General features: G+C 58.6%; 39 protein-coding genes and 6 pseudogenes. 20 read left to right on the forward strand and 25 right to left on the reverse strand.

Annotated features, from left to right (window positions below):
- Both Harman_RS19745 and Harman_RS19750 read left to right on the forward strand, forming a co-directional pair.
- Window positions 1-95: pseudogene (locus Harman_RS19745) on the forward strand (IS5/IS1182 family transposase); the annotation flags it as partial.
- A gap of 35 nt (window positions 96-130) precedes the next feature.
- A pseudogene (locus Harman_RS19750) lies at window positions 131-280 on the forward strand (IS630 family transposase); the annotation flags it as partial.
- 222 nt (window positions 281-502) lie between these two features.
- On the opposite strand, the gene Harman_RS19755 reads toward Harman_RS19750, so the two are convergent.
- From Harman_RS19755 to Harman_RS19780, 6 genes and pseudogenes are all read right to left on the reverse strand, one after another.
- Window positions 503-1,423 carry a helix-turn-helix transcriptional regulator gene (locus Harman_RS19755; protein WP_137685404.1) on the reverse strand — a complete coding sequence of 307 codons (921 nt, stop codon included), beginning with the start codon at window positions 1,421-1,423 and terminating at the stop codon, window positions 503-505.
- A gap of 107 nt (window positions 1,424-1,530) precedes the next feature.
- Complete coding sequence (locus Harman_RS19760; RefSeq protein ID WP_137685405.1) at window positions 1,531-2,388, reverse strand: ABC transporter ATP-binding protein; 858 nt, start codon at window positions 2,386-2,388, stop codon at window positions 1,531-1,533.
- Window positions 2,388-3,497 (reverse strand): FecCD family ABC transporter permease, encoded by a 1,110-nt coding sequence (locus tag Harman_RS19765; RefSeq protein WP_137685406.1) that lies wholly within the window; start codon window positions 3,495-3,497, stop codon window positions 2,388-2,390. The genes Harman_RS19760 and Harman_RS19765 overlap by 1 nt, the downstream gene beginning before the upstream one ends.
- Before the next feature lie 4 nt (window positions 3,498-3,501).
- On the reverse strand, window positions 3,502-4,686 hold the full coding sequence (locus tag Harman_RS19770; protein ID WP_137685407.1) for an ABC transporter substrate-binding protein: 1,185 nt from the start codon (window positions 4,684-4,686) through the stop codon (window positions 3,502-3,504).
- A 162-nt stretch (window positions 4,687-4,848) separates the two neighbouring features.
- Window positions 4,849-5,148, reverse strand: a complete 300-nt coding sequence (locus Harman_RS19775; RefSeq protein ID WP_137685408.1) for an O-methyltransferase — start codon at window positions 5,146-5,148, stop codon at window positions 4,849-4,851.
- A 181-nt stretch (window positions 5,149-5,329) separates the two neighbouring features.
- Window positions 5,330-5,922: pseudogene (locus tag Harman_RS19780) on the reverse strand (ISH3 family transposase); the annotation flags it as partial.
- Between Harman_RS19780 and Harman_RS19785 the strand changes: the two are divergent.
- The 3 genes and pseudogenes from Harman_RS19785 to Harman_RS19795 all read left to right on the forward strand — a co-directional run.
- Window positions 5,918-6,016, forward strand: a pseudogene (locus Harman_RS19785) (IS5/IS1182 family transposase); the annotation flags it as partial. The pseudogenes Harman_RS19780 and Harman_RS19785 sit on opposite strands and share 5 nt — an antisense overlap.
- A 990-nt stretch (window positions 6,017-7,006) precedes the next feature.
- Window positions 7,007-7,609 (forward strand): annotated as a pseudogene (locus tag Harman_RS19790) (ISH3 family transposase); the annotation flags it as partial.
- A gap of 169 nt (window positions 7,610-7,778) precedes the next feature.
- On the forward strand, window positions 7,779-8,225 hold the full coding sequence (locus tag Harman_RS19795; RefSeq protein ID WP_137685409.1) for a universal stress protein: 447 nt from the start codon (window positions 7,779-7,781) through the stop codon (window positions 8,223-8,225).
- A 310-nt stretch (window positions 8,226-8,535) separates the two neighbouring features.
- On the opposite strand, the pseudogene Harman_RS22185 reads toward Harman_RS19795, so the two are convergent.
- Window positions 8,536-8,727, reverse strand: a pseudogene (locus tag Harman_RS22185) (aldehyde dehydrogenase family protein); the annotation flags it as partial.
- A gap of 247 nt (window positions 8,728-8,974) precedes the next feature.
- Here Harman_RS22185 and Harman_RS19805 point away from each other — a divergent pair.
- Window positions 8,975-9,814 carry a proline dehydrogenase family protein gene (locus Harman_RS19805; RefSeq protein WP_137685411.1) on the forward strand — a complete coding sequence of 280 codons (840 nt, stop codon included), beginning with the start codon at window positions 8,975-8,977 and terminating at the stop codon, window positions 9,812-9,814.
- Window positions 9,815-10,135: 321 nt separating this feature from the next.
- Here the strand turns inward: Harman_RS19805 and Harman_RS19810 are convergent, their stop codons facing one another.
- Window positions 10,136-10,879: a helix-turn-helix domain-containing protein gene (locus Harman_RS19810; protein WP_137685412.1), complete on the reverse strand. Its 744-nt coding sequence runs from the start codon at window positions 10,877-10,879 to the stop codon at window positions 10,136-10,138.
- Between the two features lie 274 nt (window positions 10,880-11,153).
- Between Harman_RS19810 and Harman_RS19815 the strand changes: the two genes are divergently transcribed.
- From Harman_RS19815 to Harman_RS19830, 4 genes are all read left to right on the forward strand, one after another.
- A complete protein-coding gene (locus Harman_RS19815) occupies window positions 11,154-11,753 on the forward strand; it encodes an acetyl-CoA hydrolase/transferase C-terminal domain-containing protein (protein WP_137685413.1) in 600 nt (199 codons plus the stop codon).
- Between the two features lie 150 nt (window positions 11,754-11,903).
- Entirely contained in the window at window positions 11,904-13,373 is a 1,470-nt protein-coding gene (locus Harman_RS19820) for a sodium-dependent transporter (RefSeq protein ID WP_137685414.1), read from the forward strand.
- A 2-nt stretch (window positions 13,374-13,375) separates the two neighbouring features.
- Window positions 13,376-13,693 (forward strand): hypothetical protein, encoded by a 318-nt coding sequence (locus Harman_RS19825; RefSeq protein ID WP_137685415.1) that lies wholly within the window; start codon window positions 13,376-13,378, stop codon window positions 13,691-13,693.
- A gap of 2 nt (window positions 13,694-13,695) precedes the next feature.
- Complete coding sequence (locus tag Harman_RS19830) at window positions 13,696-14,700, forward strand: proline racemase family protein (RefSeq protein ID WP_137685416.1); 1,005 nt, start codon at window positions 13,696-13,698, stop codon at window positions 14,698-14,700.
- Between the two features lie 920 nt (window positions 14,701-15,620).
- On the opposite strand, the gene Harman_RS19835 is transcribed toward Harman_RS19830, so the two are convergent.
- The 3 genes from Harman_RS19835 to Harman_RS19845 all read right to left on the reverse strand — a co-directional run bounded on the left by Harman_RS19835 (window position 15,621) and on the right by Harman_RS19845 (window position 20,904).
- Entirely contained in the window at window positions 15,621-17,081 is a 1,461-nt protein-coding gene (locus tag Harman_RS19835; protein ID WP_137685417.1) for a sugar porter family MFS transporter, read from the reverse strand.
- A 269-nt stretch (window positions 17,082-17,350) separates the two neighbouring features.
- A complete protein-coding gene (gene ppsA, locus Harman_RS19840; protein ID WP_137685418.1) occupies window positions 17,351-19,648 on the reverse strand; it encodes a phosphoenolpyruvate synthase in 2,298 nt (765 codons plus the stop codon).
- 92 nt (window positions 19,649-19,740) lie between these two features.
- Window positions 19,741-20,904, reverse strand: a complete 1,164-nt coding sequence (locus Harman_RS19845; protein WP_137685419.1) for an NAD(P)/FAD-dependent oxidoreductase — start codon at window positions 20,902-20,904, stop codon at window positions 19,741-19,743.
- 254 nt (window positions 20,905-21,158) lie between these two features.
- On the opposite strand from Harman_RS19845, the gene Harman_RS19850 reads away from it, so the two are divergent.
- From Harman_RS19850 to Harman_RS19860, 3 genes are all read left to right on the forward strand, one after another.
- On the forward strand, window positions 21,159-21,617 hold the full coding sequence (locus Harman_RS19850; RefSeq protein WP_137685420.1) for a universal stress protein: 459 nt from the start codon (window positions 21,159-21,161) through the stop codon (window positions 21,615-21,617).
- A gap of 499 nt (window positions 21,618-22,116) precedes the next feature.
- Window positions 22,117-22,935 carry a sugar phosphate isomerase/epimerase family protein gene (locus Harman_RS19855; protein WP_137685421.1) on the forward strand — a complete coding sequence of 273 codons (819 nt, stop codon included), beginning with the start codon at window positions 22,117-22,119 and terminating at the stop codon, window positions 22,933-22,935.
- 117 nt (window positions 22,936-23,052) lie between these two features.
- Window positions 23,053-23,856 carry a sugar phosphate isomerase/epimerase family protein gene (locus tag Harman_RS19860; RefSeq protein WP_137685422.1) on the forward strand — a complete coding sequence of 268 codons (804 nt, stop codon included), beginning with the start codon at window positions 23,053-23,055 and terminating at the stop codon, window positions 23,854-23,856.
- Window positions 23,857-23,897: 41 nt separating this feature from the next.
- On the opposite strand, the gene Harman_RS19865 is transcribed toward Harman_RS19860, so the two are convergent.
- From Harman_RS19865 to Harman_RS19885, 5 genes are all read right to left on the reverse strand, one after another.
- Window positions 23,898-24,986: a Gfo/Idh/MocA family protein gene (locus tag Harman_RS19865; protein WP_137685423.1), complete on the reverse strand. Its 1,089-nt coding sequence runs from the start codon at window positions 24,984-24,986 to the stop codon at window positions 23,898-23,900.
- A gap of 132 nt (window positions 24,987-25,118) precedes the next feature.
- On the reverse strand, window positions 25,119-25,952 hold the full coding sequence (locus Harman_RS19870) for an ATP-binding cassette domain-containing protein (protein WP_137685424.1): 834 nt from the start codon (window positions 25,950-25,952) through the stop codon (window positions 25,119-25,121).
- 215 nt (window positions 25,953-26,167) lie between these two features.
- Entirely contained in the window at window positions 26,168-27,700 is a 1,533-nt protein-coding gene (locus tag Harman_RS19875) for an ABC transporter permease (protein WP_160140720.1), read from the reverse strand.
- A gap of 255 nt (window positions 27,701-27,955) precedes the next feature.
- Window positions 27,956-29,209, reverse strand: a complete 1,254-nt coding sequence (locus Harman_RS19880) for a substrate-binding domain-containing protein (RefSeq protein WP_137685426.1) — start codon at window positions 29,207-29,209, stop codon at window positions 27,956-27,958.
- A 106-nt stretch (window positions 29,210-29,315) separates the two neighbouring features.
- Complete coding sequence (locus Harman_RS19885) at window positions 29,316-30,413, reverse strand: Gfo/Idh/MocA family protein (RefSeq protein ID WP_137685427.1); 1,098 nt, start codon at window positions 30,411-30,413, stop codon at window positions 29,316-29,318.
- Between the two features lie 219 nt (window positions 30,414-30,632).
- Here Harman_RS19885 and Harman_RS19890 point away from each other — a divergent pair, with 219 nt between their 5' ends.
- Together Harman_RS19890 and Harman_RS19895 are read left to right on the forward strand one after the other, a co-directional pair.
- A complete protein-coding gene (locus Harman_RS19890; protein WP_137685428.1) occupies window positions 30,633-31,436 on the forward strand; it encodes an aldo/keto reductase in 804 nt (267 codons plus the stop codon).
- 78 nt (window positions 31,437-31,514) lie between these two features.
- Window positions 31,515-32,333 (forward strand): sugar phosphate isomerase/epimerase family protein, encoded by an 819-nt coding sequence (locus Harman_RS19895; RefSeq protein WP_137685429.1) that lies wholly within the window; start codon window positions 31,515-31,517, stop codon window positions 32,331-32,333.
- A gap of 27 nt (window positions 32,334-32,360) precedes the next feature.
- Here Harman_RS19895 and Harman_RS19900 read toward each other — a convergent pair whose 3' ends face one another.
- The 3 genes from Harman_RS19900 to Harman_RS19910 form a co-directional block, all read right to left on the reverse strand.
- Window positions 32,361-33,191 (reverse strand): DMT family transporter, encoded by an 831-nt coding sequence (locus Harman_RS19900; protein WP_268812817.1) that lies wholly within the window; start codon window positions 33,189-33,191, stop codon window positions 32,361-32,363.
- A 127-nt stretch (window positions 33,192-33,318) separates the two neighbouring features.
- Complete coding sequence (locus Harman_RS19905) at window positions 33,319-34,386, reverse strand: 2,3-butanediol dehydrogenase (protein ID WP_137685431.1); 1,068 nt, start codon at window positions 34,384-34,386, stop codon at window positions 33,319-33,321.
- A gap of 118 nt (window positions 34,387-34,504) precedes the next feature.
- Window positions 34,505-35,740, reverse strand: a complete 1,236-nt coding sequence (locus tag Harman_RS19910; protein ID WP_137685432.1) for a mandelate racemase/muconate lactonizing enzyme family protein — start codon at window positions 35,738-35,740, stop codon at window positions 34,505-34,507.
- 354 nt (window positions 35,741-36,094) lie between these two features.
- On the opposite strand from Harman_RS19910, the gene Harman_RS19915 reads away from it, so the two are divergent.
- Complete coding sequence (locus Harman_RS19915) at window positions 36,095-36,886, forward strand: HpcH/HpaI aldolase family protein (RefSeq protein WP_137685433.1); 792 nt, start codon at window positions 36,095-36,097, stop codon at window positions 36,884-36,886.
- Window positions 36,887-37,092: 206 nt separating this feature from the next.
- Here the strand turns inward: Harman_RS19915 and Harman_RS19920 are convergent, their stop codons facing one another.
- On the reverse strand, window positions 37,093-38,595 hold the full coding sequence (locus Harman_RS19920) for a CoA-acylating methylmalonate-semialdehyde dehydrogenase (RefSeq protein ID WP_137685434.1): 1,503 nt from the start codon (window positions 38,593-38,595) through the stop codon (window positions 37,093-37,095).
- Window positions 38,596-38,694: 99 nt separating this feature from the next.
- Between Harman_RS19920 and Harman_RS19925 the strand changes: the two genes are divergently transcribed.
- Both Harman_RS19925 and iolM read left to right on the forward strand, forming a co-directional pair.
- Window positions 38,695-39,480, forward strand: coding sequence for an SDR family NAD(P)-dependent oxidoreductase (locus tag Harman_RS19925; protein WP_137685435.1), 786 nt, complete (start codon window positions 38,695-38,697; stop codon window positions 39,478-39,480).
- Between the two features lie 116 nt (window positions 39,481-39,596).
- A complete protein-coding gene (iolM, locus tag Harman_RS19930; RefSeq protein ID WP_137685436.1) occupies window positions 39,597-40,751 on the forward strand; it encodes a scyllo-inosose 3-dehydrogenase in 1,155 nt (384 codons plus the stop codon).
- Between the two features lie 129 nt (window positions 40,752-40,880).
- On the opposite strand, the gene Harman_RS19935 is transcribed toward iolM, so the two are convergent.
- Together Harman_RS19935 and Harman_RS19940 are read right to left on the reverse strand one after the other, a co-directional pair.
- Complete coding sequence (locus Harman_RS19935; protein WP_137685437.1) at window positions 40,881-42,620, reverse strand: thiamine pyrophosphate-binding protein; 1,740 nt, start codon at window positions 42,618-42,620, stop codon at window positions 40,881-40,883.
- A gap of 54 nt (window positions 42,621-42,674) precedes the next feature.
- Window positions 42,675-43,652 carry a TIGR03557 family F420-dependent LLM class oxidoreductase gene (locus tag Harman_RS19940; RefSeq protein ID WP_137685438.1) on the reverse strand — a complete coding sequence of 326 codons (978 nt, stop codon included), beginning with the start codon at window positions 43,650-43,652 and terminating at the stop codon, window positions 42,675-42,677.
- A 294-nt stretch (window positions 43,653-43,946) separates the two neighbouring features.
- Here Harman_RS19940 and Harman_RS19945 point away from each other — a divergent pair, with 294 nt between their 5' ends.
- On the forward strand, window positions 43,947-44,711 hold the full coding sequence (locus Harman_RS19945; protein WP_137685439.1) for an IclR family transcriptional regulator: 765 nt from the start codon (window positions 43,947-43,949) through the stop codon (window positions 44,709-44,711).
- Window positions 44,712-45,351: 640 nt separating this feature from the next.
- Here the strand turns inward: Harman_RS19945 and Harman_RS19950 are convergent.
- The 3 genes from Harman_RS19950 to Harman_RS19960 all read right to left on the reverse strand — a co-directional run bounded on the left by Harman_RS19950 (window position 45,352) and on the right by Harman_RS19960 (window position 49,406).
- Entirely contained in the window at window positions 45,352-47,313 is a 1,962-nt protein-coding gene (locus Harman_RS19950; protein ID WP_137685440.1) for an archaea-specific SMC-related protein, read from the reverse strand.
- 769 nt (window positions 47,314-48,082) lie between these two features.
- Complete coding sequence (locus tag Harman_RS19955) at window positions 48,083-48,475, reverse strand: hypothetical protein (protein ID WP_137685441.1); 393 nt, start codon at window positions 48,473-48,475, stop codon at window positions 48,083-48,085.
- Window positions 48,468-49,406 carry a ParA family protein gene (locus Harman_RS19960; protein ID WP_137685442.1) on the reverse strand — a complete coding sequence of 313 codons (939 nt, stop codon included), beginning with the start codon at window positions 49,404-49,406 and terminating at the stop codon, window positions 48,468-48,470. Before Harman_RS19960 ends, Harman_RS19955 begins: the two co-directional genes overlap by 8 nt.
- 271 nt (window positions 49,407-49,677) lie before the next feature.
- Between Harman_RS19960 and Harman_RS19965 the strand changes: the two genes are divergently transcribed.
- Window positions 49,678-49,965 carry a hypothetical protein gene (locus tag Harman_RS19965; RefSeq protein ID WP_137685443.1) on the forward strand — a complete coding sequence of 96 codons (288 nt, stop codon included), beginning with the start codon at window positions 49,678-49,680 and terminating at the stop codon, window positions 49,963-49,965.
- Window positions 49,966-50,181: the final 216 nt, after the last annotated feature.

Here is a 50,181-nt window from a genome sequence, read left to right on the forward strand (position 1 = left end):
GCGACGCCGTGCGTGCGCGAACCTGGTACGGTGAATTTCGTGAGCTAGTCCTGATGTGTGCGGTTCACAACATCAAGCAATCTCTGAAACCGTGAAATCAAGCTACGTCTGGTGATTCACCACGGCCAAGTATCTCAAATGGACGATGGCACCAATCATCGTTGAGAACGAAGCGGAAGTCAAAAACTTCGTTCAGGATACGTTCGAGAAAATAACGAAACGCGTCAGCTTTGCAAACAGGTGGTACGAACAATCCCTTTACTTCCAGAAGTTATCTTAATCATTACGGTCACCCTGTGGTTCTATCGGAACATTCTGGGACTCGAGTCCTCTGAATCCCAAGCGATGGAGGTAGTGGAGGCGTTCAGTCCGACCACGGAGAATCGACTCGCTGACCTGGCACCGCCGAGCGTCTACTCCACGACTCCAGTCGAAGCAGTGCCGTTTACCCTTCCGCACGAGGAATCGCCCGACAGTGGATAGTCGGGGGCTGTGGAGAGAATCACGTCGAAGGTGCGCGCTCGCAGTCCAACAGTGCAATCGATTCCGAGCGGAGATTTTGGAACGTCACTCGCGCCCACTCGACCACCCGAGAGTTCTCGGACTTGATGACCGTCGTCGCTCCCTCGGTCTTCCCCCAAGTCATCAGGAACACCGTCCGGTCGTCCACGAGATACACCTCGCAGGGGAACGGCTGGTCGTAGCTGAAGAACGTCGGTGTTTCCGCCGTGGATTCGAGTGCCGTCCACTGTTCGGTGACGCTGTCGTTTTCCAGACAGACCTCAGTCGCGTCCGCGTCGAACACGACCTGGTCATCGGGCCGAACCCCGTTCCGACGGGACGCGAGCCCGTTCTTCATCGAAAGCTGTGTCACCGTGCTCGCCAGCACTCGCACTGATCCACTCTCAGCGATGGCGTCTGCGACGGCTCGCGAGGCGGCCATCGGGTCGGCTGCGTCGTCGACGACGACCTCACTGTCGACGAGGTGACGGAGCTGGAGTCCCCGCCAGCCGATAGGTAACTGCCCGGTTACGTGCGACTTCTCGTTGCCGACGTGAACTGTCTCGATCAGTTCGGCGACCTCCTCGTAGATGGCCGCGCCAACGTCTGTTATCGAGAGCTCCCCGTTCTCGTAGCTGCGGTCAATCCAGTTGCGGTCCTCCAGGTCCGAGAGAATGCGGCTCAGCGTCACTCTGGAGGCTCCCGTCGCAGTCAGCAGGGCATCCCTGGTTTGAGGGCCTTCAGAGAGCAACTGGAGGATGTGGATGCGGTGCTGTGACCGGATGAGGAAGGCAACGTCTTCGATTGCGGTGGAGTACGCCGAGATTGGTCCGTCGAGATGGACCGGATCGGTTTCCTCTGCTGGCAGGTTCATGCTTGCAGCGATGCTGTAGACTCGTTCGTCCGATTTCGGCTCACCCATAATTCTTAGGTTTGCCTAAAAACACGAAATGGTTTCGGTTCCGGCACCGTCGGTACCGAACACAAACGGTCCGGCTGCAGAACAGGAAAGGCCGACCGTTGAGACGGCTATTCGGGGCCGCTTAGCGACTGTTGGGGGTGGATTCGAAGCTCCGGCTCGTATTGGACCGCCGCGTCCACCTCGAAGACCTCTGCGAGCAGTGATTCGGTGACAACCTCTTCGGGGTGGCCCCGGTCGAAGATCTCGCCGTCCTCGAGGACCAGGAGGTGGTCGGCGTGGCGAGCCGCCTGCGCGATGTCGTGTAGGACGACGATTACGGTGATCGCCCGCTCCTGGTTCAGCCGACGGACTGTCTCCATCACCTGCAACTGATGGTTCAGATCGAGGAACGTCGTCGGCTCGTCCAGCAACAGGATGTCGGTATCCTGGGCGAGGACCATCGCCATCCACGCAAGTTGCTTCTGCCCGCCACTGAGGTCTCCGACGGAATCCTCCCGGAGGTGCTCGACGCCTGCTAGGTCAATCGCACGCTCGACGGCGGCTTCGTCCTTGTCGGAGATCCCATCGAAGAACCCCCGGTACGGATACCGACCGTGGTAGACCAGATCCTCGACGGAGAGATCCCCAGGTGACTCGTTCTCTTGTGAGAGGCGGCCGAGCGTACGCGCGAACTCCTTCTGGTCGTACTCTCGGACGGTCCGCCCATCAACGTGGACGGTACCCTCTCGTGGGCGAAGGTGGTTCGAGAGAGCCTTCAGCAGGGTGCTCTTCCCGCTCCCGTTAGGTCCAATGAGCGCGGTCACTTCGCCGTTCGGAATCCGCAGCGTGTCACAGGAGACGATGACTTCGTCCGACGACGGATACGCCAGCGACAACTCGCTCACAGAGACGACGATGTCCGAGTCGTTATTGCGTCCCTCCTGTGCGCGCCCCGAATCGGTAGTCGTGTTGACTTTCTGTGTCATCAGATTTCACCGAGGTTCGTCTTCTGCCGCATCAGGTAGAGGAAGTACGGCCCACCGACCAGCCCAGTGATGACGCCGACCGGCAGCTGTGTGGGGTTCAACGCCAGCCGCGCACCGACGTCGGCGCCCACGAGTAGCGCTGGGCCGACGAAGACGCAGCCGATCAGCAGCGGCTTGTAGTCGCTGCCGACGAGGTTACGGACCATGTGCGGGACGATGAGGCCCACGAACCCGACTAGGCCCGCGACGGCGATCGCCGCGGACGCACACAGGATCCCGATTGCGGACGCGCCGAACCGGACTTTCTCGATGGACATCCCCAGGGACTTCGCGGTGTCCTCGCCCAACAAGAGGACGTTCAGCTGGCGCGAGATGAGCAGTGCTAGGCCGAGCGCGAGCGCCGTGAACGGGAGTGCCAGCCGGACCTGTTCCCAGTCCTTCCCGATGAGCGACCCCGCCATCCACGTGCGGGCGGACATGACCGTCGCGAGGTCGTCGATGAAGAAGAACAGGCCGCTCTGGATGGAGCCGAACACGGTGCCGACGATGACGCCAGCAAGGACCAGTCGAACCGGGCTGGCGCCGTCCTTCCACGCAATCGCGTACACGAGGACGAACGCCACCGCACCGCCGGCCGACGCTAGGATTGGGAGGACCGAAGCCATTGCCGGGAAGAACATTAGGACGACGATGATGACGAGCCCCGCACCCTGGCTGATACCAAGGATGTAGGGGGACGCGAGTTCGTTCCGCGTGATGGCCTGGAATATCGCCCCCGAAACGGCGAGGTTAGCACCCACGAGGACGCCGACCAGGATGCGCGGCAGCCGGATGTTCCAGACGACGAGCGTCTGCCGGCTGAACTCCTTGGGCAGTGACCGCCCTAGGAGGAACGTCTCCCACGCGCGAACGCTGAACAGGACGTTCGGGTCCAGGACAGTGCGCCACGCTTCTGCGAGCGTGAGCTGGTAGGTGCCAAAGCTCACCTGGGCGAGCGTGGCGACGCTCAGTACCCCGATGCTGCCCAAGATCACTGTGATCAGCGACGGGGAGATCCAGTCGTAGGTGAACCGTTCGGAGATTTGATTCCTGACTGATAATTCGGACATGGGCTTAGACGTTGCCGAGGATGATGTCCGTGAGCCGGTCCCGGTCGAACAGCTTCTCATCCTCCGATAGCTCTCCCACGGGGCCAGGCCACTCACCGAACTCGTCTGGGTAGATCTGCTTGGCGCCGGCTTCCAGCGAGAACAGCTCGATGATCGGCCCCATGAACGTACCCGCGACGCGGACGACGTTCTCGTTCTGCACCGCGGTGAGCTGGCTGCCCTTGTTGTTGTTCTTGAAGCCGCCCAGGATCTGGTTCTGCAGCCGGTCGTAGGTCCCGCGCGAGAGCGATGGTTCGACGATGAAGTCCGGATCGACCTCGAGGAGCGCCTCGTAGCCGACCTGGCCGCCGACCTCCATATTCGCGAACGCGTCCTTCACGCCGAGCTGCCGGAGTGTGTGCGTGTCTTTGCGCTTCCCGTTGATATTGGCGGGCGTGAAGTTTCCGCTGTCGGGCTGGATGCCGTTGATTAGCAGCGTCGCGGTTGGCCGCTCGTCTTCCGGCGGGAGACGCGACTGCACCTCCTCGAGGACCTCGTCGTGGAACTGCTCCCACGCCGCGAACTGCTCCTGTCGCTGGAAGATCTGGGCAACCTTCTCGAAAGCCTCGTACATTTCGTAGTACGGCTCCTCGCCCATGATCGGCGTGTGAAGTTGCGAGCCAAGGAACGGGGCGACGTTGTTCGCGATTTCCTCGATGTCTTGGTCGTCCCAGTCCGCCCAGTACTTCATGTGACGAGGGTCCACGAGGATAACGTCCGGGTCGACCTGATAGAACGTCTCCTTGGAGTAGTTGCTGCGTCCCTCAACCTGCGTGATCTCGTCAGGGTTCCAGTTGAGGCCCGGGAGGAGGTCGTAGAATTTCGTGTTTGGAGAGATGAACCCACCAGTCGCCTTCGGTGGGATATTGAACGCCATGCCGAAGTCGATCCAGTTCTGCGTGAGGTACGTCTCCGGCACCTCTTCGAAGGTGTGGCTGCCGTAAGGCTGGACTGTGACGCTGTACGACTCCGATTCTGAATCGTCGGTCGTGTCAGACCCCGATTCCCTGGATGTCGTCGACTCCGGCTCGCTCTCGTCGGTCGTGCCCGCGTTTTCTGTCGATTGCGTACCCTCAGACCCGGAGGTACAGCCGGCGATGCTACCCACGAATAGGCTGGCGCCTGCGGTCAGATACTTTCGTCGCTGCATGCGTTTTTAGGTTTGACTAAATCACGATAGTATTTCGCCAGTTAACGAACCTTCACGCCGTGAAATGGTGCTTCAGGAAGTGTAGTCGAAGGAGACACGCTCAGTCTCGGCGTCCTCATGCTCGGCCAACCCGAGTTCGCAGCGACCGTCAATCGCCGTTGCTCACTCGGCCTTCACGGCGAATCCGGTTCCGTCAGCGAACGGCAATATGACCGACTGCAACTGCGGGCGGTTCACGAACCGTTCGTTGAATGCCAACAGCGAAGCGACCTCCTTATCGGGTGATTCCTCGTTAACTGCAGCCAATGGTACCTGAACACCCCACAGAAGATTGTCGACGACGAGCACCCCGCCCGGTCGCAGCAACGGCACCACGCTTTCGAGGTACGCCTCCCACTCGTCCTTCTTCGCGTCAACGAACACAAGGTCGAACTCACCGTCTAGCCCCGAGAGGAGTTTCAGTCGATCACTTCGAGACCTCTCTAACTACTTCAGTAGAGCTTGAATCTGCGTTTTCGATGCGTGGTCAGTTCTCGAAATGACAGGAAAGGTGAATACGACGGTGAGGAGTCGCTGTCGGCGGCGGACTGCTGCCGACGTGGCGGCGCTGCACATCACGACTTCCGTCCCTTTCGGGAGATAACTACCGGAAGAATCGGTCGTCAAGTGATTGGTTCGCTGGCACAGACCTGCGCATGCCAAGCGCTGTCCAGACTGCCCGCAGCAACATCTCACAGAACTCCGTAAACGGCCATCTCCAGAGGCGGCGCCCCCGCAGCGGGCCGCCGCCACGTACATCCAGTGGAGATACCGCCAGGTGTTCTGGAGCAGGAGGCTCACTACAAACATCACCAGTCGCAGGCCAGCATCCTGAGAACTGGTGAACGCGAGGCTCTGCTTGGCTAATCGGTAGCTCGATTCGATGCCGAAGCGCTTGCTGTAGTGCTCTCGAGCATCTCGTGGCGTGTCGATGAACGGCGCGTCACGGCTACGCCGCTGACGCGCCACCCTGTGTTCGTCGTATCGTCCTTGCTGGTAGACGCAATCGGTGAACACAGGGAACGTCACCTCACCTGCGAGATCGTGTTCGTTCTCGCGGCTCCAGCCACTGTTGAGTTTGTCCTAAATCGTCTTGCCCCACTTGACGATTGGCATGACGTAGGCGTAGTTGTGCGCGTACAGCAGTGTGAGGCAAGTGCTGTTGAAGAATCCGCGATCAAGGTAGACGGCCTTGACGCATGCCGTGCGTACGCGAACTTGGTACGGTGAATTTCGTGAACTCGTCCTCATGTGTGCAGTTCACAACATCAAGCAATCTCTGAAACCGTGAAACCAAGCCATGTCTGACGACTAACCACTGCCAACTGTTAGATTTGCCAGACAGTATTCGAATCTAGGATTTTTTAACCCAGCCACCCAGAAAATTCAGAATATCTGAAGAAAAATAGTGCTTTCTATGGGCCCGCGAAAAGGCAGTCCGTCTATCAACAAGCTGACGCCGCAGGAATTCTTCCAGGTCTCAATACCTACGTAATACACAATATTGGTTTAAATACAACTCATAGCGAGAGCGCGGTAGGATCTAGAAGCTTGGTGAATCGACAAGAGGGGAGTACGGGGAGTGGAACGCGTGAGGAGGGCATGTCAGAGGGCACTCGGTGGGCTCCAGCCCTAATGGGGAACGGGCGAGGGCGATGGTGAGCAGGTGTGTCGGATGCTTTTCAGAGACCGCCTCCGACCGGCGGCTACCGATACCTATTGGCCGACATGCACTAAAACCACATACGAGTTTCTGACTTGGAAACCCTACTTCGAGGTTCTACCAGCATGCTGCTGCCGATGTGGTTGATTACGTGCAACATCAGTATACGAGCTCCGTATCGATTGGACCGTCCCGCTGTCACTCTCCTTTCGAGGGTTATCGAGGAATCGATTCAGATTAAATGCCTCATATAACAATTCTATACAATCATATTCGGAAATATAAAAAGAAAGTAGGTATTATATCCTCAAATTAGAACATAATAGATATATAAAACCCCTCTCTTATCGAAATCTATAGTTACAAACTAGAATATAGTAAAATATAGAGTGTTTTGACCTAATATAGAAATATATGACTATATGGGATGTTTGAGCTGTTTATAGGAATAACAGCTGATTGGCACAGTCAATGGTTCACCTGTTCGACCGTAGTGAGGGCTGTTGTACCCCACGAGATCATTCTGCTAACCGCAAACTCGGTCCCTCACAAAGCCTGTTAGTTGAGAGGTCTGCTTGCTGAAGCGTGACCAAACAACAGTAGCAAGCAGACGGTGAAATCCACGAGGACCAGCTCCGTAACTTTCTCGTCAACGTACTCACCGGTGCATTCGGCGTGAGTCTCGGCGAGAATGCTGATATCGACCCCGAAGACATCTACGAGGTCCTCGTCGGTGCAACCGCCGACGGGACCTTGATCTCCACACTTTGCGACCGGAGTGAAGACAGCTCATCCGGCACGAACATCCTCCGTCACCTTCGAACAAAACTTGACCTTGAGACGGTCAAAACCGTCGGAAACACGCTTCTCAGCCAATACAAGCTTGATGTGCTTCCCGAGTAGGTGGAGATCGTCGTGGAACTCCACCTACGCCCTTACTACGGCGACAAAGAGGAAACGGATGGGCTCTACTACAACGAAGCAAAGGACGGAACCACTGCATTCCACGCGTACGCGACACTGTATGCTTGGGTTCGAAACAAGCGATACACGCTGACGGTGCGCCGTCTCACCGATAGCGACACCGCCAGCAGTGTCCTCGCGGAGTTTCTCGGCCTCGTCGATAGCGAATTCTACGACGGCAAGTGTCTCACGCTGATGCAGGCGCACAACTGCGCCTACGTGGTTCCGATCATCCCATGGGGAAGCGAGATTCAGCAGTGAACTCTCTCGTCAGAAGCAGTCAGCCGACGACGCTTTGCGAGGTACTGAAACTGTAATATCCCTCCGGCGATCGGTAATCTTGGTACTTCGGCACGGGCGAGGATATCAAAAGCCAATCTCAGTATGACCGTATAAATTATGTACCCAGAAGCGTACAATCTGTAGCATGGATACGATAGTAGTCGTGTTAGATAGTGCTGACCCAGATGAACAGTTGCTCAATGCAGCAAGAACGTATGCGACAGGTACTGAAACGGAGGTCCTACTATGTCGAATTGTAGATCAGGATCACTATCAGGACGAGGTTCGGAATAAAGCAGAAGCAGGAAAACGTGTTGACAGTATCGACGAAATAGAATCTGAAGCTGAAGCTGAAGCTGCCGAAATTGGTGCTGAATACCTTGGTAACGAGATACCATACACACCTCTTGGAATTCTTGGCAGGATACCTGACGATATTCTTGATATTGCCGAGGAGTGGAACAGCGATCACGTCTTTATTACTGGAAAAAAACGGTCTCCAGCTGGAAAGATGCTCTTTGGTGACCAGGCACAAAAGCTAATCCTTGATTTCGACGGGCCGGTCACAATTATCACAGAATCTGCTTCGTAAGCGGCTTTGTTTGTACGCTGTGGCTCTTGACTATGCAGCAAGAAGTTATCTCTTGGTTCGCTGACTCAGTTTCATCTCGGTTTTGAGAGCCGTCTACACTGGTCTCGTTACCTTTTCATGCAACAGCCATGCTGTGAAGACTGGTAGTAGCCGGCGGAAATACTACTGAACGCACGGCAGGAAACGGATTCGTCTCGCTGCTAAAGCAAACTCCGGCTAGGACCGATCTGTGACCACCCGTGAGATTCCATCTATGATCTGACGGAAGTAGGGTGAGAAGAACGTAATGACTGAGAGAAGTAGGATGATAGCGACAATCGGCTTGGACCGAGTCCGCGGCTTCAAGGGCGGCGTCGACGTCAGCCTCGGTGCCGCGGTAGAACGTCCGGAGGGATTCGCCGGTGGCGGGGTTCTCACTTTCGAACGTCTCAGTATCTTCGCTGTTAGTCCACTCACCGTCGATATAGTGGCGGCTAGCCTGTGTCGTTGCCTGTTGACTCATATTTACGTTTCCTCGTAGGGTACGCTAATAACCGCACCCTCCCATGGTGGGGGCAGCAACCGTAGTGGACGGCAACATCCTAACGCGTTTACACGGCTTTAGAGTCGCTCTATAGTGATATCTGAACCCGAGTGGTGGAACCATCATGCCGTCTGTGTACCTGAGAAAGGCCCTTTATTTCATATTAATTGTCTCGGATGATTTGGTCGGGGGGCGGTTTAGGGTCATTGGCCAGAGAGAAAGACACATGATACCCCCTCTTGCTAATCGGTTTGTCGCGGGAACTACAGACTCGGAAGCGCTTGACCACGTCGCTGACCTGAATTCCGAGGGAATCGGCGGCATCCTCAACCTGCTGGGCGAGCACTATCACGAGCGAGACCCAGCAGACGGGGACGCCGACCAGTATATCGACCTCGCCACCACGCTTGCGACCCGTGACCTCGACGGCTCCATCTCGGTCAAACCTTCACAGATCGGCATCGACATCGGTCCGACCCCGTTCGAGGAGAACTTCGCGCGCATTGTCGAGGCAGCAGCTGCCGAGGACGTGTTCGTCTGGTGTGACATCGAAGATCACACCACGACCGATACGACTCTCGACGCCGTCGGATCAATGGCGCGCGAGTACCCTGGCCAAGTCGGTGTCGCCTTGCAGGCGAATCTCAAGCGTACGCGTGAAGATATACGTCGCTTCGCGGATCTTCCGGCGGCAGTCCGGCTCGTGAAAGGTGCCTACGACGAACCACCATCGGTTGCCCACCAGAAAAAAGAGTACGTCAACGAAGCCTACGAAGACTACCTCGAGTTCATGTTTCGGGAGTTCGATGGTGGCATAGCCGTCGGCAGCCACGACCCGACGATGATCGACCGCGCGGTCGAACTGCACGACGAGTACGGTACCGACTTCGAAATCCAGATGCTCATGGGGGTCCGCGAGGACGCCCAGCGGGAGTTAGCCTCGCAGGGGTACGAAGTCAACCAGTACGTCCCCTATGGAGACAAGTGGTTCCAGTACTTCTATCGACGCATCCGCGAGCGCAAGGAGAACGTCATATTCGCCGTCCGAGCCATCGTCGGAGTTTGAACTGTAAGGAGATACCGGATGCAGAGGGCTGCCTAGCCTCCCGATGTTGTCGTGATTGAGACGGCGGTTAGCGCCACCTTGACCAAATCAGGATGTTTCCAGCTGATGAGTGTGGTCTCGGCTCGTTCTGAAAACTCAAAACTGGAGCAGCCGCTAGCAAAGCTGAAGCGTGCTATCTCTCCCTAGGCCTCTAGGGACGCTACTGGCCCTCCTTTTCTGGGTGCTACCTCTTGGATCTGAAAGCCAAATGCGGTTCGGACCTCCACCGTCCCACTCGGCTCGGACAACTAGCTTTGGCGGGGAAGACGGGGTCGGCGCCCCTTAGAGTGACTCCTTGGTTTCGTTAATTGCGGGTTCGAGTAGCTTCGCTTCGGCTTTCCTGAGGTGTTCGAGTAACGTCGTCTTCGAGATACCAGCTTCATCGGCAAGTTCGCGAGTCGTGACCTCTCGCGGCCAGGAGTAGTAGCCGTGTTCGTGGGCAAGTTCGAAGATTTCGCGCTGGCGCTTCGAGAGGAGTGCCACTCTATCGCGGATTGTTCCCGTCGGACTGTCTCGTGAAGATATACTGGTGACGGTGATTTCAGCGTCATGCGAGTCTCTGACGGTATCAAGTTGCTGGCTGAGGTAATCTCTGTCGACCGTGTCGACGAACACGGCCCAGTATTCCCAGCCATCTCGGATTTCGACGGGACCTTCCTGAATGAACCCGTGGGAGACGAGCGCATCGCTGATTGTATCCTCCGGGTCGTACTCGACAAGCAATTCGCGGCTCGCGTTGCCCAGTGATCTGTGTGGGTGGCCGAAGTCGTATCGGTGTTGCATCTCGGCAACCGAGTGGGTTAGCCGGCTATCAGACGCTGCCTCGACAATCTTGTCGATATCCTCCGCAGAGTCACCATAGGCGGTGAAATGACCCTTGACGCGTCCGTCAGCCGCGTTGTACACAGTGTGCCCAAGCAAGTTTGCGGGCGTTTCCTCAGTCACCTCAAGTGTCCAATCGTCCGGGTGCCAGATTTTGAGTGTGAGGAGCGCGCCCTGCGCACCATCCTCCTCTTCCGTAGGCATACGTCAACAAGGGAATCGCAACGATAAAACGAGTTCGGCCGACCATGGTCGGGGTGAGGTGTCTGTGGCGTTCATCGAGGAGCTGATGGAGCAGAAGGTAGAGTCGCGGGAATAACGGCAGTATATCTCGGCCAGTCATCCCAGGCCGACGGGTGGCCTGCTCTTCGTCCGTCCGAGGGAGGCCCGTCTGCTTTCGGAAGTCACCTGGAGATCAGCGGAGTTGTGACACGCTGCTCGTACACTGGAAGCGTCGCTCGTCCTCGTTATCCCACACATGGTCGCTGTCCGGCACAGCAGGTTCGCCAGCCCAGTTCGGGCCTGCGCTCGTCTTGGTTCCTATGGTCGGGAAACGTTATTATTGACTCTGCGTCGGTTTCAGTCTCATGAGCAGAGGACCACCGACGTATCAGCAGTGTACGACTCGGCGGAGATTTCGAACAATCCCGTACTTGTCGACCGGTTCGGGGTGGTCGCAGTCAACAGTGCACTCGAAGTGGATGTCTATGGGCACGTGAACTCAACGCACGTGAATGGGTGCCGGATGATAAACGGAATCAGCGGGAGCGATGATTTCACGCGGAACGCGTTGCTTTCAATTATCGCACTTCCTTCGACGGCTGGCGACGTTTCGCGGGTCGTCCCGATGGTTCCCCACGTCGACCACACTGAGCACGATGTCGACGTCATCATCACCGAACACGGTGTCGCCGACCTCCGGGGCCGGTCGCCCCGTGAGCGGGCGACGTCCCTGGTTGAGAACTGCGCCCATCCCGACTTCCAGCCTGCCCTTCGTCGGTACCTTGAGAAAGCCAACCGCCAGGGAGGGTACGAACCGCACGTCCTCGAACGGTCCTTCTCCTGGAACGACGAATGAACGTCTCCTTTACCGCAGAACGTCAGGTAGGCGACTCCTGAATCCTCCAAAGGGGCTATACGTCGTGAAGAGTTACTACGACCAGATACCCCGCCTATGGTCGGGGTCCGTTATAGGGTCGAAAAAGCGGATAGGTCTATCTGGATTAATATGTCAAACGGTAACGCGCGAACGGTACGAGAGGAATGGGGGACGCGATTCGGGTTCCTCATGGCAATGCTCGGTGCCATGGTGGGCGCCGGCAACATCTGGCGGATGCCCTTTACGACGGGCCAGAACGGCGGCGGGACGTTTCTCATCGCGTACGCCCTGCTGCTGTTCCTCATCGCCATTCCAGGCCTCATGGCCGAAACGATGCTCGGTCGGTACACGGGCAAAGGTGTCATCGGTTCGTTCAAGCAGATACTCGGAGACAAGCGGTACGCGGGCTTCGCGCTCGTCGTCGTGCTGGTTAACGTCGCCGTGATGTCGTACTACTCGACCATCATCGGATGGTCGATGTATTATGGTGGGCACTCATTGTTGTTGACGTTCTTCGAGTCCGGGTTCGAGGCGACGCCGTTCTGGGAGAGTTTCGTCGGGTCGCCGCTGCTGACCATCGGAACGCACACGCTCACCATGGCTGCCATCGCGGGCGTGCTGGTGTTCGGCATCAAACGCGGCATCGAGAGGGTCGTGAAGTATGTAATGCCGTTTCTCGTTATCGCACTCATCGCCATCGGGGTGCGCGGCCTCACGCTTCCTGGCGGGATGGAAGGACTCGCGTTCGCATTCACCCCCGAATGGAACTACTTCCTCCGTGGCGACATGTGGGTCGCCGCGCTTGGCCAGGCGCTCTTCTCGACTGGCCTCGGCTGGGGCATTGCCCTGACCTATGGGAGTTACCTCCGCAAACACGATGACGTCGCCCTCGGCGGTGGCGTCTTCACCGCCGTCGGGAACACGAGTATCGGCCTGCTGGCCATCTTCGCGGTGTTCCCGGTGGTCTTCGCGTTCGGGCTCGAACCCGCTGGCGGCGCGAACCTCATGTTCATCTCGCTCGTACAGGTGTTCCCCCAACTGGCTGGTGGCCCGCTGTGGGCCATCGGGTTCTTTCTCGGGTTCTTCTTCGCGACGTTCTCGTCTGGGATTGCAATCACCGAGGTCGGCGTGACGACTGTGACCGAGGAGACTCGACTCAGCAGAACCCAATCGGTGCTGGCTGTCGTCGGAGTTATCTGGTTGTTGGGCTTGCCGAGCGCGTACGATTCATCGTTCCTCAGCGCGATGGACTACATCTTCGGGAACTTCGGGTTTCCGCTCGCAACGCTCTGTATCATCTGGCTCGTCGGCTGGAAGCTCGGTCCGGAGCGCGCTCGCGTTCTTGACCTGAACCGGAACGCCGACCTCTACGTTGGGTCATGGTGGAATGGGGTTGTCAAGTACATCATTCCCGTGGTGTTGGTATTCATCATCGGCAACGGGGCGGTCAACAGCCTCGGAACCGACAACCAGACGCTAATGATCGGCGGCATCGCGCTCATGTTCGTGTTGACCGCGGTGAGTATCTGGATCATGCGTATCGTGCCCGATGGGAAAAGCAGTGACGACAGCGTAGCTGCGTCACAGGGAGGTGACTGACGGTGGCGCTCTCAGCAACCACGTGGGTCGTGATGCTCGCCATTGTTGGCCTCCTCTGGGGGTCCGCGACCGTCACCATCTGGAAATCGATGCACGACGAGGAACGGAAGCTGCAACTCATCCGGAAGCAGGGAACGATCGATACCTACTCGCCGCGTGCGATGGCCGACCTCCGTGAGTGGATCGAGACCCATCCCGCGGACCCGTACGTCGACGAAGCCAGAGATCGGTACAACGACTGCGTCGAGACGCTACGAGAGATTGACGAGCCGTTCTACGACTGGAACGACGACGAGATTGCCTCCCTCGAGAAACTGTGAGCATGGACGACGATATTCGAATCCATACTGTGGACACGCATACAGAGGGCGAGCCAACCCGCATCATCACCGACGGAATCGACCGGTCGGCGTTCGCGGGCGGCAGCGTCGCTGCCCAGCGCGAACGATTCGCAGACTCGCTTGATTGGGTCAGGGAGCTGTTGATGAAAGAACCACGCGGCCACGATGACATGTTCGGTGCCGTTCTCGCCGACCCAGCGGACGATCAGGCGGACATCGGGGCGTTCTTCATGGACAGCGGCGGCTACCTGGACATGTGCGGACACGGAACCATCGGCCTCGTGACCGCACTCATTGAGCGTGGTGACATCGACCCCGCTCCGGTTGTCACCGTCGAGACACCAGCCGGTCTGGTAGAGACGCAACCGACGGTCGAGGACGGATTCGTCACGTCTGTCACGCTCCGGAACGTCGAGTCATTCGTGTACGACCGCACAACGGTTACTGTCGAGTGTCCCGATGGCCTTCTCACGGTTCCCATAGACGTGGTCTACGCCGGGAACTTCTTTGCACTGGTCGACAGCGAAGATGTCGGATTGACTGTCGACACGAGCAACACCGAGGCGTTCGTCGACCTTGGACTCCGGATCAGAGAGCAGGTGAACAAGGACCTCGAAATCACTCACCCATTCAGTGGCGAGGAGGAGCCCGTTGCAATCACGGAGTTCTACCAGTCGAACGCTGGCGTGGACAGTAACATCGTGGTATTCGGCAACGGCTCCATCGACCGGTCGCCCTGCGGTACGGGAACTTGCGCCAAGATGACGTTGTTACACGACATCGGCGACCTGGCTGTCGACGAACCGTACGTCTACGAGAGCGTCATCGGCACACGGTTCGAAGGGCGGTTAGTTGATACCAAGACACGCGATGGGCGCCGCGTCACGACTCCAGAGGTCTGCGGGTCAGCTGAAATCATTGGCGAACACACTTTTGTCCGGCGACCGCACGATTCACTCGACGGCTTCAGCGTAACGGCACGGTGAATCGCCTCGGGGAATTCTCCTATACCACTTGTAAACAGCGTGCCAGTCGACGGGTGTGACACTCGCATCAAACCCGTTCATGGTCGGCTAGCCTCTACGGAACGGGAATCCGGGTACAATGATGTTGAACTACACATGTCTGAGCTGCGGTGGCTCAACCGACTACATACGGGGAACATGTTCTCCATCGCCTTCTCGTGGATCGACATATCGGTGTACTCCTCGCGGAACGCCTCGAGGCGTTCGTTCTGACCAGCCAGTTTCGCTTCGCGAGCACGTATCTCTGCAGTCCGCTCGACCTATTCGAGTGCCGGTGTGATGTTGCTAGCCAAGATCTCCGTGAAGACTCGATCCTAATCGTCGAAGGTTGCTGCCGACGGTGAGCTGGCAATCAAAATCCCAGCCCCGCCTCGCGTCCTCTCGATCAGCCGTGTTCTATCGCCCGTCCGTCTGCCCCACGCTGAGGAGGACTTCGCCAGCTTCACTGCTGACAAAGGCTACGACTAGATGGATTTATGCGAAAAACTTCGCGTAAAAGGTGTGTGGCTGCCCATTAGATATCGTAATTTAGAGATATTTCTGACAGCAATTGATCGAAAATACGGAACTAGAGCAGGTAGATGTTTTGTTGGTAGTGATAATAGTTTCAAATACTTCTATATCTATACAATTCGGTAACATGTGCGTCTATATTGTGTTAGATCATTCACTGCACATATATCAAGCGCAACTATGTCGTATACCTCTGTTCTCAAAATTTTTCAGCCAAGTCGACGCAGAAAACAGCTAAAAGTGGAGAGCGTCGTTCAGATCTACGAAAATATCAAGTACTTGGTCACACATTAGGTCAGTCGCTGCATTCGATTGGGTGCTCCGTATGAAAGATCTTGAGCACTCAGGTACCGATATAGCTGAAAGAGTTACTTGTCGAGGTAGTCGCTGTAATCTGTCTGTTCGACGTGGTCAGTAATCGCTGGTTCACGGTTCCCGACACTAGCTTCGCGAAGATCAGCCTCGATTTCCTCTAAGGTCCGTCCTTTCGTTTCGGGAACGAACACGTACACGAAAACGAACCCGACTGCTGCAATGCCGGCAAACACCCCGAATGCGACTGTTTCGCCGACTTCGAACAGGGCCGGGAAAAATTGCGCGACGAGGAAGTTGGCGAACCAGAGTACAAGTGTGGTCACGCCCATTGCGGCCCCGCGAACGTTGAGCGGGAAAATTTCGGAGATCACCAACCAGACCACAGATCCAAGGCTAACCGCGTGGAAGGCAACGAACAGCATCAGGCTCGCAATCGTGAGGGGGCCGAGAATTTCCCCCATTCCGGACAGGGTGTATGCTACTGCGAGGACAGTCAGCGAGACGAACATCCCAACGAGACCGACAAGCAAGAGCGGTCGACGGCCGACTCGGTCGACCAGGAAAACCGCGACAACTGTGAGCGCCACGTTGATCAGACCGATACCGATTGTTCCGAAAAGGGATGCAATGTCGCTATAGCCGGCAGCATCCAGGATTGTTGGGGCGTAGTACACAACGGCGTTGATGCCGGTTATTTGCTGTAGAATCGCGAGACCGAGACCGACAACCAAAACTGGGCGAAGCCACGGCCGAAGGAGATCGCGGAAGCTCCCCTCGTCACGCTGTGACATCTCTAGGATATCCTGTATCTCGGCATCGATGTTTGCTCCGTTCCGAATTCGGCTCAGGACGGACCGAGCCTGTTGTTCCCGATCCTGTTCGATAAGCCATCGCGGGCTCTCCGGCATGAAAATGATGCCGGTAAACAGGACCATCGCAGGGATCATCCCTAATCCGAGCATCACGCGCCACGAAAGGCCAGCGTCCATAGCCATGCTTGCAATGTACTGATTGGTGATATACGAGAGCAAGATTCCGCCTGTGATGGCCACATTATTGAGCGTAACGAGCGAGCCGCGGATCTTCGCCGGCGCAATCTCTGCGATATAAAGCGGCCCGACAACGGAGGCGAAGCCAATCCCGACGCCATCAAGGATGCGACCAACGATGAGAATTCGAACCGAAGGTGCGACTGCCATAATAAACGAGCCAACAAAAAACAGGATGGCACCGATGAGGATGAGTCGGCGTCGGCCGAGTCGGTCTGCAAGGCGACCGCCGAACGCCGCGCCGATAATTGCCCCTGCCATCGCACCACTGACGACTGTCCCCGTTAAGAACGCATCTGTCCCCAGCCGAGGGAACGTTTCGGACATGTACAACAACGCTCCAGAGACAACGCCGGTGTCAAATCCGAACAGTAACCCGTTTAGTGCAGCGAGCGCAGAAATAATGATAACGAAAGAGCCGACATCGTCGTCCGCTGCAGGCCATAGCCGTTGAAGTAAACTCATAGCTTGGATACACCTCCAGAGGGACAGTTCATACTGGCACTTTGAGTGGTATCCCATACGGTCCCGTTGGATAACCGTGTCTCTTGTCGCAACCCCATATTAATGAAGATTATTATCTTTTAATTAAATCTTCCGATACTATGCTACAATAGCTATTTAGATTAATATTTTATAATGAAAGTTGATCTGAATACGGCCACGGTCCGAGTAGCGCTGTGCGTACTTGTGAGTACGCTAACGACGTTGCTACAGTCCAGTTGAAACCGTGCTCAACGGATCGTATCAACCAGTAGCTTCTGCTCGACGCGTTTGACTTCCTGTTGGACATCCCGAACTGCATCGACGTTTGGCGACAACGATGTGATGCCGGCGTTGACGAGCGCCTGAACCATCGCCGGCTTCGAGGCCGCCTGCCCGCAGATACTCGTGTCCACGTCGTTGGCCCGGCAGGTCTCGATCACGTCGGTCATCAGTGTCCGGACCGCGGGGTGGAGCTCGTCGTAGCGGTCGGCGACGTTGCTGTTGTTCCGGTCGACCGCGAGTGTATACTGGGTGAGGTCATTCGTCCCGAAAGAGACGAAATCGACACCCGCATCGGCGATTTCTTCGATCGAGAGCGCGCTCGCCGGTGTCTCTATCATCACGCCCCAGCGGCGTTTGTCAGGGTCGATACCGACGTTCTGCATGTGTGACTTCGCCCGGAGCACGTCCTCCGCGTCGGTCACTAGCGGGAACATCAGCTCGACGTTGTCATAACCCATCTCGTGTAGTCGCCGGACTGCCTCCAACTGGAGCTCAAACGCCGCTGGCTTGTCAAGACTCCGTCGGATGCCCCTGTAGCCCAGCATCGGGTTGTGCTCTGTCGGTTCGTCCTCGCCGCCGGCGAGTTGGCGGAACTCGTCGCTTGGCGCATCGAGCGTCCGCGCGCGGACGGGACGAGGGTAGAACTCCTCTGCGACCGTCCGAATACCGTCGATGATCTCCTGTCGGAACGCCCGGTCGCCGTGGTCCGCGATGTACTTCTCGGGGGTCTTGCCCAGCGACAAAACCATGTGCTCGATGCGCAGTAGACCGACGCCGTCAGCCCCTGACGCCGCAGCACGCTCGGCGGCTTCTGGAATAGAGACGTTGACTTTCACCTCCGTCGCCGTCATCGGCTTCGGAACGCGCCCCGTGTCGGATGCGGTCGTTTCCCCGGAGCTACCGGGATCGCCTGTCTCACCCGCCGGTGACTGTCCATTGCTCAGTTCCGCCTCCGTGGCCGCACCGTCCACGACAGTCCCCTTATCCCCGTCGACAGTCACGTACTGGTCATCGGCCAACGTCGCCGTCGCCGACTCCGTTCCAATGACGGCCGGGACGCCCAACTCGCGCGAGATGATAGCGGCGTGGCTCGTCATCCCGCCCTCGTCGGTGACGATCGCCGACGCCCGCTTCATCGCCGGAACCATGTCTGGTGTCGTCATCTCGGCGACAATGATGTCACCGTCGGTTACCGCATCGAGGTGGTCGAGCTTACCGACCGAGCGGACGCGTCCGGAGACGGTCCCCGGGCTCGCACCTAACCCGGAGACGAGGAGTTCACCGTCGCTGTCGCCATCTGTCGAGGCCGCGCCGTTCGTTGACTCGTCGATGGTCGTAATGGGACGGGACTGGAGCATGTACACGTCGCCATCAGCGATGGCCCATTCTACGTCCTGGGGGTCGCCGTAGTGGTCTTCGACCAGCCGACCGACCTTCCGGAGTTCGTCGAGTTCGTCCTCGTCGAGGACGCGCTCGTCTCGCTGCTCTGTCTCGACGGCCTTTTCGACGGTCTCACCGGTCGCTGCGTCACGGACGCATTTGATCTTCTTCGTCGTGACGGTCACGTCCTCGATCTCGCCGCTTTCTTTGTCGATGATGTAGTTGTCGGGTGAGACAGATCCGGAGACAACGGCTTCGCCGAGCCCCCACGCGCCCTCGACGACGATTTCGGAGTCCCCCGTCGAGGGGTGACTGGTGAACATAACACCGCTCTTGTCGGCGTCGACCATCCGCTGGACGACAACGGCGATGTCGACGTTCTCGTGATCGAACCCCTGTTCGTCGCGGTAGTAGATGGCCCGCTGTGTGAACAGTGAGCCCCAGCAGCGCTTGATCTGGTCAAGCAAGGCCTCGCGATCGACGTTGAGGAACGTCTCTTGCTGGCCGGCGAAGGAGGCGTCGGGGAGGTCCTCAGCCGTCGCCGACGACCGAACGGCCACGAACGGGTCGTCGCCGAAGTCGGCGTAGGCGTCGAGAATCGTCTCCCGGACCGAATCGGGCCATTCGGTGTTCATGATGAGCTCGCGGGCATGCTGTTCGGCCGAAGCGAGTGCCGTCGAGTCCTCGCTGTCCACGTCGACGGCCTCGAACAGTTCCTTAGTGATGCCCGCCTCGTCGATGAAGGTGCGATATGTGTCAGCTGTGACGATGAATGCCGACGGTACGGGCAAGCCGGCACCGCGTAGTTCGCCGAGTGATGCCCCCTTCCCGCCGGCGGTATCGATGTCACTCCCGCTGACTGCGTTCAGCCAAGCTACTGGCATTGTTCAATAACACTAAACGGAATACCATGAATGTATGGGTTCAATTGTCCTACGCCACACTACAAATGTCCGACAGCCATTCAAGAACCGACCTACATATCGGGCCAAGCCTTAGCGGCCCGACCGATACCGGTTATATCGTTGATCCAGCGTGCGGCGATGGCTTTCTTGAGAAGTTTCGCCGTCGTACCGCCGAACGTCGCAATCGGGACGTTCATCACGTCGTGGGCGACGGCTTTCTCGCCGACTGAGACGACTGTTCCCTTATCCTCATGAGTCCAGGTCTTCAGCGGCTGGCCACGCACAGCACGGGCAAGGTTCTCACCGGCAACCTCCGCGGCCTGCCAGGCGGCCTGAGCCGTCGGCGGTGCGGGCTGGTCGCCCGGTTGGTCGATCAGCGCCGAGTCACCGATGGTGAACACGCGCTCGTCGTCGGTCTGGAAGTTCCCTTCCGCGTGGACTCGGTGATTGCGTTCGTCTTTCTCTAGATCTACATCTGCCACGCAATCACGGCCGGTGATACCGCCTGTCCAGACCAGCACGTCGTAGTTAAGTTCGTCTTCGTCGCCAATGTAGACGGTTTCCTCGTCAACCTCACCGATGAATTCTCCGCATTTGATGTTCACGTCGCGCTCTTCGAGGCGCTTGCGCAGGGCACCCTGGAGTTCGGGGTCGCTGTTGGGAAGCACCTGATCCAGTCCTTCCACAAGATGAATGTCGATAGATGCGTTGTGGTCCTCGCGGAACTCGGCAATCTCTCCAGCAGTCTGGATGCCCGAGAGCCCCGCACCGCCGATAACGACCTGTGCATGGTCGTTCGTCGACGCCTCTTGAGCAGCATTCTGTATCGCGTCGTGAATCTCCAGCGCGTCGTCGAGGCTTTTCAATGTCAGGGCGTGTTCTTCGAGGCCGTCGATACCGAAGAAAGCGGTCTGGGAACCAAGTCCAACGAGAAGATAGTCATACTCGATAGGGTCGGAATCGGTGAGGACGACCCTCTGTTCTTCTGTGTCGATATCCACGACCTCGTCCTGGACAAACGAGGTCGATGGCTGTTTGATCTCGTGTACCGGAATAGCGATTTTCTCCTGAACGCTGGGGTCCCGAATGCACCGATGGGACTCGTGTAACACAAGGTGATAGTCCGTGTCCGAAACCCACGTCACGTCCGCTTCGCCGTTCAGTTCGTTTTCCAGGCTTTTGATCGTGCCTGCACCTGCATACCCTGCTCCGAGTACTACCACACGCTCTGTCATATGACCATCTGTGACACCAACCGATACAAAGCCTTTGGAATTAAGACGCAGTATCGGGACGACATTCCGGCATCGTCGTCGGCTCGGGACCGCCTACCGTGTCACTCGGACGGGAGGAATTCAGATACCCTTCTGCGAAGGCCAGAACTCAAAAAAAGCAACCCGGAAGCAATCATCAGGTGCACTATCCACAGACGTTGTGAACGCTACAGGAGGCACAACAGTTAATGGAGTCGTGATCGAATAATTGAATCATGTCAGAGACCATCGAAAATGTCATGCTCGCAATCGGGCCGAACGACCGCGACCACGTCGAGCGGTTACTCGAAAGCGTGATTGCAGTCGCCGGGCCGACTGACGCTACGGTGTACTTAGTACACGTCTTCACGAATGACGAGTACGATCAGCGCATGGATGATCTCGATCTGGACCCGACCTCAGGGGCGCTCCAACCGGATGAAATGGCGTCGCGACACGAAGGTGTCAGGACGCCGGCGGGTCGCCTCGAAGAACTAGGCATCGAATACGAGATTCGGGGGATCGTCGGTAATCCCGAGACTGAGGTCGTCCGTCTCGTGGACGAACTGGACATCGATCAGTTGTTCATCGGCGGCGCTGGGCGTTCGCCGGCCGGGAAGGCGATATTCGGTGACCACGCACAGCAGATCCTCTTGAATGCAGATTGTCCGGTAACCTACGTCCAGCGCGAGTGAAACTGCCTGGAACATCCTTTTTCTAACTGTGTCGGCGACCGTTAATCGAAGCTGTCTGTGACTCACTGGAAACGGTTCCGTCCGGTTCGGTCGCCGATCCGTTCGGAGCATTCAAACACCGGTGATGCCGCTGGACGGTGATACAGAATAGCGTTGCTTCCGGGGGGAAGGTGCTAACCAACCGGGCAACAACTGTCATTAGGCATTTTCAATAACAGACGTACACATGTTATCCATGGATCGCAGACCGTTCGGCCAATCCGAACGTAGTGCAGGCCCCATACGGGAAAGGTTCCAGAAGCGCCTGGTTCATCGCTTCACCTAGTGTGAGTGTCCGATTCAGCCGAATTGCGTTCGTCCCATACGAACGGTATGTGCGACTATCTAACGTACTGTGTCAGTCAGCAGGTGAGCTCGAAACAATTGGCGTCATTGTTGAGCATGGTGAGCGTCAACGGGTTCCCCAATTTATATATCGACTTGGGATGTGGTGTGTTGTATGGGAGTCGGATTCACGACTATCATGTACGGCGAGGAATCGCTGCTTGACGGACTCGCGGACATCGGCGCCTGTCGATACGACGGTGTCGAGACGAGCCTGGGAGAAATCGAGACGGTGGGCGCGGACGCGTTCGCCGAGCAACTGGATGCCTACGACCTCGATCTCTACTGCACGATGGGCGAGTGGCTGGAGACACAGGGCGCGGCCGACCGCATCGCCGCCGGCGCGGAGACGGCGGCCGACCTCGGCGCCCCATACCTTGGCATCCTGCCGCCCCATCGCGGGACGACCAACGACGACGACTTCGAGCGATGGCTCGGAGAGGTCTGTGACGCCGCGGCCGACGCCGGTGTTACGCCTGTCCTCCACCATCACGGCGGAACCAAGGTAGAACAGCTCGACGAGATCGAGGAGTGGCTCGACCGTGGGCCGGACAATCTCGGTCTTCTCTGGGACTCGGCACATCACTACCCCTATGACCCAGAGAGCGCCGATGGCGATGTCTCGAACGGAATCCGGCGGTTCGCCGACGATATCGAGTACGTTCACCTGAAGGACGTGGCACCGGGCGCGAACTTCGACGACCTCGTCGACGCGATCTCTGCTGGAGAGTTCAAACTCGATACGGTCTTCCTGTACTACGACGCCTTCACGGATCTCGGCGAGGGCGTAATCGATTTTGGTGCTGTCCACGAGGCGCTCGACGAAATCGGGTACGACGGTCACATAACCATCGAGGTCGAGAACCAGAACAAGCCCCCGGCCATCCACGCCAAGGAGAACCTGGACTACTGGTGGGCGATCACCGGGCAGTAAGTACCTCGTCTGTCGCTTGTCGGGCACGTTCCAATCCGTTGCTCGATCTGACCGCCGACCGACGAATCGATTCGTGTACAAAACGTTTTGTCCCTGGCTTGTGTGAGGTAGATCTGTATGGGAACCGGATACGCGACCATCATGTACGACTCGGAGGCGGTCGTCTCCGAGGGCATCGGCGACTTCGCTGCCTGTCGCTACGACGGCGTCGAAATCGGTCTCGGCAAAGCCGAAGCTGTGGGCGAGGCGAAGCTGAGTGAACTGCTCGAAGAATACGACCTCGACCTGTACTGCGTCATGGCGGGTTGGCTCAACACCGAGGAGGACCTGCAGGCGGCCGTCGACGGCGCTGCATTGGCCGGTTCGTTGGGTGCTGACTTCCTCGGTATCCTCCCGCCGCCACGCGGCGTCGTCGACGACGAAACCTTCGCCGACTGGCTTGACCGGATTGGGGCTGCCGCAGCCGAGGCCGGCGTGACACCCATCGTGCACCATCACTTCGGCGCACACGTCGAACAGCCCGAGGAGATCCGCCGCTGGCTCGATGAGGGACCGGACAACCTCGAACTCCTGTTCGATACCGCCCACTACTACGCTTACGGCGACATCACCGAGGGCATCGAACGGTTCGCCGACGACATCGCCTACGTCCATCTCAAGGACATCGACCCGCCCGCGGAGTTCCAGACGCATGTCGAGAACCTCACCGCTGGCAAGAAGGACTACGACAGCATCGTGAACTACATCTGGGCCTTCACGGATCTCGGCAAGGGCGTCATCGACTTCGGCGAGGTCTCAGCGACCCTCGACGCGGTCGGTTACGAGGGCCACCAGACCATCGAAATAGAGAATCAGAAGGACCACCCGCTGGTTCACGCGAAAGAGAACATCGACCACCTCCGGTCGGTCACCGAGCGCTGAGCGGCCGGTTCGACTGTTCTTTAGGGTCACGGCTCAGAGCGTTACGTCCGGGCGTCGCCGACGAGATCGTGACCCTCGAACTCCCGGAACAGGTCGGCGATGAGTTCCACGTCGTGTTGTGCGTCGGTCGGCGTAGTCCGCGGTGTCGCGTCGCCCTCGACACAGCGCACGAAGTGTTCAAGCTCCCGCTTGAATGCCTCGTCATACGACGGCGTGTGGATCGTCTCTTCCATTTCCGCTGTGCCCTTCTTGACGCGTACGTCCGACGGCGTGTTCTTGATGAACGCGTTAGAAAAGCCAATGGAGACCGAACGGTCCGGCGCGTCCACCTGGATGCGCTCGTCGTACCACAGCCGGTCAGTCGCGCCGGATTCGAGCATACACCGGAGGTCGCCCTCGTAGCGGAGCTGTGCGGTCAGGTACTTCCAGTCGTTGAACACGTCGACGTGATCAATGTCGGTGACGGAACCGAGCACGCCGCGCAGCGCGTTGATGTCGTGACAGATGCTCTCCAGATGGTAGCCGTAGGCGCGGCCAAGCGTCTCGTCATCGGTACCGATGGCCTCGGCGCACTGTTGCTGCCGGGCGGCCATGCTCTCTTCGATGAACTCGTCGTCTAGGTAGGCCTGGATGAGGTCGTATGTGTCCTCAAGAACTGCTCCCACATCCGGTGGGATGACGACGCTAGTCGCGAGGTCAATTGTATCGATGTCGTCGACCAGTTCCGCGAAGCGCTGGTAGCCCGGGTCGTAGCGCTTCATGTAGCCGACCATGCACTCCGCATCGGTGTTCTCGGCCGTCTCGACGACGCGCTCGGCGTCTTCGGGCGTAACCGCGATGGGCTTCTCGACGAACGTGTGCAGCCCCGCTTCAAGCGCGGCGATGGCGAGGTCGGCGTGAGTCTGCATTGGTGTAGCGATGACGACCCCGTCGAGGTTCTCCTGTTGCTCGTTGATGAGTTCTTCGCTGTCCTGGTAGCGGTTGGGGACGTTGTACCGCTCGGCCAATGTCTCCGAGGTGTTCGCGCCCGGATCGGCCAGCGCCTCAATTTCGACTTCGGGGATCTCCGCGAGATACGGGAGATGCATTATCTGGGCAATGCTACCTGCTCCGATCATTCCGACTTTCATGACGAAAGAAAATGCGGGTGACATTCACAAATAGGTTTCCCTCGACAGGCGAATTTGCAGCGGTCCGGATGCCGAGCGGGCCGCTAACATAGACAGCGAGTCAGAGAACGAGGTAGGGCAGACGACAGAACGCTACTGGATCGCGCCGGTCATCCGACCGACGAGATCCTCGCGGTCGATGGTGCCGTCGTTGTCAAGTTCCGCGACGAGGTTCCCCGAGCGAAGCACGGCCACGCGGTCGGCCACGTCGAAGACTTCCTGGAGGTTGTGCGTGATGAAGATGACCGTCTTTCCGGAGGCCTGCAGCTCCTCGATCAGATCGAGAATCTTCTGTGACCCCTCGACGGACACCTCAGCGGTCGGCTCGTCGAGGATGACGATTCGGGGGTCGGAGATGAGCGCGCGGGCCACCGCTACGGCCTGCTGTTGCCCGCCGGAGAGCTCCTCGGTGATCGCCCTCGGGTCGATCTCAAAGCCAATCTCATCAAGGGCCTCGATGGATCGCTGTTCCATGTACTCACGGTCAATCCGACGGAACAGTTTCCCAGAGATGCCGTCTTTCAGCGGCTCGCGACCCATGAACACGTTCGAGGCCACGTCATGTTGCATCGAGAGGGACATGTCCTGGAACACCGTCTCGATGCCAGCCCGTTTGGCCATCGACGGGGATTCGAGGACGATGTGTTCCATCTCGTCCGTCTCTTCGTCGCGCATGTAGAACTGGCCGGACGTGGCGGGGATGACGCCCGAGAGGAGCTTGATAAACGTCGACTTTCCGGCCCCGTTGTCGCCGACGATGGACAACACTTCGTTTTCCTTGATCGAGAGCGAGACATCTTCGAGGGCGACGACTCCGCCGTAGTGCTTTGAGACGTTCTCGACGGAGAGGATGGTGTCGTCGTCAGTCTTCGAAGCGGTGGCGGTGCTCACGTCAGTGCTTACCGTAGATTCGTCTGCCTTTGACATGGTAGAGTTCTCGCCATCCACCAATATAAATGTGGTGGGTTACGACACCGATGTTAAGCCGCCCTACCGGTAGTTCTCGGCAGCCAGGACTCGCGAGTGTCGCAGAGGACGAACCGAAAACGAACGACCAGATCGAGGATCATATGGACTTCCGTTCTTCGGGAGCGACCGAGGACAGAGTCAACGGACGGCGAAACCAAAGATAACCGTTTGAATCAGTTGATGGTCGATATCTGCGTCAGCGTGAAGGCGACGACCAGCGCCCAGAGGATAACCATCATTGCAACCGAGAGAGCCGCGTTCCGTCCGCTGAACTCGTGGAGGACCTGCGTCGAACGGTACAGGAGATACAGCGTCGGGAGGAACACGAGCGCGGCCACGCCGATCACAAGCGGCGCGATGAAGTCCCAGCCCGAGAGGAGGACCGGAATGAACAGCAGGACAGCCGGCGAGAAGCTGTAGATCACGCCTTGGAGCGTGGTGTCGAAGTCTCGCCGCGTGCCGATTGTCTTCACACCGGCGTGCAGGAATACCGTCGACAGCAGGATGAGTCCCGCCATCATCATGAACATCACCAGCGGGAGTGTGCCCAGCGCCGCGACGCCCGGACTCACGATGGCGAAGGAGAAGCCCCAGCCAACCATAACATCCACGACGGTCATCACGACCAGCGTCACGAGCGTCAGGATGATAGTCCCCACAGTCGCAAACATGAGCGGCTCGTCAATGCCTTGCACGTCGCTGCGGACGTACTCGAAGAACGACTCCGCATCGCTGACGAGGTCCGTGAGCGGTTCGATGTACCCGTTAGTCAGGTGCTCAGCGCGAACGTCGCGGCTCAGCACCTCGATTAGCACGGCCGAAATGATGAAGATCCCAGTGAACACCTGGAACAGGCGAACACCCAGCCCCGCGAGCACGAGGATGTTCTGGGTGAGCGCAAACACGAGCGCCCCGAGGAACGTACCGGGCATCGAGCCCTCGCCGCCGAAGAGGTTCGTCCCGCCGATGACGACACTCGCGATGACGATCAGTTCGGTCCCCTGTCCGGTTGACGGGGAGACAGCCTGTGTGAACGCGAGTTGGCCGATACCGGCGAAGGCTGCCAGCAGTGCGACCAGCATGAAGTTGATTATCTTGATGTGGTCGGTCTTGATACCCGTCCGGCTCGCACTTTCCTGGCTCCCGCCAGTGAACATCGAGCGGTAGCCGAATGCGGTCCTGTTGAGGACGTAGTAGCCGAGGACCAGGAACAGGATGGTCCAGACGATCTGGATCGGGAACTGCTGGATCAGGGCGGGTCCGGAGGCTAGTTCCGCGACACCACCGATATAGAACAACAGGTCGGGGTAGTTGTCGCTGCTAATCGTCGCGGTTTGTCCCTGCAAAATAACGAGGTTCGCGCCCCGAAGTAGTGTCAACGTCCCGATGGTGACGATAAGTGACGGGAGTCCCAGTTTGGTAATCATCAGACCCTGGAACAGCCCGTACAGGGCCGCAAACAGGAGCACCAGCAACACCACAAACAGGATTGGGTAGCCGGTTCCGTACATAGTCGCCACCAGTGCGCCACAGACGGCCATCAGCGAGCCGACTGAGAGGTCGAACTCCCCGGAGACCATCAGCAGGGTCATCCCGTATCCGATGATGGCCGTCACTGCGGTGTTTCGAACAATACCAACCATGTTGTCCGTGCTGAGGAATACGTCTGCCCGGACGAGCGTCCCGAGAATCAGAAGGACACTCACTGCGAGTATCGCCCCGACTTCCCGACTTTGTAACAGTCGCGATACGCTGCCTAATCCACTGTCTCTTGATACTGAGGCATCGACCTCTGCCATACTTGGTCCGATGCCTTCATCAATTATAAAACATTGGTTTTACGGCATATATCGTATGACTATTCGAGGGGCTAGCACGCTCTCGACGAGCGGGAACCACAGCGATAAATGACTGGGAATTACCCTTGAAGGGGTCGGTAGAGAGGATGAGGTACAATCGCGTCAGTAGTTGTTGTCCTGCCAACTCTGTAAGTCACCCCACGATCCGGAACGACGCCGAGCAAAGTCGAGGTTCGATTCGTCGATGACGGAAATCCCGGTGTTGAAGTCTTTCATTGGGACACCGCGCTCCATGTAGTTCCACATCATGTTGACCGGCATACTCCCTTGGCTGTAGGGATCCTGCCCCGCAGTGAAGTCGATAGTTCCCTTTTCGATCCCGTCCAGCGTCGGCCCGGGGAGGTCAAAGCCACCGACCGTCATTTCGTCTTGGAGGCTGTTGTTCTCAACGAGGCGGCCGCCGGCGATTGCCCCCTGGAGGGCGGTCCCTAGGATGAGATTGATATCCGGGGTCGAACTGTACTTCGTGTCGACACGGTTGATTGCCTGTGACAGATCGCCACTGACGTTCAGCGTATCTAACACGGTGACATCGTCCTGTGCTTCGAGTGCCATTCGAATCCCTTCAGCACGTGCTGAGAGTGCCGGGTGGTCCGGTGCAGACGTCGTCGGCAGTGCGACGATCTCCCCGTCAACTTTCTCGGTGGCCCGCTCGTACCCGGTCTGACCGACTGCCACGCCAGCTTCAACGAACTTCTGTCCCACGTAGGGGATGACGGTTCCGAACGTGTCCATCATCTCGCTGTATTGACCCGAATAAACGCTCGTGTTGAACGAGGCAACGGGAATGTCGTTGTCGATAGCGTTCTGAATCGGACCGGTGTACTGGTCCTTGTTCAGAATGCTCGTCGCAATGGCATCTTCGCCGTTATTGAGTCGCGAGATCGTGGTATTAAGTGTCTCTATCTGCTGGGCGGGGTCGTGACTCGACGGACCGATGAACTCGCCCGTCCAGCCGACGTTGTTCAGTGCATCGTTCATTCCAACGATGATGCCAGTCATGAACTCGTCGACGACGTGTGTGACAAACACCATCTCTCGTTCCTCGTGAGTTGGGTTCGAGAGATCCATGCTGTCGGCGGTTGGCGGGGGGACGAGCGGGACTCGAAGCGCTGTTGGAAGCGAGTCCGATCCACCGCCACCGTCGCTCTGCCCACCGGAGCCATCACCGCTTTCTCCGTCGGCAGATTCCGTCGGTGTCTGACTCTCAGATCGGAGCCCACCACAGCCGGCAAGCGCCGACAAACCGCCCGCGAGACCGACTGCACTCATCTGCTTCATCAAGTTCCGTCGTGATACACCGAGGTCAATCGACACGATGTCGTCACCGTGATCGGGTGCGTTACCGTCAGGCATACACCTATCACAATACAGAACACACAAATAAACATTTCTATTAATCACCCATAATTCAGGGAGGTAGCGAGCGACAGTTCTGCTGTGGATGGAAGCGACAGAGCGCTCAGACCTGTACCCACTCTCCACGGTCGTCGCTCTCGCGGATAGCCTCGACCACGCGCTGGACCGCGACACCGTCCTCGAAATCGGGCCGATGCCGCCGGCGGTCCGCGACCGCCGAGAGGAACTCGTAGTTCTCGTGGACGAACGTGTGCTCCCAGCCGATGATATGGCCCGCCGGCCACCAGCGATCCATGTACGGGTCGTCGTCGTCCGTCACCAGTATCTGCTGATAGCCGCGGTCCTCCGGGCCCTTGACCTGTAGTTCGTTAAGGCGCCGGAGTGAGAACTTCAGTGCGCCCTCGGAGCCATAGATCTCAATGGCGTTGTCCGCCTTCCGTCCGGTGGCAATGCGGGAGCCCTCGAGGACGCCCTCTGCGCCGTTCTCGAACTCGATGAGAGCCGAATACTCGTCATCAGTGGTTACCGGCCGGTTCCCATCGCCGTCGGGGTCCGTCCGTTCCGTGACCTGTGTCACGAGCGACCCGCTGAGTCGGTCGATGTCGCCAACGATCCAGCGCACCAGGTCGATGGTGTGGGAACCCACGTCGCCTACGACGCCAGTGCCGGAGGCATCAGCGTCACAGCGCCAGTTCCAGGGAAGGGTCGGGTCAGCTAACCAATCCTGGAGACACCGGCCCTTGACGCGGTAGATCTCGCCCAGTTCGCCTGCGTCGACCAGTCGCTTGGCCAGCTGGATCGCAGGCACGTAGCGGTAGTTGAACCCCGTTGCGGCGATAGCATCGCTCGCGCGGGCGGTGTCGCGCATCTCCCGCGCCGTCTCGATGTCGGGCGCGAGCGGCTTCTCGCAGAGGACGTGGATATCCGACTCCAGCGCCGCGATGGTCGGCTCGGCATGGACGTGATTCGGCCCGAGGTTGTAGAACACGTCCACCTCGTCGATCACGTCGCGCCAGTCCGTCGCGACCCGGTCGAAGCCGAACCGGTCGGCCGCGTCGCTGACAGCCGACTCGTTCCGGCCGATGAGCACGTCCCGATTCGTAGCCGGTGCGTCGGGGAAGAACATGGGGAGTCGTGCGAGCGCGTTCGCGTGTGCCTTTCCCATAAACCGATAGCCGAGGAAACCGATGTCGAGTGTCATGCGGTCACCTCCGCCGGCTCGCGAGCAAGCGCGGACAATGGCCTGATCGGGGAGCGATTCCCTACTGACGCGTCAGGGCGACAGCGGGTACTGTCAGTGTGGAACTCTGCGCACATCGAGTAAAGTCTCGGGAGCCCGCGAGAAAAAGATTTGGAGAGATGGAAGGAGTGATTCGCCGAAGCCGACACCACTATACGACTCGCATGGAAATGCGCAGATATGCTCGAAGACGAAACACGACTCGGACTCGGGACGTATACGCTCACCGACGCGGACGGTGTAGAGACGATCAAAGCGGCGATCGAACACGGGTATCGCCACATAGACACCGCTCGGCTCTACGGGAACGAGGAGGAGGTTGGAGAGGCCATCGCCGCCGCCGATGTCGACCGCGACGACCTTTTTGTCGCGACGAAGGTTGCACACTTCGAGGAGCCCGAAAAGACCCCCCAGTACGTCGAACGCGCGGTCGACGAGAGCTTCGAGAAGCTCGGTCTCGACCGCATCGACCTGCTGTATCACCACTGGCCGCGTGGCCAGGACGATATCGAGACGGTCCTGCCCGTCCTTGCCGACCGCGTCGACGACGGCCGGGTCGACAATCTCGGAGTGAGCAACTACACCGTCGACGACCTCGAACTCGCCGACGACCTGATCGACCACCCCATCGACGCCCTCCAGGTCGAGATGCACCCCCTGCTCCAACAGGACGGGATCCGGGAACACCTCGCCGGTACCGAGACGGACCTCGTGGCGTACTCGCCGCTGGCCCAGGGCGAAGTGTTCGACGTCGATGTCATCTCGGATATTGCCGAGAAGCACGGTGTCTCGGAGCCGGTCGTCTCGCTCGCGTGGCTGCTCTCGAAGGATCGCGTGACGGCAATCCCGCGAACGAGTTCCGTCGACCACCTGCGCGACAACTTCAGTGCGCTAGGGGTCGACCTCGATGCCGAGGACATTGAGCGCATCGACGCCATCGAGCGGACCCACCGCTGTGAAGACCCCGACTGGATGACCTGGTAAGGGCAATCGCACCATTTCGACGTACTGGTTGGTGTGACCGACCCACACATTTTTGATTTCGACGGAACAGTCCCGAGTATGGGGACCGGATACACCACCATGATGTACGACAGTGCCGATGTCGAACGAGGTTTCGAAGACATCGCTGCGTGTCGGTACGACGGCGCGGAGATCGGGCTCGGGAAGATCCAGGCCGCCGGCTCCGACACGGTCGAGCGTGCCCTCGACGAGACGGGATTGGACCTCTACTGTGTCATGAGTGACTGGCTGGAGACAGAAGCGGCGGTCAAGCGAGTCGAAGGCGACCTCCAGATGATAGCTGATCTCGGGGCCGAGTTCATCGGTCTGCTCCCGCCCCAGCGCCACCGCCACGACGACGCGACCGTTGAGCAGTGGGTCGGCCGTCTCGCCGACGCGGCCACCGAGGTCGGCGTGACGCCGCTCGTCCACCACCACGGCGCGACACACGTCGAGCAGCCGGAGGAGACGCGGCGGCTTCTCGACGCCGTGAACGACCTCGAACTGCTGTGGGACTCGGCGCATCACTACCCCTACGGCGAGCACTTCCCCGACGGCGACGTCTCCGACGGCGTTGAGCGGTTCGCCGACGACATCGCGTACGTCCACCTGAAGGACGTAGCCCCGCCGACCGGGTTCGACGATGTCCGAGACAGCCTCACCGAGGGCGAGTTCCACCTTGACAACGTCATTAACTACTTCCGCTCGTTCACTGACCTCGGTGAGGGGGTACTAAACTTCGAAGGGCTGTCCGACGCGCTGGAGGAGGTGGGCTACGACGGCCACTGCACCATCGAAATCGAGAATCAGACCGAGAAGGCGCTCGTCCATGCCAAGGAAAACGCCGACTACTGGCGGGCGGCAAATGACGGTCGCTGAGACGAACTGTCATTCTTACAGCCTGAGTCAGGACAACTGCATCAGCGTGGCCCCGGCAATGATTGCGGTGATACCGGTAAGTACACGTGGGGACTTCGGGAACTGCCGAGCGAGCCCATACGACAGGGCAACGATGACCAGCGGATAGACATTCGAGAGCGGGACGACAGTCACGACGGTCCCGATCTGAAGTGCAGAGAACCAGGCCAACCAGTTCCCGGTCACAAACACGCCGGCGAAAACGAATGCCACCAGCGCCGTCCGGTCACTAATTCTGACCCGCCGCCGGGAGTCCGAGGAGACGCCGAACAGTCCGACAAAGGCGACCAGTGCGGCCGTCTGTCCCACTGCAGTCGCGACCAGCGGCTTCGAGTAAGCGTTGAGCCCGACCTTCACGAGGACGAACGAACAGCCCAACAGCGCCATCGCGGTGATAGGAAGGACGAGATCACGGGCGGTCATCTGCCCGAGCTCTGCGGTGATGATGTCCGTCGTCTCGTCGGCATCAGTCCCCGAAAGCTGGAGCAGGACCCCGCCGGCCATGATACAGAGCAGCCCGACGCCCGTGAGGACGGTAAACGGCTCGCCCAAGAGCGGCAAGGCGAGCACTGTGGCGACCGCTGGATTCGCACTGACGATTGCTGACGAGACGCGTGCCCCGATGCGGTCGATACTCCGGAAGTACAACAGCCGGAATGCCGCGGGGTTGGCGAGGCCGGCCACGGCGAAGGGTGCAAGCTTCAACGGGTCGACCCCGGCAAATGAGGTCCCACGGGCGACCAGTAGCGTCCAGAATACGACGACACTGACGACGATACTGGTGACAGCCGCGGTGAGGGTCGGTTCCCTATCCTTCAGGAACGTCCCGTTGTCGAGACCTTACTCGACGGAGAGCGACTGGAGGGCCGAGAACACTGATGCTAGCAGCGCCAGTCCAACGCTCAGTTCCAGCAGTGCCATGGCTACGCGGGACGTTCGGCTGCGGTCATGGTTCGACGAGGATTTTGACGTGGTCGGTGTCCGGTGAGGCTAGTTCCTCGATGCCCTTTTCGACGAGATTGTCCAGTCTGATTCGCCTCGTAACGAAGGTGTCTACGTCCACGTCACCATCGGCCAGCGACTCAATGACGGCGTCGAACTCCGTTCGGAACGACAGCGGCGGGAAGCCATAGCAGTACGTGCCACGGATGGTCCGCTCGCCTGTGACCACCTTCTGGAGGGCCACACTCGTCGTTCCGCTGGTCATGCTGCCGACGGTGAGACAGCCGCCTCGGCGCGTGCTCTCGATGGCAGCGTTGACCGCTGGAGCCACGCCGGCGAACTCGAATGACGTGTCCACACCGCCGTCGGTTGCGGTCGCGATCTGCTCCCCGGCGTCGGACTCAGTCGGGTCCACAGCGACGTCAGCGCCGAGTTCGAGCGCGACCTCTCGCCGTACCGGGTTCGGCTCGGAGGCGAATATCCGCTTTGCGCCTGCGTCCCTAAGCGCGTGGACAACGGTCAGTCCAATGGGACCACAGCCGAAGACTGCGGCGGTTTCGCCGGCGCACAGTTCCGACCGCCTGACCGCATGAAGACCCACCGCGAGCGGCTCGACCAGTGCGCCCTGCCAGGCGGGTACGCCCTGTGGGAGTCGGTGGATCTGCCCGGCCGGGATGACGGCTGACTCAGCGAAGCCACCCTCACCGGTCTGGAGCCCGACCGCTAGCACGTCCTCACAGCGGTTGTACGCCCCATCCTCGCAGTACCGACAGTCATTACAGGGGATATTGGGGTGCACGGCGACCGAGTTCCCGACCTCGACGCCGGTCACGTCGTCGCCGACCTCGCTGACGGTCCCACCGAACTCGTGGCCGATAGTAATCGGCCGGCTGGCGCCCGACCTCGGATTGGGATCTGCTGGCGTATATTCAGCGTGTTCGTACTCGTGAACGTCCGTGCCACAGATGCCACAGGCCGCTACGTCGACCCGTACGTCGGCCGGCCCGATCGCGGCCGGCTCCACGTCGTCGATCCGTACGTCGCCCGCGCCGTAGAAGCGCGCGGCTCTCATGGCTGTCGCCCCGCTGTGTCACTCGGTTGCATGTGCAATTGGATGGCTCTCCGGGGAGCGTGCTAACACTTTCGGTCAAACTGTCGCGGGAAAACGAACCGACGGCGAGTGAACCGTGTTACTCCTTGCGATGCTGCTCGACGACGTCCCAGTCCAGTTCGATGCCCAAGCCCGGCGAGTCGGGGATCTGGATGCGACCGTTCTGGATGAAATCTGTCTCGCGGGCGAGCAGATCTTCCCACCATGGTACCTCACGGGCGTGATACTCCAGCGCTACGAAGTTCGGCACCGTCGCACCGACGTGGGCCGTCGCGGCCGTGGCGACTGGGCTCCCGATGTTGTGGGGGACCAGCGCCTGGTAGTACGCTTCAGCCATGTCGGCGATCTTCTTCGTCTCGGCGATGCCGCCCGTCTTCGGCACGTCGGGCGCGAGGAAGTCGACGGCCTGATCTTCGATGAGGTCGCGGAAGCCGTGGCGGCCGTAGCGGTTTTCGCCGGTGAGGATAGTCGCATTCACTCGGCGCTTGAGCTCCCGCATCGCATCAGTGTTCTCCGGCGGCAGCGGGTCCTCAATCCACGCGAGGTCGTACGGTTCGAGCGCGCGACAGAGCCGTTCAGCCGTCTCCGGGCTGAAGTTCCAGTGGAGGTCAACGGCGATTTCCGCGTCGTCACCGATCTCTTCCATCACGGCCGCGACGACGCGTTCCTTGTGGTCGATCTCCGCCGGGTCGAAGTGCCGCGATAGCGTGTCGATCTCGCGGCCCGAGGGCACGTCGAGGTCGAATTTCACGATATCGAATCCATCCTCGACGGCGGCGCGGGCGGCCTTCGCATAGGCCTCCGGTTCGTAGGTCTCCTCCTCTTGGCCCTCTTTGGCTGACTCGACCATCGCCTCGCCGGCGTGACAGTCAGCGTAGACAGCCACCTCCTCGCGGACCTTTCCGCCGAGCAGCTGGTAGACCGGCTGGTCCAGCAGCTTGCCCGTCGCGTCCCACAGAGCGAGTTCAACGCCACTGATGGCGATGGTACCGACGCCTTCTTGGGAGCCGCGCCCGGAAAGACTCTCTCGCATGAGATTGTAGAGGCGTTCTACATCTGTCGGATTCTCCCCGACCAGTACCGGACGGAGGTAGTCCGTGATAATCTCGTGGACGCCAGGCGAGGGGTAGGCCTCGCCGATACCGGTGACGCCTTTGTCTGTTTCGACGGTGACGATGGTCCACGGGAAGTTCCCGTCGATGACCATCGTGTTCAGGTCGGTAATCTCTGCTGGTGGGCCGTCCGCGCGGCGCGGTGTCTCGTCGAAGTCGGCCCACATCGTCGCTGCGAGCTTGGATGCGAAGTCTTCGTACATGGTTTGTGTGTTAGTCCGTACCTGCATCCGGTACGGGATGAGTATGTCGGAACGAGCGATCTCCGCTCGTAGTTCTGTCTCGGCAACCCGGTGTCGTCTGGCCCAACGACTCCAAACGGGAACCGCCGGACCCGACAATACCGAATCGCATCGTTTGCGATATACACGTTTGTCCTGTTATAAGTTCCGATGAGATGGACGATCTGGTGACTCGCCCGAAGGGCCCATCCTCGCATGCGGCGCTCACCCGCATTTTTTTATGCATTGACCTGAATAACTATCATAGATAGACCGATAGACAGCCGAGACTAGTCTGGCCTCCCACCGACTGTCACGGCATGGACTCTGATACACATGACTCACATCAAAGACGCAATCGAAGCAGACGACAACCCTCTCGGGACCTGGATCTCGGTCGGGCATCCGACGATTGCTGAGGCGACAGCCCAGCTCGACCTCGACTTCCTCCTCGTCGACATGGAACATACGACGATGGACTTAGAAACAATAGAGAGCATGGCACGCGGCGTCGACGCCGCGCCCGGCGACACGGACATGATCGTGCGTGTCCCGTGGAACGACCCGGTCCGGCTCAAGCGCGTCATCGATATCGGCGTCGCCGGCGTCATGGTTCCGATGATCGGCTCTGCCGAGGAGGCAGAAGAACTCGTCCGCTCGCTCCGATATCCCCCGGACGGCATCCGCGGCATCGCCGGCAGTCGGGCGACCCGCTACGGGAAGAACTTCGAGGAGTACGTCACCAGCGCGAACGGTTCGATCCTCACTATTGCGCAAATCGAGACCGAGGAGGGGATGGAGAACGCACAAGAGGTGGCCGCCGTCGACGGCATCGACTCGCTGTTCGTCGGCCCAGCCGACCTCTCTGGCTCACTCGGGATGTTCGCCGAGTGGGACTCCGAGGAGTTCGACGAGGCTGTCCAGTCGATCATTGACGACAGCCACGCGGTCGACGTACCCGTCGGGACGCTGACGACCGACATCCATGCCATCGAGTCCCGCGTCGACCAGGGCTTTGACTTCCTCATCGCCGGCAAGGACGTGGCTCTCCTGATGGACAGCGTCGAAACAGCCATCGACAACTACGCTGAGGCGCTCGACAAGCCGGTCTCCGCCTCCAGCGACTGACCGCCCGACTTCTGTATGCCGGCTCTTTCGCGTTCCGAATCGACAGGCACGGAGCCTGTTGTTCATAATGTAGACAGACCGTAAGACTGGGCTGTTCGCGACACGAGCGACATACTGTTCGCTATCTGAGGGCGTTAGCGCGAAATGAGAGAAACGTCGGAAACGAGAAACGACGTAGGGGAGCTGGGGCTACGACGGCTGGGACGTCAGTGGCTGTAGTAGCGCTCGATGGTGATGGTCTTGTCCGTGTAGAAGTTGATGGCGTCCTCGCCTTGGGCGTGGAGGTCTCCAAAGAAGGAGTCCTTGCGCCCACCGAAGTGGAAGAAGCCCATCGGCGCACAGACACCGACGTTGATGCCGATGTTTCCGGCGTCAACCTCGTAGCGGTACTTTCGGGCTTCCGCGCCGTTCTCCGTGTACAGCGAGGAGGCGTTGCCGTACTGGGTGCTATTGACCATCTCGATGGCTTCGTCGATGTCCTCGGCCTTGGTCAGTGCCATCACCGGGCCGAAAATCTCGGTCTGGGTGATGTCCATGTCGGTCGTGACGTTTTCGAGCAGCGTGGGCCCGAGGAAGTTTCCATCAGGGTAGTCGGGGTGCTCGAAGTCACGGCCGTCGACAACGAGGTCCGCGCCCTCGTCGATTGCATCCTCGATCATGCCCTTGACACGCTCTGCGGACTCGCCCGTGATGAGCGGGCCAACGTCGGTGTCTTCTTCGAGGCCGTTGCCGACGGTGAGGTCGTCGACGGCGTCGAGGACCTCCTCACGCAGCGGCTCGTAGCTGTCGCCGACGCCGACGACTACGTCGTTGGCGAGACAGCGCTGGCCGGCGTTGCCGTATACCGAGCCGATGACGTTCGGGACTGCCTCTTCGAGTTCGGCGTCTTCGGAGACAACAGCGTAGTTCTTCGCACCGCCCTGGGCCTGCACGCGCTTGCCGTGCTCGGCAGCGGTCTGGTAGATGTGCTGAGCGACGGGGGTCGACCCGACAAAGGAGATGCCCTCGATATCGTCGTGTTCCAGCAGGGCGGTGACAGTGTCGACACCGCCGTTGACGAGGTTAACAACCCCGTCAGGGAAGTCAACCGCGTCGACGGCTTCGAAGATGATCTGGGAACTGAGCGGGACTTTTTCGCTCGGCTTGAGGATGAAGGTGTTACCCGTAGCAACGGCGTACGGCAGGAACCACAGCGGAATCATCGCCGGGAAGTTAAACGGCGTGACCGCGGTGAACACGCCCAGCGGCTGTCGGATAGCGTGTTCGTCCATGCCGGTGGCCACGTCTTGGACGTTGCCGCTGCCCTCGCGCATCATGTTTGGGATGCCAGCGGCGACCTCGACATTCTCGATACCGCGGCGGATCTCGCCGCGTGCCTCGTTCAAGGTTTTGCCGTGCTCGCGGGTCAGTGCTTGCGCGATGTCCTCTTGGCGGTCTTCGAGTTCCTGTTTGAGGTCGAAAATGTACTGGACGCGCTCGACCGGCGGTGTACGTGACCACTCCTCGAATGCCTCGCTCGCGGTCTGGACGGCCTCGTCGACATCGTCTGCGTCGGCAAAGGACACGTCGGCCAGTGTCTCGTTCGTCGCCGGGTTGACGACGGGCTGGCCCTGGTCGGACTCAACCGAGACCCACTCGCCACCGACGTAGCTGTCTACGGTGTCTGGGACGGCAGCCGTGTCTGGCGACTGCTCTTGCTTGCTCGTCATACACAAAACATCTCTCGTTCCACCTATAAATGTGTTACGCCATAAACACAGTTCCGTCGGATCCGTACAACTCTTATCCGTGCAGCCGTAAATCGGGGTATGGGTTCAGTAGCGTACGATTTCGAGGGAGACACGGTTATCGTCACCGGCGGTAGTTCGGGTATCGGACGGGCCATTGCGCTGGCATTCGGTAATGCCGGTGCGACGGTTATCAATGCCGACATCACGCCGGAGACGAAAGACGCTGATGCGAGCAAACCGACGCACGAGGTTATCCAAGACGACGGGGGACGTGCCGTCTTCGTCGAGACGGACGTCTCGGAGCGGTCGGACATCGAATCCGTCGTGGAGGCTGCCCGAGAGTTCGGCGGCGTCAACGTGATGGTGAACAACGCCGGCTGGTTCACCCGCGGCGACCTCTTCTCGGTCGACGCCGAGACCTTCCACCGGATTCACGACATCAATTCTCACGGCGTGTTCTTCGGTTGTCAAGCCGCGGCAGCGGACATGCGTGACCGCGGCGACGGCGGTGCGATCGTCAACACAGCCTCCATCAGTTCGACCCACGCGCAGGTCGATCAGATTCCATACGATTCGACGAAGGGTGCGATCAAGATGATCACGCGCGGTGCGGCGCTCGAACTCGCGGGCGACGACATCCGAGTCAACGCGGTCGCGCCAGGTCACATCGCCACCGAGTTCGGCTCTGGAGCCGAGCAGAAAGAAGAATCCGTCGAGGCCGGCGACCTGATGAAACCGATTCCACTCGCCCGGCCGGGTTACCCAGAAGACATCGCCCCGGCGGTCCTATTCCTGGCTAGCGAACAAGCAGGGTACGTGACTGGCGAGATGGTGTACGTTGACGGCGGTTGGCAGACATTCTGAGGTTAGCGTTCCTGTATTTGGCGCAATGTTGGATTCAAGTAACGTCAGTGTCCGTCACCGTTTTCCCGGTGTGTGAATCCAGTACAGTTATGTCACCGGGAGTCACAGTGAGTTATATGCGTGCGTTAGTGCTCGATGCGGAGTGGAACCCGCAATCAAGCTACGACCTGACGGATGACGAGAAGCAACGCCACCGGGCGATGGACAGTTCAAGCATCTGGCAGAATCCCGAGCTACGCGTTGAGGAACGCGAGCGACCCGAACCGGCCGAAGACGAGGTCCTTGTCCGTGTGAAATACGCCGGGATCTGCGGCAGCGACGTCGCCATGACAGAGACTGACGACGACGGGTACATGCACTACTCGGCGTACACGCAGCTCCCGAACGTCATCGGCCACGAGTTCTCCGGTGAAGTCGTCGAGACTGGCGACGACGCTGACCTGTTCGAAGCCGGCGATCCCGTAACCGCGGAGGTCACCGACTATTGCGGGCGCTGTCAGATGTGCCGGCAGGGTTTCCACGGCCACTGTGAGAACTTTGAGCAAATCGGCTTCACGCTCGACGGTGCGTTCGCGGAGTACGTCACAGTACCCGAGAAAATCCTTTGGGGCGTCTCGGAACTGTCCCAGCAGTATGAGGACGAAGACGAACTGTACCGCGCCGCCGCGACCATCGAACCCAGCACAATCACGTTTTACGGCCTTTTCGGGCGGGCCGAAGGCATCTGGCCCGGCGATTACCACGTCTACCACGGCGTTGGGCCCATTGGTCTAACCGGGATGAATGTCTCGCGGGCCGCGGGCGCGGGGAAGGTCATCGCCTTTGAGCCATCCGACGAGCGTCGCGAGATTGCCCATGACCTCGGCTTCGAGCACGTCTACAACCCAATCGAGGTTGACCCGGTCGAGATGGTCAACGAGGTCACCGGCGGCGAGGGTGCGGACGTACACGTTGAGACAAGCGGTGCGGTCGGTGCAACGTATCCCGTCATTGAGGACACGCTCGCCGAACGAGCGAACGTCGTCCACATCAGCAACGCCGGCAGCGATCCGGACCTTGCCCTCCGGAAATATCAGGGCTCGAGCGCCCAACTGTACGGCTCCGAGGGTCACACCGGCCAGCAGGTGTACCCGCGCACCATCCGACTGATGGCCAGCGGCCAGCTGGATAACCTCCCGATCATTACGTCGACGTTTGACCTCGAAAACGCCGACGAGGCCGTCGCGCAGGCTCGCAAGCGCGTCGACGGCAAGGTTCTGATCGAGATGTAGTATCGCGCGGGCGACCGTCGCCCGCTGACCGCCGAGAGCAGTTTGCTGTCCTACTTTCTTGGGATGTGTCTGTATCGGAACAGGGTTGGCCCGAACAGATGACCGCAGCGAGAAAAGCGCCAGTCGCGGTTACTCTTCGAGGTCCGCGAGGTCCCACTTGCCGGTGATGATCGCACCAGAGTCGGGGTTATCCGGCTCAACGACGGCTTCGACAAACGAGGGACCGTCGTGGGCGAACGCCTCTTCGAGGACGCCGTTGAGGTTCTCGGGCTTGACGACGCGCTCGGCGAAGCCAACGTTGAACGAGTTAGCCATATCCATGAAGTCAACCATCTTCTCGTCGTCGAACTCCGTGTCGAGGACGCGGTCCCAGCCATACTTGTTCACCTGGAGGTTCCGGATGGACTTCCAGCCGCTGTTGTTGACGACGACGTAGTTCACGTCGATGTCGTGTTCGACGGCGCAGGCGACCTCCTGGTTACACATCAGGAAGCTGCCGTCACCCTCGAAGTCGACGACCGTCCGCTCGGGATTGGCGAGCTTCGCACCGATTGCGGCCGAAACACCCCATCCCATCGTCGAGAAGCCACCACAGGAGATGTTCGTCCGTGGTTCGTACACTGGGAACTCGGGGTTGATCGTTTCTTGGGGCTGGCCGGCGCTCGTGACGATGCTGCCGTCCCGTGGGAGTACCTCACGGACCGCTCTGGCCACGCGTGAGATGCTCATCGGGACCTGGTCGTTCTCCCAGCGTTCGTCGACTTGCGTTTGCCAGTCTTCCCACAGCTCCTGGATCTCGTCGTAGTACTCGTTGTTCTCCGTTGAGACGGGGTCGACGCGGTCCTGAACGGCTTCCGTGATCTGTCGGGTGACGACCTTCGCGTCGCCCTGGATGCCGACCTCGACCGGGTAGTTCTTTCCAATCTCCTGGGGGTCGATGTCGACATGGACCAGCTTGCTCGGCGGTATCTCGAAGCTCACACCCTCCTCGAAGGAAGAGGTGTGCATGTCCGTGAACCGGCAGCCGACGGCCAGGATCACGTCTGCGTTGGAGGCAAGTTCGTTGCCGGCCGAGGACCCGATCCAGCCCGCGTAGCCCACGAACAGGTCGTGGTCCTCCGGGATGATGCCCCGTGACTGGAATGTCGGAATGACGGGGGCCTGGAGATGTTCGGCGAGTTCCTGGACCTCATCCCAGGCCTCTGCGATCATCGTGCCACCACCAGGAACGATGACTGGGCGGTCAGCCTCGGCCAGCAGATCCGCGGCATCCGAGACCGTCTTGGGATCACCGCCGGGTCGGCTGTGGGGGCGGTGCTTTGTCGGTTCGGGTAGTTCCACGTCCGCTGCCGCACCCTGAACGTCCATCGGGACATCGACATGGACAGGCCCGGGACGACCGGACAGTGCGCACTGGAACGCCCGGCGGAGGATGCGCGGGAGCTGTTCCACGTCGTTGACGACGAAACTCTTCTTCGTGACGGGCTCCATCACACTGGGGAAGTCACCGGGCTTCTGTCGCTCAATCTCCTGAAGGATCCCCTGTCCGTATTCGTGTGTCTGGGGTGCACCGGTGAAAATGACCATTGGGATCGAGTCCACGTAGGCTGTCGCCGCCCCTGTCACGGTGTTCGTTGCGCCGGGACCGATGGAGGTGAACACGGCCAATGGTTTCCCGGACGCGCGTGCGTACCCGTCAGCGAGGTGTGTCGCGCCCTGCTCATGTCGCGGTTGGATTATCTCAACCTCGGAGTCGTTGAAAGCGTCGAGGAGATTCGTACTCCCGTGACCGGGAATCCCGACGAGGTACTCAACGCCCTCTTTCTCTAGGTAGTTGGCGATAATCTCGCCACCGTTCAGTCTAGGCATCTCATCACAAACGTGCACGCGGGCTTTATTAAACGTTCCCCCACACAGTTCCCGTCATAGTGAAGGGATGACCTCGTCGCCCATCACTTCGAAGAGACGTTCCGGTTCGGGGCTGGTGTTACCCAGCGCGATGCGGTCAAAGCCCATCTCGGCGTATTCCTCAAGTTGGGCGGCGATTGTCGAAGGGTCGTCGGCAATGAGGAACTTCGCCTCAATCTCTTCTTCGGTCGCCTTCTCCCCTTCCTGTTCGATCTCTTTAGGGTTGGCCATCGCGCGGTCGAAGACGTTCTGCGTCGTCGCCCACCACGGGCGGGTAGCTTCCACGGCGCGTTCGTAGTCCTCATCGTAGGATGCGATGACGAGTAGCGTCGTCTCGATGCTGTCCGGATCGCGACCTTCCTCCTCAGTGTAGCGGCGGATAGCGGGGTAGAGGCGGTCAGTGAACTCCTCTCCCTTTTTGACCGTGATGAAACCGTCGCCGTAGACGCTGGTCAGCGATGCCGTCGTCGGGCCGTTGGCGGCCAGGTGAATCTCTGGTCGCTCTTCGGGCATGGTGTAGAGCTTAGCCTCGTCAACCTCGAAGTGTTCACCTTCGTAGCTGAAGAAGTCGTCCGAGTCATAGAGTCCATGGATGATTTCTAGGGTCTCTTCAAGGCGGTCGCGACGCACTGAGTACTCCGGCCACTCGTGACCGAGGGGCTTCTCGTTCATTGCTTCACCCGTCGAGAGCCCGAGGACGACGCGTTCGCCGTGCATCTCCTGGCGGGTCGCAAAGGCCTGTGCCATCATCGCCGGGTGGTAATGTTCGCCAGCTGGCGTGACGCAGGTTCCAATCGGGATATCGACGCGTTCGGTGGCGGCCCCGAGCCAGGACCAGGCAAAGCCCGCCTCGGCGTCCGTGTGGAACCACGGGTGAAAATGATCCGAGGTCCAGATGAAGTCGTAGCCATTCTCCGAGGCAAGTTCGGAGTATTCCAGCAGTTCCGATGGGCTGTACTGCTCCTGGTGAGCCATGTAGTCGATTTTGACCATCGCAAGTTGGACTTGTGGTGTCCGTGTAATATCGTTTTCCCCCGCGGACCGGTTCACGAACCGATGCGTTGCGACGAACCTCCGTACTCCTGTAGCATCCCACGTTCGTGCAGTGCGAACGCGCGATAAACTCTCTGGTTGGTGAATGAGGGGCTGACCCATGATAATTCGGGATAGGCCTACAATCGGTTACTTCGTCCGCTGTTTCCGATTAATTATGTTCGTGTCTAACAAACACCCAAATCGTTCGTAGGTGACGAACACATTTATACAGGTGGCGGTAAATGTCAGGGTATGGCAACGCACGACGGGTCTCGAACGGTGGAGGCGGTCCAGACCACGCTTGACATCATCGAACTGCTCCTCGAACGGGACGGCGCCGGCATCACGGAGATTGCCTCTGAATTGGACCGGTCAAAGGGGACGATCCACGGGCACATGGCCACGCTCTCACAAAACGAGTTCGTCGTGAAGGAGGGCGAGACGTACCGTCTGAGTCTGCGATATCTTGAACTGGGGGAAAAGGTTCGTGACCGGCTCCAGATCTATGATGTCGTCACAGAGGAACTCGACGACCTCTCTGCGTCCTGTGGCGAACTCGCCCAATTCGCAATGCCTGAACACGGGCGTGCTGTGTATATCTACAAGAGCGCCGGAGAGAAGGCTATCCAGTCTGCCTCATCCCCGGGGAAGCGAGAGTACATGCACTGTCTCTCGCTGGGCAAAGCGATGCTGGCACATATGCCCAGAGAACGCGTTGAAGAGATTATCGACCGCCACGGCCTCGTCGGATACACGGACAACACTATTACCGACCCCGACACGCTGTTCGAAGAACTCGAAACGATCCGGGAGCGCGGCTACGCCTTCGACCGTGAGGAAAAGATCGAAGGCCTGCGTTGTGTCGCCGCCCCGGTGAAGACGAAAGAAGAGATAATCGGCGCGATCAGCATCTCTGGCCCCGCCAGTCGGTTTGAAGGCGAGTTCTACGAGGAGGAACTCCCCAGCAAAGTCACGCGGTCGGCAAACGTCATCGAAATCAACTCACAGTTCTCGTAGCTCCGCCAACCGCTATGATATGGAGTTCGCCAGACCCGAACACCAGCTGTCGGTGACAGGGACACAACGTCGTAGGGGATCCGGTTATCGGATCAGAACAGTAATCCCAGTTCCTGGTAACACACGTACGACTGTTATCCTTGATATCCACACTGATATTCATAATTTATCAGAAGGCCAATTCACAACCCGCCAGCGGTAATGTACCGAACCAGAGTTCGGTTATCGTATCCGTGGTTCGGCTCAACGACCAGCAGTTCTGGCGATATACCACCGCGAACCTACTGACAAATCAATTCTCTATTTGCGGTTCTCTTCGGCCACAATAACCACTCCTTCTGAAATCTCTCTCAACGAACCACGGCCGACACACGATGTCGAAACAGCGTCTTTCGTTGACGACGCAACATCCCCCAAAGTGTTCTTCAACGAACTATACTCCAATTTCAATCAGAATGCCACGGAAGCCCGAACGTCACCAAACGTATATATTGAGCAATTAAATCTCAAATCATTCGCTTTCAGAACATTTTAGCCACGTCAAACTGAGCACAACCGAAGGTTGGTTCCAAAGCTTCGCTTATTGGCACAGTGCTCCTAACGAAACACCATCAAATAGGGCAGATAGACTTCTTTGCGCTTAGAGCGATGTGATGCGATTGAAGTCGTCGTCGAGCGCCTGGGCGTCCTCCGGCAGGAGGGCGACGACCAGATGCTCGGCGTAGTCGGCGAAGTACTCGACGAGTTCGGCGATCCGTGCCGAGTCGATGGCCTCCAGCGAGTCAAGCAGCATGAACGGAACGCTCTCGTGGAGGTCATGCACCAGATAGCCCGCAAGCGCGAAGATGAGCCCCGTCACTTCGCGTTCGCTCTCGCTCAAGTGCTCGATGGTGTCTTCGTAGGCCGCGCCGTTCTCCGTCGTCCGGACGATGTGGAGTTCGAACACCGTTCGGTCGACCTTCTGACGGCCCTCGCGAACGGTCTGCTCGACGCGCTCGATCCAGATGCGTTCGAGGTTCTCGTACTCCAGAATGCCGAGAATGGCGTCCATGTGCTCGTTGAACTGGTCGACAGCGTTGGCCTCGATCTGGTCGATCTTCGTTCGCTTGTCGGTGAGTTCATCCACTAGCGCATCGCGTTCCTCGCGGAGGTCGTCGGCCTGCTCGACCATCGCTTCGATTTCCTCGATTTCCTCGCTCACGTCGTCGAGGTCTGATTCCAGGCTGTCGATCTCGAACTCCAACTGGTTGGCCTCCCGGTGCAGCGAGAGTATCTCGTCGAAGTCCTCGGATTCGAGGTTGTCGACCTCGTCTTCCAGTGACTCGACATCCTCGGTCAGCTCCTCGCGGCGATCCTTCAGGGAGGTGATCTGCTCTTCGCGGCGCTCGATCTCCGTTTCGGTCTCCGTGATCTTTCGCTCGACGTTCTCGCGGCGGCGCTGCTTTTTCTCGGCCTCGCGCTGGTCGGACTTGAGGTCGTCGAGCTCTGATTTGATGTCGTTGAGGTCTTCGACTTTCTGCCGGCGGAGGTCCTGCAGGCGCTCGACGGTGTCTTCGATCTGCTCGCGGTCGACCGTCGACCCACACGTCCAGCAGACGACGGATTCGCCGTCGTCGCCTTCGAGGAGTTGCTCCGTGACATCGCCATCGGAGCCCTCTGGCGCGTCTTCGAGCGACTGGATGACGTCGTAGTCTTCCTCTTCGAGGCGCTCCTCGTTGTACTGGATGAGGCTCTGCAGGTCGGATATCTCGCTGTTCAGTTGCTGACGCTGGTCACGCAGGGTTGCGATCTCGTCTTCGAGGTGCTGCTGGTCGCCCATCGGCGTCTCGGGCAGTTCGTCCAGTTCGTCCTTGAGATCGGACCGTTCGCGTTTCAGCGAAGAAATGCTCTCTTCCTGGGCCTCGATGTCCCGGCGGACGGATTCGAGGTCGGACCGCGTCGAACGGAGTTCGTCGAGCTTCTCTTCGAGCACGTCCTGTTCCTGGCGGCTCTCCTCGATATCCCGGCTGCTGTTGTCGATTTCCTCTTCGCGCTCAGCCAGTTCCTCGCGTTTCTCCTCGATCTGCTCGCGGAGTTCGGTCCGGCGCTGTTCGAGGTCCGGGAGGTCACGCTGGCGGGATTCGATAGTGGCGAGTTCGTCGTTTATCTCGCCTTTTTCCTCCTCTAGTTGTTCGACCTCAGAGCGGATGGCGTCGATGTCGACCGGCCGCATGATGATTTCGCGGAGGTCGTCACCTCGTGCCACGGAGCGGCGCGCCTCGTTGGTTTCGAGCAGGAACGCGAACAGGTCGGCGACTTCAGGGTCGTCGAGATAGCCCTCGCCGTTGAACTGGACGGCGTCCCCCGCTCGCGTGAGTGTGCGCTCGTATATCTCATCCCCGTACGTGAGGGTAACGCTCCCCTCATCGGCATCGCCTTTCAGCGTCGCCTGCGTGCTTCCCATCGCCGCCATGATAGATTGCAGAAACGATGTCCGGTTCGTCGCGTTCTTGCCCGTCAGGACCGTTACGCCCGGCGGAATATCGACTGTCGTCTCGTCGATCCCACCGATATTGGCCACTTCAAAGTGGGCGACACTAGATTCTTTCTTTGATTCTGCCATTATGGACATATAGTAGAAGAAGGTATAAAATGATACTGCACCGAGATGGTCAGTTTTGGCCGTCATATCGGCAGCCAGTCAATTCTATGATTGGTTCCATAGATTTACCTCACGTATTCGTGGCCAACTCATAGATCGAACAGTAGTTACCTGAGACTTCGATGGCAGCCGCCTCCATCGTACTGCATGACGAGTTCGTCAAGTCAGTTGCTTGGGAGAGGCAACTCCTCTTGCAGGTTGCCGTCACTGTCGTTGTCACAACCATGTTCGGATAGTATCCAAACCAATGGAGTCCGAATGGACGGAGCCGAAGCATTGGACCGAACGGAGTTGTTCTTGATACCAATCTCCTTGCACACAAAGTGCGATTCAAACTATTCATGTTCGGTTCTGCTGTAGATACCATTTCAGTCCAAAGGCGTTCAATACGAAATCGTCTTAAATGACGGAATTTAGTCAGAAATAGATCTATACCATCCTAAAAAATGAATAATACAATCAAATTAAATGGTAGTAGTGGTAACTAGCCAAAACCAAGATATATACTAGTGGATTTGGCCTCAATAAATCCAAATGAAATAGCTCGGGCAAGCCTGAGTTTACCAATCTGAAGATCGAGTCCTTGACGGAGCTGGTATCTGGAGAGCTGTTATTATCGGTTGGCCGTTGACGCATTACTCTACGCCAAAACTGCTATACCTGTTGCAAGAATTTCAGTCGGTTCAGTATTTATGAATAGTATACTATCTTAAAATAGTATACTACTTTTCTATTCTAAAGACTGGGTTTCACGCGCTTGTTCGAACCGTTTGGCGACCTCATCCACGAGATCTTCTTCCACGACGGTCCGGAGAAGAGCATCCGTCATCTCCCGAACCACGATGTTCTGGTAGCCCTGCTGATTGAGTTCACGCTCCAGTTCGTATTTCAGCCACGAATCGAAGTTCTCGATTGTTTCCTCACGGGCATAGAACGGCCGCTGGTTGGCTTCTTCATAGCTGAATGCACTATCGGTCATCGGATCTCGTTGCTCGACGGACTCCCGAGAATGTGACTCTTCAGTCACCGTTGATTCGGATCCATCATCTGTGTCCTGTGATTCGTTATCTGGTTCATCTTCGAGCGTCTCCCCGAGATCAGCAAACGGATCGTCCTCAGCCATGGCGGACCACCTCCCCGGCTTCAACGATGTGTGCCAATTCATCGAAACACTTCAGTTGGTCACAGTCTGGATCGTAGTCCAGCAGTGGCTTTCGTTCGCCGTAGGCTTTCGTGATGCTAGTACGGTCCCGAATGCCCGGTGAGGGGTTGCTGTCGCCGACATCAACAGCGTTCCAGTCCGTAATCCGCGCGAAATTTGGAATACGATCCTGGAGGGTATCGTGCGAATTGAGCCGTTCAAGCAGCTGGCGGTCCTGTGTTTGTTGGTCGATACGGCCGCTCAACATATTCGGAACCAAGGCTAGAACGTCGACATCCATGTGCTGCCGGAGCGGTGAGATCTGTCGCTCAATAGTTCGCTCTAGGCCAGCCATTGCCTCGTTCCCGGGAGCGAGGGGAAGCACAAGATTCCCCGTCGCGACCAGCGCATTGTCTGTGAGCCGAGACCGATAGGCCGGCGAATCCGTCACGATATAATCGTACATGTCCCCAAGAAGTGGATCGACGACCGCTCGTTTGAGCAGCGCAGAGGGCTGGAACACGTCGCCGACGACAATCTCCCGTTCAACCTGTTCTAAGTCCTCGCTGGATGGGAGAATATCGAACTCAAAGCCGGTATCATAGACGACAGAAGCCGGGTCAGCATCGTCGAAGAAGACATCGCCAATTGTCTCGTCTGTGTTGTGATATTGATCATCGAATCCTAGGCCGACGGATGCATGGCCGTTCGGGTCAAGATCAATGAGGAGAGTGTTGTGGCCTTGGGCGGCCAACTGCCGGGTAAGGTTCACAGCGAGCGTCGATTTGCCAACGCCTCCCTTCAGCATGCAAACCGAAACAGCACGAGAATTCCCGTTGGTTTGTCCCGAGTTATATGGGCTATTTGGACTATTCGTGCTATCTATACTATTCGTTCTATCTGAACCACTCATACTATTCATCAGTATACACCCCTCTCGACTTAACTTTGTGGTGAATAGTTTAGATAGTATACTATTTTAAAATAGTATACTATCTTATTTAATCGCACTATTCATAAATATCGAAAATTTCATCAGTAGGGTCCAATGCCGGATTTTGTAGATAGTCTTCTATTTTAGAATATTATTCTATTTCCAAATAGCTCTATCTGCAGTTAGAATCTCGAGAGTACGGAGACTATCAAGGTGGATTTGTGTCACCTCGCGACTGGAGGTTCCCACCGTGTCCAATCCAGATAACGTTGACAGCCGCGTTTTGCTTACTGAACTTGCAACCTACCAGAACCGAAAGCTCCTGCTCTGGCAACTCGCAGCCGACGGCCGCTCGTTCTGCGGTGTCCGATTCGTTGCTCGGGAACGCGACCTGCAGAACGCGCCCGTTAAGAAACAAGTTCAGGCCTTCGTCGACGACATGCTCTCAGATGGTGAGATCCGGCCAGAATACGATGCGATGGCTGACTGGGAAGCGCTTGAAGCAGCCCACGGTGACACTGCCGACCAGTTCCTCTAGATAGGACTCCTCCGAAAGAGCGATTTTGTGTCGCCTCAGTGGCTGGAGGCTTTCCAGTATGTTGCCTACAGCCGATGTTCCGTTCGAACGGCTCTGGTGAATCGCTGGACAGCGTCGGTTTCGACCGTCAGAACTAGGAAGTTGAAGCGGGAAACCGCCGATGGTCTATGTCGAAGATTTCCCGCTTCACGAGCAAAGCGGTCCAGTTAGCTAAAA

Origin of the sequence: Haloarcula mannanilytica (genome assembly GCF_005406125.1) — an archaeon.
In the GTDB taxonomy this organism is placed as follows: Archaea; Halobacteriota; Halobacteria; order Halobacteriales; family Haloarculaceae; genus Haloarcula; species Haloarcula mannanilytica.

What these genes read in the sequence shown, in the direction of transcription:
- Harman_RS19755 (WP_137685404.1), bottom strand. Translation starts at nt 1,423, where the DNA reads ATGGGTGAGCCGAAATCGGACGAACGAGTCTACAGCATCGCTGCAAGC.
- Harman_RS19760 (WP_137685405.1), bottom strand. Translation starts at nt 2,388, where the DNA reads ATGACACAGAAAGTCAACACGACTACCGATTCGGGGCGCGCACAGGAG.
- Harman_RS19765 (WP_137685406.1), bottom strand. Translation starts at nt 3,497, where the DNA reads ATGTCCGAATTATCAGTCAGGAATCAAATCTCCGAACGGTTCACCTAC.
- Harman_RS19770 (WP_137685407.1), bottom strand. Translation starts at nt 4,686, where the DNA reads ATGCAGCGACGAAAGTATCTGACCGCAGGCGCCAGCCTATTCGTGGGT.
- Harman_RS19795 (WP_137685409.1), top strand. Translation starts at nt 7,779, where the DNA reads ATGGATACGATAGTAGTCGTGTTAGATAGTGCTGACCCAGATGAACAG.
- Harman_RS19805 (WP_137685411.1), top strand. Translation starts at nt 8,975, where the DNA reads ATGATACCCCCTCTTGCTAATCGGTTTGTCGCGGGAACTACAGACTCG.
- Harman_RS19810 (WP_137685412.1), bottom strand. Translation starts at nt 10,879, where the DNA reads ATGCCTACGGAAGAGGAGGATGGTGCGCAGGGCGCGCTCCTCACACTC.
- Harman_RS19815 (WP_137685413.1), top strand. Translation starts at nt 11,154, where the DNA reads ATGGTCGCTGTCCGGCACAGCAGGTTCGCCAGCCCAGTTCGGGCCTGC.
- Harman_RS19820 (WP_137685414.1), top strand. Translation starts at nt 11,904, where the DNA reads ATGTCAAACGGTAACGCGCGAACGGTACGAGAGGAATGGGGGACGCGA.
- Harman_RS19830 (WP_137685416.1), top strand. Translation starts at nt 13,696, where the DNA reads ATGGACGACGATATTCGAATCCATACTGTGGACACGCATACAGAGGGC.
- Harman_RS19835 (WP_137685417.1), bottom strand. Translation starts at nt 17,081, where the DNA reads ATGAGTTTACTTCAACGGCTATGGCCTGCAGCGGACGACGATGTCGGC.
- ppsA (WP_137685418.1), bottom strand. Translation starts at nt 19,648, where the DNA reads ATGCCAGTAGCTTGGCTGAACGCAGTCAGCGGGAGTGACATCGATACC.
- Harman_RS19845 (WP_137685419.1), bottom strand. Translation starts at nt 20,904, where the DNA reads ATGACAGAGCGTGTGGTAGTACTCGGAGCAGGGTATGCAGGTGCAGGC.
- Harman_RS19850 (WP_137685420.1), top strand. Translation starts at nt 21,159, where the DNA reads ATGTCAGAGACCATCGAAAATGTCATGCTCGCAATCGGGCCGAACGAC.
- Harman_RS19855 (WP_137685421.1), top strand. Translation starts at nt 22,117, where the DNA reads ATGGGAGTCGGATTCACGACTATCATGTACGGCGAGGAATCGCTGCTT.
- Harman_RS19860 (WP_137685422.1), top strand. Translation starts at nt 23,053, where the DNA reads ATGGGAACCGGATACGCGACCATCATGTACGACTCGGAGGCGGTCGTC.
- Harman_RS19865 (WP_137685423.1), bottom strand. Translation starts at nt 24,986, where the DNA reads ATGAAAGTCGGAATGATCGGAGCAGGTAGCATTGCCCAGATAATGCAT.
- Harman_RS19870 (WP_137685424.1), bottom strand. Translation starts at nt 25,952, where the DNA reads ATGTCAAAGGCAGACGAATCTACGGTAAGCACTGACGTGAGCACCGCC.
- Harman_RS19880 (WP_137685426.1), bottom strand. Translation starts at nt 29,209, where the DNA reads ATGCCTGACGGTAACGCACCCGATCACGGTGACGACATCGTGTCGATT.
- Harman_RS19885 (WP_137685427.1), bottom strand. Translation starts at nt 30,413, where the DNA reads ATGACACTCGACATCGGTTTCCTCGGCTATCGGTTTATGGGAAAGGCA.
- Harman_RS19890 (WP_137685428.1), top strand. Translation starts at nt 30,633, where the DNA reads ATGCTCGAAGACGAAACACGACTCGGACTCGGGACGTATACGCTCACC.
- Harman_RS19895 (WP_137685429.1), top strand. Translation starts at nt 31,515, where the DNA reads ATGGGGACCGGATACACCACCATGATGTACGACAGTGCCGATGTCGAA.
- Harman_RS19905 (WP_137685431.1), bottom strand. Translation starts at nt 34,386, where the DNA reads ATGAGAGCCGCGCGCTTCTACGGCGCGGGCGACGTACGGATCGACGAC.
- Harman_RS19910 (WP_137685432.1), bottom strand. Translation starts at nt 35,740, where the DNA reads ATGTACGAAGACTTCGCATCCAAGCTCGCAGCGACGATGTGGGCCGAC.
- Harman_RS19915 (WP_137685433.1), top strand. Translation starts at nt 36,095, where the DNA reads ATGACTCACATCAAAGACGCAATCGAAGCAGACGACAACCCTCTCGGG.
- Harman_RS19920 (WP_137685434.1), bottom strand. Translation starts at nt 38,595, where the DNA reads ATGACGAGCAAGCAAGAGCAGTCGCCAGACACGGCTGCCGTCCCAGAC.
- Harman_RS19925 (WP_137685435.1), top strand. Translation starts at nt 38,695, where the DNA reads ATGGGTTCAGTAGCGTACGATTTCGAGGGAGACACGGTTATCGTCACC.
- iolM (WP_137685436.1), top strand. Translation starts at nt 39,597, where the DNA reads ATGCGTGCGTTAGTGCTCGATGCGGAGTGGAACCCGCAATCAAGCTAC.
- Harman_RS19935 (WP_137685437.1), bottom strand. Translation starts at nt 42,620, where the DNA reads ATGCCTAGACTGAACGGTGGCGAGATTATCGCCAACTACCTAGAGAAA.
- Harman_RS19940 (WP_137685438.1), bottom strand. Translation starts at nt 43,652, where the DNA reads ATGGTCAAAATCGACTACATGGCTCACCAGGAGCAGTACAGCCCATCG.
- Harman_RS19945 (WP_137685439.1), top strand. Translation starts at nt 43,947, where the DNA reads ATGGCAACGCACGACGGGTCTCGAACGGTGGAGGCGGTCCAGACCACG.
- Harman_RS19950 (WP_137685440.1), bottom strand. Translation starts at nt 47,313, where the DNA reads ATGGCAGAATCAAAGAAAGAATCTAGTGTCGCCCACTTTGAAGTGGCC.
- Harman_RS19955 (WP_137685441.1), bottom strand. Translation starts at nt 48,475, where the DNA reads ATGGCTGAGGACGATCCGTTTGCTGATCTCGGGGAGACGCTCGAAGAT.
- Harman_RS19960 (WP_137685442.1), bottom strand. Translation starts at nt 49,406, where the DNA reads ATGAGTGGTTCAGATAGAACGAATAGTATAGATAGCACGAATAGTCCA.